The organism is Amycolatopsis sp. cmx-11-32 (genome assembly GCF_047608695.1).
Classification (GTDB): domain Bacteria; phylum Actinomycetota; class Actinomycetes; order Mycobacteriales; family Pseudonocardiaceae; genus Amycolatopsis.
The window spans coordinates 227,048-283,505 of the sequence record NZ_JADNQN010000011.1 but is presented as its reverse complement, the minus strand read 5'-3'; the positions used below and the strand labels follow the sequence as shown (position 1 = coordinate 283,505).

Genomic DNA, 56,458 nt, shown 5'->3' with positions numbered 1-56,458 from the left:
GCCGCGCTCGGCCTGCTCGACCCCATGATCGCCGGGGCCGCGATGGCGTTCTCCTCGGTCTTCGTCGTCACCAACAGCCTGCGGCTGCGCAGGTTCCGCGGAGTGGCTTAGGAACGGACCAGCCGGGCAATGGCGTCGGAGGCCTCGCGGACCTTGAGGTCGGCCTCTTCACCGCCCGCGGCGGCGGCCTGGACCACGCAGGTGGCGAGGTGCTCGTCCAGCAGTTCGAGGGAGAACGACTGCAGCGCCTTCGTGGCCGCGGACACCTGGGTCAGGATGTCGATGCAGTACTTGTCCTCTTCGACCATCCGCTGCAGTCCGCGGATCTGCCCCTCGATCCGGCGCAGGCGCTTGAGGTAGGCCTCTCGCTCGCTGCCGTAGCCCGTCATTCCGCACCCGTTCTGTCGTCGTTCCCCAGCCAGCGTTCACTATACCCTCCCCACGTATCCGGCCCGGGCGGGCGAACTTCGCGGGTGCCGGGATGTCGAGGATGGTCCGGCGGCTCCGACTCAAGCGTGAACGGCCGGGCACCCGGCCGGATGACCAGGAGGAACACCGATGAAGTACATGATCATGATCACGATGAACCCCACCGCATGGGACGCCCTCCCCGAGGGCGAGCGCGACGAGGTGGTCGCCCGGATCGACCCTTTCATGAAGAAGCTGTCCGAGAGCGGCGAACTGCTCGGGACGCAGGCGCTGGGGGAGCCGAAGGAGAGCACGGTGGTCCGGGTGCGTGACGGCGTCCCGGTGGTCACCGACGGTCCGTTCGCGGAGTCGAAGGAGTACCTCGCGGGCTTCTACCTGGTCGAATGCGACAGCAAGGAGCGCGCGATCGAGATCGCCGGCCAGGTTCCGGACGCGCACGTCAACGCGATGGAAATCAGGCCGGTGGTCTTTTCTTCTGGCTTGTGATTCCCACCAGTCAGGCGCAGCCTCTCGGCGGGGTCCGGGGCTTCAGGTTGTGGCCGCTTCGGCGCCGGCGCGGGCCTCTGGCCTGCTCCGGCGCTGAACGGGCACTTCCGGCTTCGGTTCTTCGATGATTGTCAGGACCGTACCGGCCTCCGCGAGCAGTTCGCGGCAGCCGACCAGCTGTTTCAGCACGTCAGCGCGCAGGTGGAGGGCCACATCGGCCTCTTGCCGCGCTTCGGCGAGCAGGCGCTCGCCCTCTTCGGCGGCGTCGTCGAGCAGTTTTCGCGCTCGTGCTTGCGCGGCTTCGTCCCGTGCGGCGAGCGCGCGCATCGCCTCCGCCCGGCGCAGCGTCATGGCGCGTTCGAAGTCTTCGGTGATCCGCTTTCGTTCCGTTTCGGCCTTGGCGGCCTCCTCGGTGGCGCGCGCGATGATGTCGTCGCCCTCTTCGCGGGTGAGTTCGAGCATCCGGCGCGATCGCTCCTGCAACGCGTCCGGCGCGATCGGCACGCGGCTGATCCGGTCGACGCTCGCTTTCAGTTCACGGTTTTCCTCTTGCGCGGCGGTGAGCTTCGCGGCGAGTGCCTCCCCGCGGCGGATCGCTTCGTCGCGTTCGGCGGCCGCTCGTCGTAGCTCGGTTTCCACCTCGCGAACGAATTCCCGGACCTGAGCGCGATTGAAACCACGCCACGCCAGATCGAAGCCGGGCATCTCCATTGGTCACCTCCACAGTGGGCGATCCGTCACCGGTGTGCGATTTTCCCTTGCCACACGGGGCTTTCCCCGTCCAGTGTGCCTGAAGCCCCAACGACATGTGTCACTGGTGGGTGATCTTTGCGCCGAACGGTCCGCACAAGAGGGAAGAAGGGTGATCGTCGAAGCGGTGGGAGAATGGACGACCATCGTTGACCCCTACTGGAGGTGGCCGCGTGACGAGCAGCCGAATTCGGGTCCCTGGCTGGAATACGGCGACCGCGACCGCAGGGTATCGGCAGGTCAGAGAGAACATCTCGATCTTGCTCGCCGAGCACGCGAGCGCGGGCGAGCGGGTCGTCCCAGCCTGTCCACAGTGGACAGTCCGGGACCTGCTCGCGCATGTGACCGAAATCTGTGATCGAGTGATCACCCGGTTCGGCGGCGAGCCGCGCCCGGTTCCGGAGGCGGCGTCGGCCGCCGGATTGCTGCGGCTCTGGAACGAGCGCGGACCCGAGGCCGACACCATCCTCGCCGCAGAGGGCGAAGGGGAGAGCCGCGGCGACATCATGGTGATGGACGCCTTCACCCACGAACTCGATCTCCGGTACGCGCTCGGCGCTCCGCTGCCCGAGGCGCACGCGGCCTGGCTGCGGAGTTTCGAAGTGCTCGTCAGCGGCCTCGGCGCCTCGCTGAAAGAGCACGGGCTGCCCGGAATGCGGATCGAGACCGAGGGCGCGACCTGGATCGCCGGCACCGAACCGGTCGCCGCGGTGCTCTCGGGCCCGCCCGCCGATCTGTACCGGTCGCTCGCCGGGCGCCGGAGCCCGGCTCAGATCGCCGCCTTGGACTGGCTGGGCGATCCCGAGCCGTGGCTCCGGGCCTTCACCTGGGGGCCGTTCACCCCGCCTGCCGAAGCGATCGAGGGCTGATCAGCCGGTCGGTGACATCGAGGACAGCGCCGCGGCCAGCGCGAGCACCACGGCCACGATCAGTACCTCGACCCCGACGCTGACCCGCAGTTTCCGCAGGTCGGCGGTCACGACGCCGGTGCCGCCGCGGCCGGAGATCCCGCGGCGCACCGCGTTGCGGCTCAGGTTCGCGACCAGGAGCAACGCGGCGAACCCGGTCAGTTTCAGCAGGAAGACGATGCCGTAGGCCGACGTCCAGAGCGCCTCCACCGACGGGACGAGCCGGAAGCCCAGGTAGGCGCCGCTGACCACCATGATCACGATCGACCAGGTGGCGATCGGATGGAACCGTGCCAACGCCGGTTCGGCCTCCGACGCCGAGTGCTTACCGCGCAGGAGCACGGCCAGCTGGATCAGCCCGCCGACCCAGACGGCCATCGCGCCGAAGTGCGCGAGGTCGGCGCTGACCGAGAGGAACATGATCTTGTCGGCCACCGCGTGCCCGGTCGCGGAGAAGCTCAGCATCACGATGAACCCGGCCGCGATACCGAGGTTCTCGTAGCGTGACCGCAGCCTGTCCGGTAGGCCGTCCGTCAGCAGCCGTCGCACGATCACGGCGAGCGCGACGATCGCGGCCATCCGCAGGAGCAGGAGTTTCCCGTACGCCACCCGCAGGGTCGCCTCGATCAGGGCCGGGTCGAAGACCGAGCCCACGCCACGGCCCGCGACGTACGGGCCTTGCAGCAGGAACCCGGCCACGGCCGTCACGGCCGAGAGCCACACACCGACGGTGATCAACTTCCGCGCCGCCGGGTCGGACCGGCCGCCTTGGCGGCAGACCAGCACGAACACCAGTCCGCCGAGCAGCGCGACCCCGCCGAACGAGCCCCAGCGGAACGTGGTGAACAGCGCGTCGGTGACCGGATCCGTGCCGGTGGAGGCGGACACCGCGCCCGCCGAGGTGATCAGCGGGCCGGTCCCGATCACGAAGGCGATCGTGCCGCGCACCGGATGCGAGTCGGTCGAGACGAAGGCGTACTCGACGAGGTAACTGCCGTCGGGAAGATCGGGCTCGAGGTTGACCGCGACCTGTTCGGCGATGTCGCCCGGCTGGAAGACCGGTCCGGTGACGAAGTCCCTACCGTGTGCGTCGACGACCTTGATCGAGTTCGGCTGGATGCCGATGTTCTCCGACAGGGTGATCGAAACCTGCGGGGGCGCCGAGGCGAGCCGGGCGCCGTCGGCGGGATTCGAGGCGAGGAGTTCGACGTGGGCCGAAGCCGGGGCCGCGGCGAGTACCGCGACCCCGAACCACGCCGCCACAAGAGCCAGTAGCGCGAAGAGCCTCCTGGTCACGACGCCGTCGTCGCCAGCTCACGCCGGCTTTCGGGCGAGCACGTGCAGCCGGTGAGCTGACGCTCGACGGCGGAGGCCTTCCGGTGCACCAGCATCGCGATGATCATCGGGATGGTGACGATCGTGTTGTAGAACAGGTGCAGTTCCACCCGGGGGATGAACAGCTGGATGATGCTGCTCGGCGCCGTGCCGCCGCCGAGGCGCCAGCCGGTCTGTGCCTGGATCAGCAGCAGCAGATGCTCGATGTGGTGCCAGAACTGCAGGCCGAGCGCCAGGTTCCACCACTGCCGCGAGCGGCCGGCGAAGCCCTTGCGCAGGGCGAACAGCGCGATCAGCATGACGATGGCGTAGCCGTAGTGCAGCCATTCGGAGCTGATCAGCTTGGGGAAGGGGATACCCAGAACGCCGCGGGCGTCCGGGGTCTTCCAGCCGAGGACGTAGATCTGGAACGCCTGCACGAGGTGTTCCGCCCAGTGCGCCACCACGATGAGTGCGAAGACGTTCAGCGCCGCGCGGTGGTATTTCCCGTTGAGCGAGGAGAGTAGGCCTGGGCGTGTCGAATCGAGTGCGGCCATGAAGGGGCTCCTAGGGCGAAAGACCGGCCGGTGACGGATATCGACGATATCTCGCGTACCGGCCGTTTCCGTTACTCCGGATTGCTGATCTGACCTGCGGTACTACGCCGAACGGCTCAGCGAACGACGATTCCGTGGGACACCTGGGGCGCGGCGGGAACGTGGAACAGCTCGGTGAACAGTTCCAAATACTCGAAGGCGCCGTCGATCCGGACCTTGCCGGTCCGCGTGGCGTCGGCGGCGCTGAGTTCTCCGCTCAGCAGGTCCCTGATGAACGGGCCCAGCGGTTCGATCGTCGCGTCGGCACCGGGATGCGCGCCGTCCGCGACCTTGAGCGCGCCGTCCTCGACGATCGCGTGCAGGACCATGCCGCCAGGGTAGTGCAGTTCGTAGGTGGCGTGGACGCCCCTGGCCATCTCGCTCTGGAAGGTCGTGTACAGCGACAGGATCGCCGCGTCCAGGGTGAACACGTCTTCGGGAGCGGGCCGTCCGAGCGACCGCGCGCCCCACAGGCCGAGGTCCAGCACGATCTGGTCGAGTTCGCCGCCGTACTCGGTGAGTTCGTAGACCACCGCGGCGTCGAGCTGGGGGAGCAGGCGGCGGCGGAGCACCCCGGACTGCTCGAGTTCGTTGAGCCGCGCGGACAGCGTGCTCGCCGGGATCTTGGGCAGGCCCGCTTGCAGTTCGGTGAACCGCTTCGGGCCGAGGACGAGGTCACGGACGATCAGCAGCGACCAGCGTTCGCCGATGATCTCCAGCGCGCGGGCGAGACCACAGAACTGTCCATAGGTACGACTGGTCATCCGTCGATCCTCACTTTCGTTTTCCGTGGCAGGAGCAGGTCTTCAAGCGGGTTCGCCCTCGGAGAGCAGATCGTGGTGCAGGATCTGGAGCTCGTCGCAAGGCTCGACGCCCAGTTCATTGTTGAGCCTGGCGCGCACCTGGCGGTAGGTCGCGAGGGCGTCGGATCGCCGCCCGCTGCGCCCGAGCACGCGGATCAGCTGGCCGTGCAGTGCCTCGTCCAGCGGATTCGCGGTGACCAGGGACCGCAGTTCGCCGATCAGCTCGTGCCGCATCCCGGCCGCGATGTCCGCCTCGATGCGCAGGTGCAGGGTGCTGCGCCGCTGTTCGACGAGGTCGACGGCGTACGCCGACAGCACCGATCCACAGTGGACATTCGCCAGCGGCGGCCCGGACCACAGGTCGAGCGCCGACCGGAAGGCTTTCGCGGCTTCGACGTGCTCGCCCCGCAGCTGCAGCTCCCGGCCCTGTTTCTGCAGTGTCTGGAACTCGAAGACGTCCACCTGCTCCGGGGCGATCCGGAACACGTACCCCGGCGGTTTCGTCGCCAGCATGGTCTCGCCGTACGGGGCGAGGTCGTTCTCGTCGATGCACCGGCGCAGCTGGTAGACGTAGGTGTGCATCGTGGTGCGGACGCTGCGCGGCGGGTCGTTGGCCCACAGCTCCTGCACGATCGTGTCGATGTGCACGATCTTCCCCGGGCTCATCACCAGCATGGCGAGCACCTGCAGCAGCTTCGGCGTCGTCGGCGCGTAGTCGATCCCGTCCCGCACCAGTTCGAGCGGGCCGAGCAGGGTGAAGCGGACGGGACTTGTGAGCCCGCCCAGATTCGGGTCAGGTGCCGAGCCGTGGTGCGTGTCCGATACTCGTGATCCGGCATACATCGCAAGCGCCCTCCAGCTCGATACGCGTCGTGTCCCGTTTTCCCAGTGCGTCGACAGTGACAGAGCGGCGGGGCACCGGGCCAGTGAGCCGTCCACCAGGTCCCGCGTGCGTGTGTCCCGGAAAAACGTGGGTTTTTCATGCCCGACCCGTGAATCCCGCACTGGCCGGTACGTGGCGCCGCGCAGCAGGATTCGACAGACCGCACCGACCTACGGGGGTTCCCATGCGCGAGGCAGTGTCGAACGGGTCCGGCTTCAGTACCGGCGGTCTGGGATTCAAACGGCATCTGCGGGCGGAGATCAGTGAGGGCAACGGCGCCTACCTGTTCTCGGAGCAGGGCGTCATCGCGATGCGCGGCGCGCAGGTCGCCTCGGTCGCGGCGTTGCTCGACGGCACCCGTGACCTCGACGGACTCCTGTCCGCCTGCCCGGAGGGGATGAGCGCAGAGCAGGTCACCGGTGTGCTGGCCCGGCTCGTGGAAGCGGGGCTGGTCACCATCCGCGTCCCGGACGAACTCAGCGGGGACGAACGCGCGCTCGCGTACTGGGACGCGTGCGGTCTCGACGCGTCCGCGGTCGCCGGCCGTCAGAAGCCGGCGACGGCGAGCCTGACCGCGATCGGCCGCGGCGTCGACACCTCGCAGGTGGAGAACGCACTCGTCGCGAGCGGGATCGAGGTGGTCGGGACGGCCTCCGAACTGGCCATCGTGCTGTGCGACGACTATCTCGACCCGAGGCTGGCCGAGATCGACGCCGAACACCGGCGCACCGGCAGGCCGTGGCTGCTGGCCCGCCCGTCGGGCTCGCAGGTGTGGATCGGGCCGATCATGCAGCCCGGCCGGTCCGGCTGCTGGCACTGCCTGACCAACCGGCTGTGGGGGCACCGGCACGCGGAGGCGTGCGTGCAGGAGGTCCTCGGGCACGACGGTCCGGCCTCGTTCCCGATGCCCGCGGTGCCGCCGCTGACCGCGGCCGCGTCGCACCTGATCTCCCTCGAAGCATCCAAATGGCTGGCGGGGCACCGGTATCCGGGTCAGCAGGCGGTGTGGATCCTCGACACCCTCGATCTGCAGGGGCGGTTGCACGAACTGCGACGGCGCCCGCAGTGCCCGGAATGCGGTGACGAAGGGATCGTCGCCGCGCGGACGGCCGAGCCGGTCGTGCTGCGGGAGGCCAAGAAGGCGACGTCGGGCGGTGGCGGGCACCGGACGCTCACCCCGGTCGAGGTGCTCGACCGCTACGGCCACCTGGTCAGCCCGGTCACCGGCATCATCAAGGAGGTCGCCCGCGATCCGAGGGCGCCGGCGTTCGTGAACGCCTACCGGTCCGGGCTCAACGTCGCGCGCCGGGTGCGCGGTGAAGCCGGGCTGCAGGCCGGGCTGCGCGGGGACAACGGCGGCAAGGGCGCCAGCCCGCTCGACGCCGAGGTCGGCGCCCTGTGCGAGGCGATCGAACGGTTCTCGGCGAACTATCAGGGCGACGAACTGCGGATCCGCGACACCTTCCGTACCCTCGGCGAGGACGCCGTCCACCCGAACTCGTGCATGCTCTTCGACGAACGCCAGTACGACGGCCGGGACGAGTGGAACGCCAAGCACGCGATCTTCCAACATGTTCCCGAACGCTTCGACGAGAAGGCCGCCGTCGACTGGACGCCGTTGTGGTCGCTGCCGGAGCAGCGCCGGAAGCTGATGCCGACGGCGTACCTCTACTACGGCGTGCCGCTGGAGTGCGGAATCACCGGGATGCGCGCCGACTCCAACGGCTGCGCGGCGGGCAGCAGCGTCGAGGACGCCGTCCTGCAGGGACTGCTCGAACTCGTCGAACGGGACGCCGTCGCGATGTGGTGGTACAACCGGCTTCCCGTGCCGGGCGTCGACATCGCCTCGTTCGACGACCCGTGGGCCGAGGAGATGGTCGGCCAGTACGCGCGGGCAGGCCGGGAACTGTGGGTCCTCGACCTGACCGCGGACCTCGGTGTCCCGGTGATGGTCGCGCTGTCCAGGAGTATCGCCGGGCCGCGCGAGAACGTCATGATGGGTTTCGGCGCCCACCTGGATCCCAGGACGGCGCTGCGGAGGGCGGTCAGCGAGCTCAACCAGATGATCCCGGCGGTGCTCGCGAACGACGTCGAACTCGACGATCCCGACGCGGCGCGGTGGCTCCGGCACGCTACGGTCGCGAACCAGCCGTATCTGCTGCCGGCGCCTGGACGGTCGGCGAAACGAGCCGCGGACTTCAAGTTCATCCGGCGGCCCGACGTACGGGACGACGTGGAATCACTGGTACGCAAGCTTTCCGCGCTGGGGATGGAGACGCTGGTGCTGGATCAGACCAGGCCCGACATCGACCTTCCGGTGGTCAGGGTGGTCGTTCCGGGGCTGCGGCCCTTCTGGAGCCGTTTCGCCCCCGGACGGCTGTTCGACGTGCCGGTGCGACTGGGCAGGCTCGCCGAACCGACCCCGTACGACCGGCTGAATCCCTTCCCCATGTTCTTGTAGATCCGGCTGGAGCGACAGTTGAGGACAGATCCCCCCGGCGGTGTGGCCGAGACGATCCCCCTGTGGTCGCTCACCGACGACAGCCTTGTCGAGATCGGTGAGGACGGTTCACTGGTGGTCGTCACGCGCTGGGGGGAGTACGACTTCGACCGCGCCGAGCCACTGGTCCGGGAATCGTTGCGGCGGATGGCCTTGGGGCCGATCTCGCTGGCGAACGTGACGTCCTCGTGGGAGCCCGTCGAGCGGGAACCCGACCTCGAAGGCGAGCTGAGCTGGACGGCCGAGGGCGCCGACGCGCTGCGTCAGGCGCTCAAGGAACTCGGCGGTTCTGTGGTGCGTTCGCTCGGTCTCGCCGACGGGAGAGGGCCGCTGCTGTCGGTGATCCCGGTGGCGCTCACCCCCGTGTTCGCTCCGGTGGAAATCCCCGCCGCTCGCCCGATCCGGTTGTCCCGCTTCTGTTCCCTGCGCTCCGACGCCTACGGGATGGGGCTGGAGTCGCCGTCCGCGCGGTACCGGGTCGTGCTGTATCAACCGTGGGCGGTGCACGTCGCGGTGACACTGGCGACGGCGAAGTCGGTGGGGGAGATCGTGGGCATGACCGGGATCGAGCCAGGGGTGGTCGGCGCGATCGTGTCCTATCTGGTCGCCGCGGGCGTCGCCGGAGTCGCGGGGGAGCACGGCCGGTTCGCCGAGGACGAGGACCCCGAACTCGGCCTGTGGTCCCCGGACGAACTGTTGTTCCACACCACGAGCCGGACCTGGCGGCCCGGTGGCCCGGCCGAACTGCCGAGGCTCGGGCAACCGCCGGTGGTCAAGGCCGCCACCGGCGAGGGTCCGGTCTACGCGCTTTACCGGCCGGATCTGGCCGATCGCGCGGTGACGGATCCGACACTGACGGCGTTGCTGGAGAACGATCACACCTGTCCCGAATTCACCGAGGGTGTGCTGTCCGCCGAGCAGATCGGCGAGTTCCTGTTCCGCGGCGCGAGGATCCGGTCGATCGGGCCCGCGCACTTCCCTGGTGGACACGGCCCCAGTGGGCACGGCACTGATGGGCCCAGCCACGACGCTTCGCAACGGCCGTACTTCAGCGTCGCGTGCCTGTACGAACTCGAGTTGTACGTGTCGGTCAACCGCTGCTCGGGGCTGGAGCGCGGGATCTACCACTACGACCCGCTCGACCACCGCCTCGGCCTGGTCAACGACGACGAGGCCGATCTCGACGCGATGCTCGACATGGCGATGATCGGCGGTGGCAACCATCGGCGGCCTTCGGCGCTGATCACGGTGACCGCGCGGATGCCGAGGATGGCGTCGGTGCTTGGCGGTGGCGCGTACGCCACGACCCTGGCGCACGTCGGCGCGTTGCAGCAGACGCTGTACCTCGTCGCCCGCGCCATGGGACTGGCCGCGCACGCCGTCCCGGTCGACGCCGGCGACCGTGTCGACCGTGCCCTGAAGCTTGAATGGCCCGCCGAAGTCGGCGTCGGGGAGTGTGTGCTCGACCTCCCCGCGTGATCAGACGGAGATCTCGCGTGACTGAACGGCGAACTCGCGTGATCAGACGGCGAACTCGTGTGTTCGCCTCTCAATCACGCGAGATCTCCGTTCAATCACGTGAGATCCGCCTCCAAGCACGCGAGATCGCTGTTCGTGCTACGGGCTCGACCGTTCGCCGAACGCGCAGAGCGGGATAACCCCTGCTTGGACCCCATCTCGATCGCTCGTCGAGTGCTTCGAAATCGGTGAAGCGTTTGCTGGCGAGCAGAGGAAAAGCGACAGCGAATCCGAGGTTGGTCTGATGCAGCTACGAACAGTCGCCACGGCGGCGAACGAGAAAGGCGTCACCGAACCCGGTCGGCTCCCCGAGCCGGCGTCTCCCTTGCAACCTGCGGTGCTGCAGGCCATCTCAGCGATGCACGCGAGGTACTTCGACCCGATCACGCTGGGGGATCTGGCATCCGAGGTCTTCGTCAGCCCGTTCCACTTCTCCCGGATCTTCACCAAGGCGACCGGGGTGACCCCCGGGCGGTACCTCACCGCGATCCGGCTCTTCGAAGCGAAACGACTGCTGCTCACGACATCGTTGACGGTGTCGGACATCGTCTGCAGTGTCGGTTACAGCAGTGTGGGCACCTTCACCAGCCGCTTCACCCGTGCGGTCGGGATGACCCCGACCCAGTACCGCGACCCGGAGGTCGGCGAACTGCTCGTCGCGCTGGCCCCGCACTTCCAGCGACTGCCGTCGCTGGAAGCCCTGCACAGCGCCGGAATGGGCTGCGCGTCGATGCGCACCGGCACCGGGACGATCAGTGTGCGCGTCGAGACCCCACGCGGGGCGGGTCCGGCGAGTGTCCTCATCGGACTGTTCGGCGAGTCGATCCCGCAGTGCGGCCCGGTCGCGTTCGGCGGACGGGCGAACGTCCTTTCCGCGGACATCGAGATCCAGAACGTTCCCGAAGGCCGGTGGACCGTCATCGCGGTCGCCGAGCACGCCGCCGGGACCGCCGCGTCGTCGTTCTCCGTCGGCACCCTGCCCGGCCGCGTCGACATCACCCGGTACGGCCGCGTCCACCTGCGGATGCCGATGCGCACCCCGCAGCCGACCGACGCGCCGATGGCGATCACGCTCGCCGGAAACCCGACGTCGACCGGGAACCGCATGACCATGCCCGCTCCCGACTATCTCCGCGCGGCGGCCTGAATCAGGGCTATTCCCGGTTCTCCCGGTTCAAGCAAACCGGGAGAACCGCGGGCGCAACCGTGGAGTAGCTGCCCTGTCATCACGCATGTGAGCCTTTAAGCAGTCCGCAAAATTCAAATCCACCCGTTAGGGGGAGAGTGCGTTGGGCAATGGTTGGCGCACGTTCAGACGTCGCATGATCACGCCGGATGTCTCCGAGACGTCGCTGGACAAGCGGGGTTTCCACAAGAAGAGCCCAGCCGCTCAAGAATTGCTGGAGACCGTCGGGGAGAAGTTCCTCCTCGGTTACGCGAACGCGGTGGAAGCGCGTTCTGTCGAGCAGGCGGAAGAATGGCTGAGGCGAATTCCGGTCAAATTCCGCGGCTTCGCCTACGAAGGCGCAGGAATGGGCTACGGAATGCTGGACGGCCTGCCGGGGGGAGGCCGCGGGCATATCGCGGACTTCCTCGACGGTCCGGGTGAGAAGCACGACTACATCATCTACGTCGGCGTCGGCTGGGCGATGGCGCGGCTGCCCCGCTTCCGCTGGCCCTCCGCCGAGGACTTCGACCCGTTGCTGCGCTGGCTGGTGCTCGACGGGTACGGGTTCCACCAGGCCTACTTCAAGACCGCCAAGTACATCGACGGCCAGTTCCAGGACCCGAACTTCACCTGGCCCGCGGGCAACAACGGTTACTCGTTGCGGGCGATCGACCAGGGCATCGGCCGGGCGCTGTGGTTCATCTGCGGCACCGACGTCGATCTGGTCACCGACACCATCGCGAGATTCCCGAAGCAGCGCCACGGAGACCTCTACGCCGGGATCGGGCTCGCCTCGACCTACGCGTGCGGTGTCACTGGCGACGAACTGCTGAAGCTGGCCGAGTTCGCCGGTGAACACCGCGGGAACCTGGCCCAGGGCAGTGCTTTCGCCGCCGAAGCCCGCGTTCGCGCCGGGCTGCTGATCCCCGAGACCGAAGTCGCCACCCAGGCGATCTGCGGGCTGCCGGCCGAGCGCGCCGCGGCCATCACCCAGGAAGTTCGCCCCGCCGTGGTCGTCGACGGTGAGCTCCCGCATTTCGAGACCTGGCGACGGCGCATCGCCGAAGCGATTCTCTCTGGAGGTGCAGGTAAATGACCGCGACCTTGGGCTGGCTCCGCAAGCAGCTTGCGGGCATCGTGGCGCTGTTGCTGATGGCGGGACTGTTCGTGGTGGCACAGCTGCCAACGGTCTCGACCGCCGACGCCGACACCATGGCTTCGAAGTACGCGTTCGAGCCGCTGACGATCGCCCTGCCGGAGGCGGCGAAGAGCCAGTCGATCCGGACGGTGAACAAGGAATACGAGCACATCCGCGCCTGGATCTCGTCGGTCGGCGCCGCGATCGCGGTCAACGACCTCGACGGCGACAAGCTGGCCAACGACCTGTGCTTCGTCGACCCGCGCAGCGACCAGGTGGTCGTCACCCCCACGCCGGGCAAGGGCGGCGATCGGTACGCGCCGTTCGCGCTCGACGCGGCGCCGCTGCCGATGGGCAAGTACATCGCCCCGATGGGCTGTGTGCCGGGCGACTTCAACGAGGACGGCCGGGTCGACCTGCTGGCCTACTACTGGGGCCGCACGCCGATCACCTTCCTGGCGAAGCCGGGTGCCACGAAGCTCGAGCCGAAGGCCTACGAGCCGGTGGAACTGGTGCCGGGCAACAACTCCAAGAACGGCGAGTACTCCGGTCCACTGTGGAACACCAACGCCGCCTCGGTCGGTGACTTCGACGGCGACGGCCACCAGGACATCTTCATCGGCAACTACTTCCCCGACAGCGCGGTGCTGGACGATCGCGTCGAGGGCGGGGTCGAGATGAACAAGTCGATGTCGCACGCCGACAACGCGGGTGGCAAGTACATCCTGCGGTTCACCGGCGCCACCCAGGGCGCCAAGCCGAGCGCGACCTTCGCCCTCGACGACAAGGCCATCCCCGCCGACGCACAGGGCGGCTGGTCGCTCGCGGCCAGCGCCACCGACGTCGACGGCGACAACCTGCCGGAGCTCTACATCGGCAACGATTTCGGCCACGACCGCCTGCTGTACAACAAGTCCCGCCCCGGTCACGTCGAATTCGCCGAGGTCAAGGGCGTCCGCGGCGCCACCGATCCGAAGTCCAAAGTGGTCGGCAACGACTCCTTCAAGGGCATGGGCGTCGACTTCGGCGACCTGAACCACGACGGTCTCTACGACATGTACGTCAGCAACATCACGACGTCGTGGGGCATCGAGGAAAGCCACTTCCAGTTCATGAACACCGCCAAGGACACCGCGGACCTGCGTGGCCGTCTCCAGGGGGGCGAGGCACCGTGGGTCGACCGCAGCGCACAGGCGGGCACCGCGTGGTCCGGCTGGGGCTGGGACGTCAAGATCGCCGACTACAACAACAGCGGCGAATCGGTGATCACCCAGGCGACCGGTTTCGTCAAGGGTGACGTCAACCGCTGGCCGCAGTTGCAGGAACTGGCGACGTCCAACGACGAACTGCTGAAGCACCCGTACTTCTGGCCGAACATGGTCGCCGGTGACGACGTCGGCGGCGACCACACCCTGCACTTCTGGGCCAAGAGCCCCGACGGCCGCTACACCGACCTGGCCCCGCGCCTCGGTCTCGCGGTCCCGGTGCCCACCCGTGGTATCGCCACCGGTGACGCCGACGGTGACGGCAAGCTCGACTTCGCCGTGGCCCGCCAGTGGGAGCAGCCGATCTTCTACCGCAACGTCAGTGCCGACACCGGTTCGTACCTGAACCTGAGGCTGCTCCACGACATCCCGGCCGCGGCCGGGGCGCTGAAGGCGGGCGGCACGGCGGCGATCGGCGCACAGGTCACCGTCATCACCCCCGACGGCAAGAAGTACATCGACCGCGTCGACGGCGGCAGCGGCCACTCCGGCAAGCGCAGCCACGAAGTGCAGATCGGACTCGGCAAGGTCACCGGGCCGGTGAAGGTCTGCGTGCAGTGGCGCGACCTGACCGGGCAGATTCGCACGCAGGAGATCCAGCTGGCCCCCGGTAGCCACACGCTCCAGCTCGGCTCCCAGGTGAAGGGGAAGTAGTCGTCATGGCAGAGCAGACAATCGCCGCACCGAAGAGCAACAAGACGATCACGGCCCTTCGCCGGTTCGCGATTTCGATCACGGTCTTCAACATCATCGGCTACACCGTGCTCGGTTTCGAGCAGCCGTGGGTCTATCCGTTCATCGCCCTCGGCACCGCCTACACCACGGAAATCCTGCTGGAGATCATCGGGGCGCGTGTACAGGGCCGCGACGTTCGCTTCCGCGGCAACGGTTTCAAGGGACTGGTGGAGTTCCTGTTCCCGGCGCACATCACCGGTCTCGCGCTCAACATGCTGACCTACGTCAACGACCAGGTTCTCGTGATGATCTTCGGCGTGGTGGTCGCCGTCGGCGCCAAGTGGGTCCTCCAGGCCCCGGTGCGCGGCAGGCTCCGCCACTACATGAACCCGTCGAACTTCGGCATCACGATCATCCTGCTGGTGTTCCCCTGGGCGAGCATCGCGCCGCCCTACCACTTCACCGAGCAGGTCGACTCGTGGGTCGGCTGGCTGATCGTCGGCATCATCATGGTGTCGGGCACCGTGCTCAACGCCATGCTGACCCAGCGGATGTGGCTGATCGGCGCGTGGCTCATCACCTTCGCGCTCCAGGCGATCATCCGAGGTCTGGTGTTCGACACCGCGATCCCCGGCGCGCTCGGGATGATGACCGGGGTGGCGTTCGTGCTCTACACGAACTACATGGTCACCGACCCCGGCACGACCCCGTCGAAGCCCGCGTCGCAGATCCTGTTCGGTTCGGGTGTGGCGATCGCCTACGGGTTCTTCATGGTGGTCCACGTGGCGTACGGCCTGTTCCTCGCCACCGCCCTGGTCTGCCTGATCCGCGGCCTGTTCCTGTGGGGCCTGCACTTCTCGCAGAAAGCCACCGCGATGTGGGAGGCTGAGCAGGCGAAGACGGCCGAGGTCACGACCCTGCCCAAGCCTGCCGGGAAGCCGGAAACCGAAGAAACCGGGGCCGTGGCGGCATGACCTCCAGTGCGGAAATCACCCGGGGGGCGCGTCTCGCGCCCCCCGGGCCGCCGCGCCGAGCGACCTTCGGTCTGCTGAAGAAGCTTTTCACCGACCGGCTGGCGCTCATGTCGGACTCGGCGGAGGCACATGGGGACGTCGTCCGGATCGCGATCGGTCCGAAGACGATGTACCTGGTGAACCACCCCGATCTGGCGAAACACGTGCTCGCGGACAACGCGGCCAACTATCACAAGGGAATCGGCCTCCAGGAGGCACGGCGGGCGCTCGGCGACGGGCTGCTCACCAGCGACGGCGAGGTCTGGAAGAAACAGCGCCGCACGATCCAGCCGGTGTTCCAGCCCAAGCGGATCGCGCGGCAGGCCTCGGTCGTCGCGAACGAGGTCGAAGGTCTCGTGAAACGCTTGCGGGACACAGGCGGGCCGATCGAGATTCTGCACGAGATGACCGGACTGACCCTCGGTGTGCTCGGCAAGACACTGCTCGACGCGGATCTCGGCGAGTTCACCTCGCTGGGCCACTCCTTCGAGGCCGTGCAGGACCAGGCGATGTTCGAAGCGGTGACGCTGAGCATGGTCCCGCAGTGGGCTCCGCTGAAGAAGCAACTGCGGTTCCGGGAATCGCGGGACGACCTCCGCCGCATCGCCGAGGAACTCGTCGAGGAGCGGTTCGCGAACCCGGTCGAGAACGGCGAAGACGTCCTGTCTCGCCTGATCGCGACCGACGGGACCCGCGAGCAGATGCGGGACGAGCTGATCACCCTGCTGCTGGCCGGGCACGAGACGACGGCGAGCACGCTGGGCTGGGCGTTCCACCTGCTCGACGAGCATCCCGACGTCGCGGCGAAACTCCGCGCCGAGGCCGATTCGGTGCTGGGCGACCAGTTGCCCACTTATGAGGATCTGCACCGGTTGCGGTACACGGCGAGGGTTGTCGAGGAGGTCATGCGGCTGTATCCGCCGGTGTGGCTGCTGCCGCGGGTCGCGCAGGCCGACGACGAGATCGGCGGCTACCACATCCCCGCCGGGTCCGACGTCGTCGTCGTGCCCTACACGCTGCACCGGCACCCGGACTTCTGGCCGGAGCCGGAGAAGTTCGACCCGGACCGGTTCGATCCGGACCGGCCGAGCGGCCGTCCCCGGTACGCCTACATCCCGTTCGGCGCCGGGCCGCGGTTCTGCATCGGCAACAGCCTCGGTGTGATGGAGGCCGTTTTCGTGCTGACGATGGTCCTGCGGGACCTCGAGCTCAGGAAGCTCCCTGGCTACGACGTGGTTCCCGAGGCGATGCTGTCGCTCCGGGTGCGCGGCGGGCTGCCGATGACCGTGCACACCAGGAACAGGAGGTAGGCGCCGTGGATCCGGACGAACAGGTCAAGGTGTCCACTTTGGAGGCCTACGCCGACACGATCCTTCCCGGGGAGAAGCGTTTCCCCGAGGATCACGCGATCGCCGGCGCCGCGCCGGGGCCGGGCGCGGTCGTGGCGGGCGCGCTCGAACTGCTGCACACCGAGGCGACCGGGGTGACCGTCGGACTTCCCTATTTGGCACAGTCCCTCAACGATCACGCGAAGGTCTACGCCAAGGAAAACGACCTCACACTGGACGAGACGCTGCCGACGTTCGTCGCACTGTCCTTCGAGGACAGGACGGCGCTGGTGAAGTCCCTGACCGCGCCGGGGCATCCGGAGAAGGACGGCTGGGTCAGCCTCGCCCTGTTCTGCAACATGTCCTTCGACTGCGCGGCGCACAAGCACACCGCCGAAGCCATCGCCGAGGGCCACCCAGGCCTCCTCGCGATGGGATACACCGCGCCGGACGAAGACGGCCTGTGGCGGTTCCCGAAGTTCTCCTACCGCCGCGAACTGGCGCGGCTCCACCCTGACACCACGCCTTCCGGGAGCCCCGCATGAGCGAGCCCGCGAGCGAATCATCAGAACAGTGCCCGTTCATGCGACGCAAAGCGGCCCATTACGAGGAGAAGGCATGAACGCTTACGACAAGACCGACGTCGTCATCGTCGGCAGCGGGTTCGGCGGCTCGATCCCCGCGTACCACCTGGCCGCGGGCGGGGCGAAGGTCACCGTGCTGGAACGCGGGCCGTGGCTGGAAGCGCAGGAGTTCGAGCACGACTACCTGCTCGGCTCCTCATACACCAGGGCGTTCGACTTCGTCGTCGGTGACGGGATGAGCGTGCTGGGCGGCAACTGCGTCGGCGGCGGCAGCGTGGTGTACTTCGCCGCGATGCCGAGGGCGCCGAAGTTCGTCTTCGAGCGCCACGGCAGCATCGGGCGTCGCATGTGGCCCTCGGTGCTGACGCGGGACACGCTGGAACCCTGGTACGACCGGGTTTCGGATTCACTTCCGGTGTCCAAACAGGACTGGAACGACGTCTCGTACGCGGGCGGGCTGTGGGCGGCGTTCTGCGACCACTCCGGTCGTACCGCCAACCCGGCGCCGGTCGCGGTGGACAACGACCGGTGCGTGAACTGCAACTTCATGATGGCGGGCTGCCGGTTCGACGCGAAACGCTCGCTGCTGACCAACTACCTCCCCGGCGCGCTGGCGCACGGCGCGCAGATCCGGCCACTGCACGAGGTCCAGCGGATCGAGCGGATCGACGACGGCGACTACCGCGTCCACTTCACCATCGTCGACGACTCCGACTACCGCGTGCAGACCGACAGCGGAACGATCGACGCGAAGGTCGTCATCATCGCGGCCGGTGCCGGAGCGACACCGGTGATCCTGCAGCGTTCGGAGTCCGCGCTGGGCACCATGCCGCACGCGGTCGGCCGGTACTTCTCGGGCAACGGTGAGCGGCTCAACACCGCGATCATCAACGAGGAGCGGGTCCGCGAGGTGCTCGGACTGTCCCGTGAGGACGGCAAGGTCTACGAGGCCAACCACATCGGCAAGGGCCCGACCGTGGCGAACTGGGACAAGCTCGACGGTTCGCTGCCCGAGTACGAGCGGTACTCCTTGGAGCAGCTGTACTTCCCGCCCGGGCTCGGCACGATCCTCGCGCAGGTGCCCGACGGTGACGAACCGCGCTGGTTCGGGGCGCAGAAGAAGGAGATCCTCAAGCAGTGGGCCTCCTGGCTGACGATTTTCTTGATGACCGAGGACGACAACGAGGGCGTCTTCGGCGCGCCACCGCCCACCGGCAACGCCTACCGCATCTCGCAGCAGATGCTCGGCCGCGGCCCGCTGAAGTACGACCCGACACCGAACACCCTGCACGGCTGGTCGCTGGCCGACGCGGAGTGCAAGGAGATTCTGGAGAAGGACGGCCTGGCGAAGGTCGCGCCGTGGACGAACGACGTCGTCGGCGCGTACACCGTGCACCCGCTGGCGTCGTGCCGGATCGGTGACGACCCGGAGACCTCGGCACTGCACCCGAACCACGAACTCCGCAACCACCCCGGGATCTTCGTGACCGACAGCGCCTCCGTGCCGGGCGCGCTGACGGTGAACCCGGCGATGACGATCGCGGCGCTGGCCGAACGGTCGGTGCCGGGGATCGTGCGGGCGCTGCAGGCACGCGGCGTCGACGTCTCCTACGGCGCTCCGGCTCCGGACGGTTCCATCACCGGACGGCGGGCGGTCAGCAGGCTTCCCGTGGTGACCGGCTGATCATGGCGCCGACGCTGGTGAGATTCGCGCTGCGGCGGGTGTCACGCGAGGTCCGTTACGTCCGGCCGATCTCGTTCGGCCGGGCGTCCGGGCTCGTGCGCGACGTCTACCGCCAGCTCGAACGGGACTTCGGCATGCTGGCCCCGCCGGTCGCCCTGCATTCGCCGTCACCGACGGTTCTCGCGGCCACTTGGACGATGCTGCGGGAATCGCTGGTGGCGGCGGGGGAGACGAGCCGGGCGGACCGGGAGGTGGTCGCTTCCCTGGTGTCGCAGGCGAACTCGTGTCCGTACTGTGTCGAAGTGCACGGGATGGCGCTGGATTCGCTCGGGCGGTCCTCGGTGGCTTCGGCGATCGCGGCGGGTGAGGCGGTGCCGGATCCTCTCGACGGCGCCTTGTCGGCGGCGGCTCGAGCGGAGCTGACCGCGGTCGCGTTCACGTTCCATTACCTGAACCGGGCGGTGAGCGTGTTCCTCGGGCCGTCGCCACTGCCTTCTTCCGTGCCGGATTCCGCGCGTTCTCGGGCCAAGGCTGTGCTGGGTCGGTTCCTTCGTCCCGTGGAGGACGCTTCGCCGGGACTTTCCCTGGATCTCCTACCCGCGGGTTCGCGAGTTTTCTCGTGGGCCGCGGGCAATCCGGTCGTCGAGGATGCCTTCTCGCGTGCTGAATCGGCTTTCGCTTCGGTGGGGATCTCTCCTGCCGTACGGAATACCGTGCGCCGTACTTTGTCCACTTGGGACGGAGTGCCGCCGGGGCTGAGTCGGTCCTGGGTGGACACCGTCGATGATCCCGTGACTCGCTTGGCTTTGGTGGTCGCGAAAGCGCCCTATCAGGTCGATGACACCTTGGTGGCCAGTGCGGGTTTGGACGATCGAGAACTGATCGAGCTGGTGGGGTGGGCGAGTTTCGTCGCCGCTGCTCACCGCGTGTCGCTCACCTCGATCCGAAAGGCCGCCTGATACCGCAAGTAGTCGGCTACTTGCGTGGCTTCATGTACTTGGTCAGACCATGAAGTCCTGTCCATTCAGGCCTTCAACAACATGAGAGAAGACTCCGCTACCTGCCCCGGTTCATGCTTGACCGGACTGCAGATGCGGACGGCGCCCGTGTTCCTGGGAACAGAGACCGGTGCCGGAACCGGATTCCATGACTTGAGTGGTTGAGAGCTAGGGGAGTGCGGTGGCATGAGCGTTGAGCGGATTTCGATTGTCGGTATCGGTCTCCGATACCCGGACGCCGGTTCCCCGGATGAACTGTGGGAGAACGTCCTCGCCGGCCGCCGGGCGTTCCGGAGACTGCCCGACGAGCGGATGAACCGCGAGGACTACTACTCGCCAGACGCAGGGGCTCCGGACCGTTTCTACGCCCAGAAGGCCGCGGTCCTCCGCGACTACGAGTTCGACCGGATCAAGTACAAGGTCGCGGGCAGCACGTTCCGGTCCACCGACACCACACACTGGCTCGCCCTCGACGTCGCCGCGCAGGCCTTGGCGGACGCGGGATTCCCGGAGGGTGACGGGCTGCCGAGGCCCGCCACCGGTGTGGTCATCGGCAACAGTCTCACCGGCGAGTTCTCGCGGGCCAACATCATGCGGCTGCGGTGGCCGTACGTGCGCCGCACGGTCGCGGCGGCGCTCGCCGAGCGAGGCTGGGCCGAGGGCGACACCGCCGAGTTCCTCCACGACCTCGAGTCGCAGTACAAGGCGCCGTTCCCCGAGATCGACGAGGATTCGCTCGCGGGCGGGCTGGCGAACACGATCGCCGGCCGCGTCTGCAACTTCTTCGACTTCGGCGGCGGCGGGTTCACTGTGGACGGTGCCTGCTCCTCGTCGCTGCTTTCCGTTGTCACCGCGGCGAACGCGCTGTGCGAGGGTGATCTCGACGTCGCCGTCGCGGGCGGTGTCGACTTGTCGATCGACCCCTTCGAGGTGATCGGGTTCGCCAAGACCGGCGCGCTCGCCAAGCGCGAGATGAAGGTCTACGACGCCGACTCCAACGGTTTCTGGCCCGGCGAAGGGTCCGGCATGCTCGTGCTGATGCGCGAGGACGACGCCATCGCGCAGGGCAAGCGGATCTACGCCTCCATCGGTGGCTGGGGTGTCTCGTCCGACGGCAAGGGCGGCATCACGCGGCCTGAGGCGTCGGGGCACCGGCTGGCGCTGAAGCGGGCCTACGACAAGGCCGGCTACGGCGTCGAGACCGTCTCCTATTTCGAGGGGCACGGCACCGGGACCGCGTTGGGCGACGCTACCGAGATCGAGGCGCTCTCCACCGCTCGCCGCGACGCCGATCCGCTCGCCGACCGTGCCGCGCTGAGCACGATCAAGGGCAACATCGGGCACACCAAGGCCGCCGCCGGTGTCGCCGGGCTGATCAAGGCGACACTGGCGGTCTACCACCAGGTCATCCCGCCCGCGACCGGCCACTTCGAACCGCACGAGTCGCTGGTCGGTGACTCCGCGCGGATGTACGTCCCGGCCGAGGCCGGGTTGTGGCCTCCGGATCACCCCGTCCGCGCGGGTGTTTCCGCGATGGGTTTCGGCGGGATCAACTCGCACGTCACCGTCACGGAGGCGCCGGGTGCCGCCCGGCGCAAGGAACTCGACGAGAAGACCCGGTCACTGGTCGCCGGACGGCAGGACAGCGAGCTGCTGCTGCTCGACGCCGACGACGCCGCGTCGTTACGCGGTCAGGTGACCGGACTGCTGGAAGTAGTCCCGAAGCTTTCGCTCGCGGAACTGGCGGACCTCGCCGGCACGCTTTCCACGGAACTGTCCGGAAAGCCGGTGCGGGCGGCGGTCGTCGCGACCAACCCGGAGGACGCCGAGCGCAAGCTGTCCAAGCTGCTCGACCTCCTCGGCGAAGGCGAGCCGGAGGTCTTCTCCGCCGGTGAAGGCATCTTCGTGAGCTCGCGCTCCAAGGGGCCGAGGATCGGCTTCCTGTTCCCCGGCCAGGGTTCCGGGCAGGGCACGGTCGGCGCGGTGCGGAAACGCTTCGCCAACGCCGACGACATCTACCGTGCCGCCGGTCTGTCCACTGGCGCCGACCAGGTCGCCACCGACGTCGCGCAGCCGCGCATCGTCACCGGCTCGCTGGCCGGGCTCCGGGTCCTGAAAAGCCTCGGGATCGAAGCGCAGACGGTGGCGGGCCACAGCCTCGGCGAGCTGACCGCGCTGCACTGGGGTGGCGCGCTCACCGAACGCGAAGTCCTCAAACTGGCCAAGGTCCGCGGCAAGGTGATGGCCGGAGCGAGCGCCGGAAACGGTGCCATGGCGGGAATCGCGGCCGCACCGAACGTCGTCGAGCGGATCGCCGACGGCGAGGACGTGGTCATCGCCGGATACAACGCGCCCGAGCAGACCGTCCTTTCCGGACCGGCGGACGCCATCGAACGGGTGGTCGTGCTGGCCCGCGCCGAGGGCATCACGGCGACCCGGATCAACGTTTCGCACGCGTTCCACTCGCCCGCGGTCGAACCGGCCGCCGAGGCGCTGACCGGGGAACTCGCCGCGTTCGACTTCACACGGCTCGACAGGCCCGTCGTGTCCACTGTGACCGGTGACGTCCTGCACGCCGCCGAGGACCTGCGTGATCTGCTGCGCGACCAGGTGGTCCTGCCGGTGCGCTTCCGTGAGGCGGCCGCGAAGGTCGCCGAGCGCAGCGACCTGGTGATCGAGGTCGGGCCCGGCCGGGTGCTCACCGGGCTGTTCGGCGAGATCGCGCCCGGCACCCCGGTGCTCGCGATCGACACCGACAGCCCGACGCTGGCCGCGGTGCTGAAGGTCGCCGGTGCCGCGTTCGCCTTCGGTGCCCCGCTGGACACCACGGCGCTGTTCGCGGGCCGTATCGTCCGGTCCCTGCCGGTCGACGGTGTTTTCAACTTCCTGGCCAGCCCGTGCGAGGCCGCGCCGTCCATCGGCGCGGAACTGGCTCGCGACCGCGTCGCCGAAACCACCGAAGTCGCGGCGGGGGAGGCCTCGGAAAACGGTGGCAGCAGCACGCTCGACCTGCTGCGCAAACTCGCCTCCGAACGGGTCGAACTGCCGCTCGAAGCGGTCACCGCCGACACACATCCGCTCGACGACCTGCACCTTTCGTCGATCACCGTCGGTCAGCTCGTCAACGACGTGACCCGCGCGCTCGGCCGCCCGGCGCTGGAGGGTATGCCGAACTTCGCGACCGTCTGTCTCGGTGAACTCGCCGAGATGATCGACGAACTCGCGCAGACCGCCAAACCCGCCGACAGCAACCAGGCCGAGGTCGCCGGCGTCGGACCGTGGGTCCGGCCGTTCGCGGTCGAATACGTGGTCACGCCGAGACCCGCGCCCGACCTGCCCCCCGGCATCTCCACCGCCGACTGGACGGCGTTCGCGTCCGAAGGTCACCCCCTGGCCGAGCCGTTGCGCGCGGCGCTGGCCAACGCGGGCGTCGGAGACGGTGTCCTCCTGTGCCTGAACGAGGACAGCGACGCCGGTGACGTCGGGTTGTTCCTGGACGCGGGCCGTGCGGTGCTGGCCGCGCCCAACGGCACACGGTTCGTCGTGGTGCAGCACGGCCTCGGCGCTTCCGGTCTGGCGAAGACGCTGCGGCTGGAAGACCCGTCCGCCCGCACCACCATCGTCGACCTCGCCGACGTCAACCCCGTCGACCCCGAAGCGATCGGCGCCGCGGTGTCCACAGTGGTCACCGAGGTCGCGGCGACGAACGACTTCAGCGAAGTCCGCTACGACTCGGCGGGTGTCCGCTCGGTGCCGAAGCTCGCCGCGCTCGCACCGTCCGAGGCCGAGGGAACCCCGCTGGGCACCGACGACGTCCTGCTCGTCACCGGCGGCGGCAAGGGCATCACCGCGGAAAGCGCGTTGGCGCTGGCCAAGGACTCCGGCGCGAAACTGGCACTGCTCGGCCGGAGCGATCCGGCCGACGACGCCGAACTGTCGGAAAACCTCGGCCGGATGACGGCGGCGGGCATCACCTACCGCTACGAACGCGCCGACGTCACCGCCGCCCAGCAGGTGGCGGACGCCATCGGCCGGATACAGGCCGAGTTCGGCCCGGTCACCGCGGTCCTGCACGGCGCGGGCCGCAACGAGCCCGCGGCGCTGTTCTCCTTGACCGAGGAGACCTTCCGCAAGACGCTGGCGCCGAAGATCGGCGGCCTCAACGCCGTCCTCGACGCCGTGGACAAGGACAAGATCAAGCTGCTGGTCACCTTCGGCAGCATCATCGGACGGGCGGGCCTGCGCGGTGAGGCGCACTACGCCACGGCCAACGACTGGATGACGGAACTGACCGTGCGGTTCGGCCGTGAGCACCCCCGGGCGCGGGCGATCGCACTCGAATGGTCGGTCTGGTCCGGGACGGGGATGGGCGAAAAGCTCGGTGTCGTCAGCGCCTTGATGCGCGACGGCATCACCCCCATCCCGACCGAGGAGGGCATCGAGATCCTCCGCCAGGTCGTCGGCGATCCGGCCGCCCCGTCGGTACTGGTCGTCTGCGGCCGTACCGCGGGGCTGGCCACCCTGCCGGTGGAGAAGCGCGAACTGCCGCTGACCCGCTTCGTGGACCGTGCGGTGGTGCACTACCCGGGGGTCGAGCTGATCACCGAGGCCGACCTGTCGGCGGGCAGCGACCCGTACCTGGCCGACCACCTGCTCGACGGTCAGCTGCTGTTCCCGGCCGTGATCGGCATGGAGGCGATGACCCAGGTCGCCAAGGCCACGCTGGCCGTGGAAAGTTTGCCGGCACCGGTGTTCTCGGACGTGGAGTTCCTGCGCCCGATCATCGTCTCGCCGGGCGGGTCGACCACCATCCGGCTCGCCGCGCTGGCCAGGGACGCCGAAACAGTGGACGTGGTGCTGCGCAGCGGGGAGACCGGGTTCAGCGCCGATCACTTCCGCGCCCGGCTGCGGTTCAGCAGGCCGGATCCGCTCGGCGAGACCGTCGTCCGCGACGTCGCGCTGCCGCCGGTCCCGGTCGACCCGACGACCGAGCTCTACGGCACGGTTCTCTTCCAGGGCAAGCGGTTCCAGCGGGTCACCGGCTACCGCCGGGCCAGCGCGCGGCACGCGGTCGCGGAGATCGCGACCGGCGCCGAGGTCGACTGGTTCGCGCCGTTCCTCCCGCAGGAGCAGCTCCTGGCCGACCCGGGCACCCGCGACGCGATGATGCACGCGATCCAGTGCTGTGTCCCGGACGCGACCCTGCTGCCGCAAGGCATCGAGCGGCTGTACCTCGCCGAACCCGGCGAGCAGGACCCGGAATACGTGCTCCTCGACGCCCGCGAGCGTTCGCAGGACGGCGACAGCTACGTCTACGACCTCGACGTCCGCAACCCGGACGGGAAGCTCGTCGAACGCTGGGAAGGCTTGAAACTGCGCGCGGTTCGCAAGCGTGACGGTGAAGGGCCTTGGGTCCCGTCGATGCTCGGGTCCTATTTGGAGCGTGCGGCGGAACGGCTGCTCGGCTCGTCCCGAGCGATCGTCGTCGAACCGGACCCGATCGGTGTGCCGGTCGAGACCACGCCGGAACGGCGGGCGCAGACAGCACTGGCGGCGGGCCGCGCCGTCGACGCCCCGCTCGAGATCCGCTACCGCCCGGACGGGAAACCGGAGGCCGACGGCGTCGAGGTGAGCGCGTCCCACAGCGCCGACCTGACCCTGGCGATCGCCGGCACCGGCCGGATCGCGTGCGACGTCGAGACGGCGATCGAACGGACGCCGGAGGACTGGGCAGGCCTGCTCGGCGAGGACCTGCTTTCGGTGGGCGAACTGCTCGCCGCCGACGCCCGCGAGCCGCTTTCGGTCGCGCACACGCGGGTCTGGAGCGCGCTGGAATGTGTGCGCAAGACCGGCGACATGACACAGGCGCTCACCGTGCACCGGGTCGACCCGGACGGCTGGGCGGTGCTTTCCCACGGTAACGCCCGCATCGCCACCTGGGCGACGACCGTCAACGACCGGACCGATCCCGTCGTCTTCGCGGTGCTCCAGGGAGAGGAAGACTGACATGGCCGACTACTACGAGATCCTCCATACGGTCGGATTCGAAGAGACCAACCTGGTGGGCAACGTCTACTACGTGAACTACGTGCGCTGGCAGGGCCGGTGCCGCGAGATGTTCCTGAAGGACAAGGCACCCGCGGTACTCGCGGAGGTCCGCCACGACCTCAAGCTGTTCACGCTCAAGGTCGACTGCGAGTTCTTCGCGGAGATCACCGCGTTCGACGAGCTGTCCATCCGGCTGCGGCTGGAGGAGCTGACCCAGACCCAGATCCAGTTCACCTTCGACTACGTCCACCTCACCGACGAAGGTGAGCGGCTGGTCGCGCGGGGACGGCAGCGGATCGCGTGCATGCGCGGGCCCAACACGGCGACGGTGCCCAGCCGGGTCCCGGAGCAGCTGCGTGAGGCGCTGGCCCCGTACGCGGTCGACGGCAAGGGGGAGTGACGTGGGCGCTGTGGACCCCGCGGTGGGATCTCCGGAGCCTTCGCGGCCGGTGCTGAAACGCCTGCCGACGCCCGCGACGCGGCGCCGGTTGTCCGCGCAGGCCGGGTTGCGGGAGGTGATGGGCCAGTTCGCCACCGGGGTCACCGTGCTGACCGCCGGGGGCGAACGGGCCCACGGGATGACCGCCAACGCCGTCACCTCCGTGTCGCTCGAACCGCCGATGGTGCTGTGCTGCGTTTCCCGCGCGGCCCGGATGCACGAAGCGATCGTGACGGCCGGCTCCTACGCGGTGACAGTGCTGGCGTCGGACCAGAAGGAACTGGCGAAGTACTTCGCCGACTGGCGCCGTCCGGCTGGGCTCGCGCAGTTCGACTCGGTGGACTGGACGGCCGGGCCGCAGACCGGCGCCCCGCTGCTCGGCGGCGCTCTGGCGTGGCTGGAATGCGAACTGGCCGAGGTCTACGAAGGCGGTGACCACTCGATCTTCCTTGGCAAGGTGGTCGCTTCCAGCCGCGGCACCGCGCAGGACTCGCTGGTCTTCTACGGCGGCGGCTACCACCAGATCGACGGCCGCGTGCGAGCGTCGGCCTGAGAGAGAGGAATTGTCATGACCACCAACGAATCCGCCACGCCTGCCCCGGCCCTCTCGCCCGAGCGGCCGCCCGTGGTGACCACGATGCCTCGGCTCGGGCGGGGGGTGTGCTGGCGCGACATCGTGCGCGAGATCGAACTGGACGAGCTCGAGCGTGAGGCGCGGATGAAGGAGGCGGCGTGACCCTGCAAGGCGATCCGGGCGCTCAGCGCACGGAGGACTCCGAGGTGGTGCCGCTGCCGGAAGACCGGCTGCGGCACCACCGGATCCCGAGGGCGACCGACGGGCAGGTGATCCCGCTCGCCCGCGGCGCCGAACCGGTCTGGGTGACTCCCAAACCGACGATGCCGCTGTTGCGTGGCCAGCGTGACGAATTGCGTGAGCACATCGTCGACGGACGGCTCGACGGCGTCCGGCGGCAGCACTCGCTCGGCAAGCACACCGCGCGTGAGCGGCTGGATCTGCTGCTGGACCCCGATTCCTTCACCGAGGTCGAGCTGTACCGGCGGCATCAGGCGAGCGGGCTCGGGCTGGCGGAGAACCGGCCGTACACCGACGGCGTCGTCGCCGGTTCGGGCACCATCGACGGACGGCGGGTGTTCGTCTACGCGCAGGACTTCACCGTCTTCGGCGGGTCGCTCGGCGAGGCGCACGCGGCGAAGATCCACAAGGTGATGGACCTGGCGATCTCCACCGGTTCGCCGTTGATCGGGCTCAACGACAGCGGGGGAGCGCGGATCCAGGAAGGCGTCATGGCGCTCAACGGCTACGGCGGCATCTTCCGCCGTCAGGTCGAGGCGTCCGGCGTCATCCCGCAGATCAGCGTGGTGCTGGGGCCGTGCGCGGGCGGGGCGGCGTATTCGCCCGCGCTCGCGGATTTCGTCTTCATGGTGCGCGACACCGCCCGGATGTACCTGACCGGGCCGGACGTCGTCGAAACCGTGACCGGGGAACGCGTCAGCCACGACGAACTGGGTGGCGCGGACGTGCACGGCGCGTCGTCCGGCGTGGCGACCGTGGTGCACGACGACGAGGAGACCTGCCTAGCCGACGTCCGCTACCTGGTGTCGCTGCTGCCGTCGAACTACCTGGAGCCCGCACCGCGCGAGCCGTCGCAGGACGCGGGCAAGGACCGGCGGCCGCGGTTCGCCGAGCTCGTCCCCGTGGAGCCGAACAAGCCCTACGACATGCGGGACGTCTTCGCGGAACTGGCCGACGACGGCGAGTTCTTCGAGCTGCACGAGCGGTGGGCGCAGAACGTACTGTGCGCGCTCGCGCGGGTCGACGGACGCGTGGTCGGCCTGGTCGGCAACCAGCCGGTGGTGTTCGCCGGCGTGCTCGACGGCCCGGCGTCGCAGAAGGCGGCGCGGTTCGTGCGGTTCTGCGACGCGTTCGGCATCCCGCTGGTGACCCTCGTGGACGTCCCCGGCTTCCTGCCCGGCGTCGAGCAGGAGCACTCCGGGATCATCCGGCACGGCGCGCAACTGCTGCACGCCTACTGCGAGGCGACCGTGCCGAGGATCCAGGTCATCCTGCGCAAGGCCTACGGCGGCGCGTACATCGTGATGGACTCGCGGTCCATCGGGACCGACTTGTCACTGGCCTGGCCGACCAACCAGATCGCCGTGATGGGTGCCGAGGGCGCGGTGAACGTGCTGTTCCGCAAGGACCTCGCGGCCGCGGCGGACCCGGACACGCTGCGCGCCCACCTGGTCGGGGAGTACACCGCGGAGTTCATGAACCCGCAATACGCCGCCGAACGGGGCCTCGTGGACGACATCATCGACCCGGCGGACACCCGCTCCGCCGTCGCCAGGGCGCTGGACATGCTGCAGGACAAGCGGAAGGCGGCGCCTCAGCGCAAGCACGGCAACCACCCGATCTGAGGGGAGGACCATGTCACCGTCCGAAAAGGACACCGCACCGGTCTTCCGGGTCCTGCGGGGGGACCCGGAAGACGCCGAACTGGCGGCGCTCGTCGCCGTCGTCACCGCGCTCGCGGCGGCGGCACCCCCGCCGCCCGCACCCGCGTGTTCAGCCTGGTCCCCACCCGCTCCGGCGACCTGGCGTACCTCCGCCCTGCGCTGAAACCCGCACCTCGCGTGATCGGACGGACGACACGCGTGATGGGACGGCGAACTCGCGTGATCAGACGGACAACTGGTGAGTTGTCCGTCTGATCACGCGAGTTCGCCGTCTGCTCACGCGTGTCGTCCTCTTTGTGCCGCGCTCACGGCCGGTCCCGTTGCTCGGGGACGGCCGGATCGGGCCATGACAGGCCCAGCAGGTCGATGTCCAGTTCGTCGTCGGCGTAGATCTCGTACGGGTCGAGGCGCTCGGTCATGGCGTACTCCTAGGGTTTTCAGGTATCCCCAGGGCATCACCGGTACCCCCTCATCGGCGACTTGTTATCTGCTCATGCGGATCTTCAGCGGTCCTCGAGCACACCACGATCGGCTTCCGACCGGACGGGTCCATCCTTGGTTGTCAAGTGAGCTCTTCATCGAAGGCCGGGAGGAACGTCATGACGGCACAGATGCGAATTTGGGTCGTGGCCGATGATTTCGACCCGCGCGGGATCACCGGGACCGAGGAGACGGCCACCGCCTGGGAACCGAGGCGGAGCGCCGAAAAGGAGCCCCCGGCCGACCACATCGTCCTTGGCTACAACTAGCGCCATGAGCCACGACCAGCAGAGACAGCAAGAACAAAGAAGACCACCGGGTATCGCGCGCGGGAGAATGAAGATTCCCCGTGACCCGGCGAGACCTCGAGGAGGCCTTCGGATGGCTATGCGCCTCCAGCTCACGTCGGGTTTGCAGGTGCTGGAAGAATGGGCGATCAACGCCCCGCAGGCCGACCGCAATGTTATCTACGAAGCTCTCTTCGCGGTAGCCGACGGATCCGCTTTCCTCATCTACGACATTTTCGGAGATGGCCGGGATCCGCATCAGTTCATTATTCTGGTGAAACACGACCTCGTCATCAGAATAGGGCTCTGTAGCGCCGATTCCTCGTTCGAGATCGTCTATATCGGCGCACTGGAGCAGGGTACGCCCGCCGCGGTCTGGGCTGAGGACTCCGACGGCTCCTGACCTGGTAAGCAGGTGGGTGAGCCCGAGAAGACCAGGCTCCATGCCGCCGAACGGCCCAGTCCCGGCACTTGTACCGGCAGTCTTTCGCAGTAGTGGATCATGTGTTCCTCATCTTGACATCTTCCACTTCGGCATGAAATTCTTCGGTTGTCTGCGGATTAAGAAATTCTGCCGTATGAAAATTGTGGTTATCGAGGTCTGGAGGCAGGAAAGATGTCGTCACCTGAATTCGCGGGACTGGACGTTTCCACGCGGGTACGTGCGCGTGACATTCAGATGGCAGGCGTCGCCGACGTCCGTCGCCGGGTGCTGATGATCTCCGGCGCGATCGACACCACCGACCACGACGTCTCCGTCAGCGTCAACCTGCCGGAGCCGGGCCGCTGGCAGGTGATCAAATCCGAGACCAACCTGACCGACAAGACCTGGGTCGCGATGCAGGTCGTCACCGACGAGGACTCGACCTTCGTCGACGACGCCGACACCCTCGTGCTTTCCCGCCAGTTCTCGAAGTCCTTCATGACGCCGGACCTGCGCCGCCTCACCTTCTACGACGGCGAGGTCCGCCCCGGTGAGGCCGTGCTGAAGGTGTACTCGCTGGACGCGGGCGGCCGGAAGCCGACCTACTCCTACTCCCGCTACAGCCCGATCGCGACCGACACCGCCGAGCGGTCCCAGCAGACACTGGACGAACTGATCAGCAACGGGATGAAGCAGCGTCCCGTGATCGAGCTGATCGTCCCGGTGACCGTGATCGGCTGAGTGTCCCGGTGATCACCTTCGTTCCGGGACCCCATCTGCTCGAATCGCCGCGCGGCCGGGAGTGGCCGGTCCTGCCCGCCACCCGCGCGGCCACCACCCCCGAACCGCCGCGCGGCGCCGACGTCGTCATCGTCGGTGCCGGCCCCGCCGGGCTCGCGGTCGCCTCCGCGCTGTGGCACCACGGCGTGCGCGACATCGTCGTCGTCGACCGCGACGGCCGCCCCTGTGGCCGGTTCTTCGACCGTGTCGACCTGCTCGGCCAGCGCGTGCTGCGATCGCCGTACGAACACCACCCCGGCGTCGAGGGCTACCGCGACTGCGAACTGCTGGACTTCGCCCGGCTGCACTGGTCGGTGCTGACCCCGGTGGAGCGCCGGGAGATCCGGATGGCCCAGGCCGGGCATCGCTCGGTCGTCCCCGTCGACGTCTTCGAGGCCTACTGCACGCATCTGGCCGCAAGCCACCACGTCACGGAACGGACCTGGCGCGGTTCGGTCCGCGAGGTGCTGCCGACGTCGCAAGCCGTCACCGTGCGCGCCGACCGGTTCTCCGTCACCGCGCGCCACGCGGTGCTGTGCCTCGGCGAGGAGCGCCGGTCCGCACCGGACCCCTGGTGGGGCGGCGGTTATCCGCCGCGTGGCGTGAGCTACTGGGACGAACCCGTTCCCAGCGGCGGAAAGCGGCTCGCCGTCGTCGGTGCCGGCCTGACCGCCGCGCATCTGATCACCAACGGTCTCGCCCAAGGCCGAGAGGTGCACTGGGTCGTCCGTGAAGCGGGCGAGCGGTACCAGTGCGCCGACGTCAACTCGTCGTTCTTCCGTCCCGAAGGCCGTGCTCGCTTCGACGGCGTGAGCTGGTCCGACCGGCTCGAACTGATGGGCCGGTTCCGCCGCGCGTCGATCATGTTCGAGTTCAGGCCGATACTCGAAGCGGCCGAAGCCGAAGGGCGGCTGGTCGTGCATCGCGGCAAGGCGATCACGAAGGTGACGCCGGGCGTGGGCCTCCACCTCGAAGACGGCTCGGCGGTCACGGTCGATCACGCCGTCTTGGCACTGGGCACGACACCGTCGATCGGCGACGGCCTGATGCCCGACGAGGCCGTCCTGGAACGCGGCGGCTGGCCTCGGCTGGACGAGCGCACGTTCGCCTACGTCGGCGCCCCCCGGGTCTTCGCCGTCGGCGCGGCCGCGGGGATGGCCTTGGGCCCGGCCGCTCGCAACATCGACGGTCACCGCGTCGCCACCGCACGGGTCGCGGCCGCCGTCGCCGAAAACCTGCGGCGGGACGCCCCGCTGCGCGCCGCGAAGGACGTCGCCCGTGTCTGAGCCCTACGACTCCCGGTTCACCCTGCCCTCGGTCGACGACGACCCGTCGACCGAGGCGGGCGTGATCCTGATGGGTTTGGACGCCGAGCGCCTGCTCGCCGGTGTCGGGCTCGCGCGGATCGCCGACGAGCCCGCACTGGTCGCACTGGCCGTGGACCAGGCCCGGCACGACGCGCTCGCCCTGGACATCGACGCGCTGATCGAAGCCGGGATCACCCGCTGGCGTGCGGTCCGCCCGCTGATCGCGGCGGGTCCGGAGATGACGGCGGCCGGTTCCCTTCGCAAAGAATGGGTACAGACCACCGCGCGGGTCACCGCCACGGTACCCGGGTCGGGACCGGCTTCGGTCGCCTGCCTGGCGGCCTGCTGGCTGCGCCGCGACGACGTCGACAGGTTCGCCGAACACGCGCGGACGCCGGAAAAGGGGAGTGGTACAAGCGATGTCCTATCTCGAGTCTTTGCCGACTGACGCCACGCTGCTGCAGGTCTTCCAGAAGTTCCCCGCCCCGGCGTCGAAACTGCTGGACTTCCACGAACTGATCATGCGGGCGCCCTCGGCGTTCGGCGCGGGGGAGCGGGAACTGATCGCCGCGTACGTCTCCGGCGTCAACGATTGCCGGTACTGTCACGGGGTCCACACCGTCACCGCGGAGGCTTTCGGTGTGCCGGAAGGACTTCTGGCCGCCGCACTGGCCGATCTAGACTCCTCGCCCGTGGACGAACGCATGAAGCCCGTGCTGGCCTACGTGGGCAAGCTGACGCGGACGCCGTCGAAAGTGACCGACGCCGACGCCGAAGCCGTGTTCGCGGCGGGCTGGGACGAGACCGCGCTGCACGACGCCGTCCTCGTCTGCGCCTTGTTCAACTTCATGAACCGGATGGTCGAGGGACTCGGGATCCGCGCCGACGCCGCGTACGCGAAGACGTCGGGCGTGCGGCTGATGGAGGGCGGGTACGCGGGTCTGGCGAGGCTACTCGCCGAGGCTAACGATTAAGCCATTCGTGTCATAATCTCGGTCAATTGACCACACTCGGTCACTGTCGCTCGAGAGGTGGCACCGGTCGCGTTCGGTAATCGGATCTCGGGCCTGTCGCGCCGCCCGACGGCCAGGATCGCGGAAGCGGAGCAGTCCAGGAGAACCTTCTGGCGTAGGTGAAAAGCACACTCTCGCGATGATTCCTGGCACTGGCCGCGTACCGGCCCCGGGAAGCACGATTTCTTCATCGAAGGAAGTCCATCGCAACGCCTGGGAGCAACTCGATGAAGAACGCAGTGACCGACAACGTCCGCTCGCTTCTCGCCGTCCGAGGGATCGACACCGATTCCGCCGGGGGCCAGGTCGACCTGGTGATCGACCGTTTCGACAACTGGACGAACCGGCCGGGCGGCCAGGTCTTCGACTGCTTCACCGGCGCCTGTTGTACCGCTCCGCCCCTGGCCGAGGCGAGCTGAGCGCACCCCGCCCGCCGCCACTCGCGTCCCGAGCGCGAGTGGCGGCACGCGTGTTCATCCATGTGGCGACGGAAAGTCACCGACAGACTGCGGAAGCCGTAGTCGCAGGACACTTTTGCCCTAACCTCGCCGAAGCGGACCAAACAAACTCACCACCCGAACGGTGGAACGCGTTCCGTCCAACCGTGTTTATCTTGGGGGCCACGGGGGTGTGCGGGGAGGGCGGGCGCGATGGTGATCAGAGTTCTCGTGGCCGAAGACATGCACATCGTCAGGGGCGCGCTCGTGGCGCTGCTGCGGCTGGAGCCGGACATCGAGGTGGTGTCCGAAGTGGCGTCCGGTGACGAGATCCTGTCCGCCGCGCGGACTTCGCGCACCCAGGTCGCCGTCATCGACATCGATCTCCCCGGCAAGGACGGTCTCACCGCGGCCACCGAACTCCACGAGCAGCTTCCCGAGGTCAGAACCCTGATCTTGACCAGCCTCGGCAGGCCGGGCACGCTCCGCCGGGCCCTGGCGGCCAAAGTGAACGGGTTCCTGTTGAAGGACGCCCCCGCGGAGAAACTCGCCAACGCCGTGCGCGGCGTGGCGGCCGGACGGCGGATGGTCGACGGCGATCTGGCGCTCGCCGCCTGGGACACCGTGGAATGCCCGCTGACCCCGCGCGAGATCGACGTCCTGCGGCTGACCGCGGAAGGCCGCGACACCCTGGAGGTCGCGGCGAAGGCCTTTCTCTCCACCGGAACCGTGCGCAACTACCTGACCACGATCGTTTCGAAGCTCAACGCGCGCAACCGGGTCGACGCGATCCGCATCGCCAAAGAGTCCGGCTGGATCTAGACCGTGTCCGGCGGCGATCTCGCGTGCTCAAACCCCGCACACGTGAGTGCGGTGTCCAGTCACGCGAGTTACGCCCTGAGCACGTGAGTCGGGCGGAGGGTCAGACCGGGACCACCGCGCGCAGCCGGAACCGCCCGTCGGCCTCCACGCCGGCGGTCAGCTCGCCGCCGAGTCCGGCGACGCGGTCGGACATGTTCGTGATGCCACTGCCCGCGGCCTCGACCCGCACCGGTTTCCCCGTCTTCGGCCGCCCGTTTTCGACGCCGTCGTTGACGATGTCCAGTGAGACGCCGTCGCCGATCCGCCGCACGGCGATCTCGCAGCGTTCGACCTTGCTGTGCCGCAACACATTCGTGACGCCCTCGCGCAGCACCACGGCCAGCACGGTGCGCACCGTCGACGGCAGGTCCTCGTGCTCGATCTCCAGCCGCACCTGGACGTCCGCGGCCACCAGCACCGCCTGCGCCGATCGGGACTCCTGGTCCAGCGACAGTTCCCGGTAGCCGCTCGCCACCGAGCGGACGTCGGTCAGGGCCTGCCGGGTCAGCCCGAGGATCTCCAGCAGCTCGTCGGAGGCCCGATTCGTGTCGATGTCCATGATCCGGCTGGTCAGCTCACTCTTCAGCGCGATCGCCGAAAGGCTCATCCCGAGCAGGTCGTGCAGGTCGCGGGCGAAACGCAGCCGCTCCTCCGCGACCGCGACCTCGGCGAGCCGTTTCCTGGTCTCGCCCAGTTCGGTCACCAGCCGGATCAGCCAGATCAGCCCGAAGACCATCAGCCCGGTGTTCAGGATGGACGCGAAACTGTAGAAGCCGCCGAGGAAGTCGGTGCCGTATTCGATCCGGATCAGCACGACACCGGCGGCGGTCGCGGCGAACGCCGTCCACCCCGCCAGCGGCGGCAGCACCAGCAGCGCGGTGCCGGCGAACAGGCTGGGCAGGCTCTGCCAGGTGCTCCCGAGCGGGATCAGTGGCAGGAAGACCAGGCAGGCCTGGACGAACAGCAGCGCGTAGCTCTGCCGTGAGCGCAGCCGGACGTTCGGCCGGGCGAAATAGGACAGTTGCAGCGCGATCAGCGCGGTGAGGTAGCCGGCGGTGAACGCGATGTACCAGGTGTCCTCGGTCAGCGCGATCCAGAAGTCATGCCCGGTCAGCATGAAGGACCGGGTCAGCGCGGAAAGACCGAAAAGGATGAAGACCACCGTCAGCGTCCATTGGACGTTCCTGGCGTCGATCCTGGACCAGTGGCCCGGCCCCTGTGCCAGCGCCGTCTCGGCAGGTTCGACCTGATCAGGCACCGGGAGTTCGGCGTGCAACCGCCACCGGCCCGCCGCGTCGGGGCCCGCGCTCAACGTGCCGCCGTGCCCGGAGACCTCTTCGGTCACCTCGCGCAGGCTCTCGGCTGTTTCCTCCGGGACGTCCTCGTGCGCCGTCCCGTCGTGGACGATCTCCAGCGAGACCCGGCCCTCGTTCTCGCGCACGGTTATCTCGCAGTGCTCGACGCCGGTGTAGCGGAGCACGTTCGTGACGCCCTCCCGCAGCACCTTCGCCAGCAGCGTGCGCAGCTTCACCGGCAGCTCGACCTGTTCGAGGTCGACCCGCACGGCGACGTTCGACGCCGAGAGCAGCGAGACCGCGGTCCGTGATTCCTTGTCGAGCGACAGCTCCCGGTAACCCCTGGCCACCGAGCGCACGTCGGACAGCGTCCGCTGGGCGATCCCGGTGATCTCAGCGAGTTCTTCGCGCGCCTGGTCCAGCGACTTGCGCAGCAGCCGGTGCACCAGTTCACCCTTGAGGGCGATCGCGGAAAGGCTGAGGCCGAGCAGGTCGTGCAGGTCCCTCGCGAACGCCAGCCGCTGTTCGGCCACGGCGCGGCGCGCCAGTTCGGTCCTGGCCTGGTGCAGTTCGGTCACCAGCCGCGCGAGCCAGGTCAGCAGGTACACGACCAGCGCGTAAAAGATCGCGGTGATGCTGTCGAACACCGCGCCGAGCACGGTGTCGTCGTAGGTCCACAGGATCCACGTCGTGCCCGCCATGAACACGGTGAACACCGTCCAGCCCGTACGCGGCCGGAAGAGCAGCAGCGCGCTGCCCGCCGCGAGGGTGGTCAGCGAGCTCAGCGCCGCCTCGAAGTGCAGGGTCGGCAGGTAGGCCAGGCACGCCTGGACCACCAGCATGCCCTTCGCGAGCTTCGTGTCCAGTCGGACCGCGGGACGGCTGAAGTACAGCAGCTGGATCGCCAGCACAGGCCCGACGTACAGCACCGCGAGCAGTCCATGCCAGAAGTCCACCCCCGGCCGCAGTAGCACCGCGAGGAGGCCGAACAGGCAGGAGTTGACGAAGACGACGGTGATGATCAGTCCGGCGAGGAACAGCGCGCGCCGGGGGCGCCGATCGATCCCGGCGGTCCCCAGAGGTTCGGCGGTCACCGCGAGCTGTTCCGGCACAGGCACCCCAGTAATAACAGGAGACGTCTTACGCTTCGTCGTGCTTCGCCCTCACGACGGCCGAGGGCGGGCGCCGCACGACCTTCCATCGCGGTGTATTCGGATCCTAACCCATGCTCGTTACCCCGGTTGATCGTTCAGGGTAAGGGAGAACGGCGAACAGGGAGACGTTTCCCCGCCGGGGACAGGGAAAATCCCGCCGTCACCCGTGCGGGTGTGGGACGTTCGCACCACGCGAACGATCGCGGAACACGCCACGATGGAAGAGGCGGGCTCCACTGTGTACCGAAAGCGTGTACCGACAGCGTGTACCGACAGCGTGAACCGACAGCGTGAACGCCACGCCGGGTGGCCTGTCGCGGCGGGAGCGGGCCGGTGGCCCTAAGCTCGGCGCATGGCCAGGTATTTCGACGTACATCCGGAAAATCCGCAACGGCGCGCGATCGGACAGGTCGTCGACATCCTGCGCGGAGACGGACTGATCGCGTACCCGACAGACTCCTGCTTCGCACTGGGCTGCCAGCTGGGGAACAAGGACGGCATCGACCGCATCCGGAGCATCCGCAAGCTCGACGACCGCCATCACTTCACCCTGGTGTGCCAGGACTTCGCCCAGTTGGGCCAGTTCGTGCACATCGACAACGCGGTCTTCCGGGCGATCAAGGCGTCCACACCGGGCAGTTACACGTTCATCCTCCCGGCAACCAAGGAGGTACCGCGCCGCCTGCTGCACGCCAAGAAGAAGACTGTCGGCGTGCGCATCCCGGACCACGTGGTCACCCAGGCGCTGCTGGGCGAACTCGGCGAACCGCTGTTGTCGAGCACGCTGCTGCTGCCCGACCAGGAGGAGCCGATGACCCAGGGCTGGGACATCAAGGAGCGGCTGGAGCACGTGGTGGACGCGGTGATCGACTCCGGCGAGTGCGGGGTCGAACCCACCACGGTCATCGATTTCTCGGCAGGTGAACCGGAGATCGTGCGGCGCGGCGCCGGCGACACCTCGCGTTTCGAGTGACCGCGGCGGGACCGGTCGCCCAGGTCCCGCCGCGCAAGCCTCTTCAGTGCGTGACGAGCCCTTCGGCCTTCGACGGCGCCGAAGGGATGTGGAACAGCCGCGTGAACAGCTCCAGATGCGCCGGGTCACCCTTGATGGCCACCGCGCCGCAGGTGAGCGCGCTCGTGGCGTCCAGCTCGCCGTTCAGCAACTTGAGCATGAGCGGGCCACTCGGCTCGATGACGATGTCCGGGTCGGGGTGCGGGCCCTCGCCCGCGGTCACCGCGCCGTCCTCGACCACCGCGTGGACGATCATCTGGTCGCCGTAATGCAGCTCGAACGACCCGTGGACGCCGTGCGCCTCGTCCGGCTGGAACGTCGTGTACAGCGACAGGATGGCCGCGTCGAGGGTGAACAGGTCGTCCGCCCCGGGGTCGGTGAGCGAACGGGCGCCCCACAGGCCCAGCTGCAGCAGGATCTGGTCGAGGTCGTTGCCGTACTCGGTCAGCTCGTAGACCACCCCGGCGTCGAGCTGGGAGAGCACCCGGCGCTGGACGACGCCATGCCGCTCGAGTTCGTTGAGCCGGGTCGACAGGATGCTCGTCGGGATCTTCGGGAGGCCCTGCTGCAACTCGTCGAAACGCTTCGGGCCGAGCACCAGGTCGCGGATCACGAGCAGGGACCAGCGTTCCCCGATGATCTCGAGCGCGCGGGCGAGGCCACAGAACTGGCCGTAGGTGCGAGCGGTCATGCTTGACTCCTCAACTTCCTTGATCTGGCGGGTGGTGTTCGTTCGCCGGTCCGGCGATCAGCGGATCGGATGTCCCTCGGAGAGCAGTTCGCGGTGCAGCTCTCGCAGTTCGGCGCAGGGTTCCACCCCCAGTTCGTCGTCGAGCCTCGCCCGTAGCCACTCGTAGGACGCCAGCGCGTCGCTGCGCCGCCCGCTGAGCCCCAGCGCGCGGATCAGCTGGGCGTGCAGGGTTTCGTCGAACGGGTTCGCGGTGGTCAGCGACCGCAGCACCCCGAGCATCTCCCGGTGCCGCCCGGCGCGGATCTCGGCTTCGATCCACAGGTCACGGGCGTTGCGCCGGTGTTCGAGCAGATAGACGGTGTAGGCGGCCAGCGTCGGTCCACAGTGGATGTTGGCGAGCGGGGGACCGGACCACAGGTCCAGCGCGGTACGGAACGCGTGCGCGGCCGCCGCGTTGTCGCCGTCGGCCAGCAGGTCTCGGCCGAAGCGGTGCAGTCGCTGGAACTCCGACACGTCGACCACGGCGGGGTCGACGTCCAACCGGTACCCTGGCGGGCTGGTGACCAGCAGATCACCGCCGGGGCCGAGGTGACGGCGGAGGTGGTGGACGTAGGTGTGCAGGGTCCGGCGGACGCTGCGTGGGGGAGTGTCGTTCCACAGCTCGTGGACCAGGGAATCGACGTGGACCGTCTTGCCGGGGCGGACGAGCAGCATCGCCAGCAGCTGCAGGAGTTTCGGCGTGGTCGGTGCGCGATCGGCCCCGCCGGCGTGCAGTTCGAGCGGGCCGAGGAGCCGCGCGCGCACCGCGACGTTCGCGACGTGTCCCGGTTCGGTACTCATCCCGTGCATCCCCTGCCCCTCCGGCGGACTCCCCCTCTGTGACGGTGACAGAGGGAGAACCTTCGGAACAGTGCCGGAAACACCCGGGGAACCGTGATTTCTTCGTTGCGTCGTATGCGATCGTCACGACTTGGAGCGCGGGACCGTTCGTGACAAACGAGAAGACGCGCACGTTGGTCAAAGCCATTCGGAGTCGGTGGCGATGCGGATGGCGTCGACCCGGTTGCGGGCGTTGAGTTTCGTGACCACCGTGGCGAGGTAGTTCCGCACGGTTCCCGGTGACAGGAACAGTTCCGCCGCGATGTCGGCGACGGTGCGACCGTTCGCGGCGAGACGGAGGATCTCGGCTTCCCGTGGCGTCAGTGGGCAATCTTCCGTTTCCCAGGCGGAAAGCGCGAGTTCACTGTCGATGACGCGGCGGCCGATGGCGACCGAGCGGACGGCGTTCGCGAGCTTGTCGGCGGGCGCGTCCTTGAGCAGGAAGCCGTTGACCTTCGCGTCGAGCGCGCGGCGCACGGTGCCCGGACGGCCGAGTGAGGTGAGGATCAGCGTACGGACGCCGGGAAGTTGCTGGTAGAGCTCGGAAGCGGCGGTGAGTCCGTCCTTGGCCGGCAGGTCGATGTCGATGATCGCGACGTCCGGGAGGTACTCCGCGGCCATCGGGAGGATCTTGTCCCCCGAGCAGACCTCCGCGACGACCTCGATGTCCTGCTCGAGGTTCAGCAGCGCGACCAAGGCGCCGCGGACCATGTGCATATCTTCGGCCAATAGGACTCGGATCACTCCGACCTCCTCTTCCCCAAATGCGCTAACTCTCAGTGTACATAGCAAACCCGGAAGAGTGAATCTGAATCGCACGATACAAGGTTGTGCTTTTTTCTGCGTCCTGCTCAGCCGATCAGGGCCCTGATGAGCTGCGACGATGTCAAAGCTTCGAAGATCATGCCCTGCCATGAAAGAGCGACTGATCGATTACCCAGCGTCAGGCCAGTAGACGGTAAAATTGCCGCCATAAGGACTTTCCATTCCCGGGTGAGTACGTTCCACTCCGGTGAATTCGCCCGGCGAACGGGTGAAATCGCCATTTTCGACGGCGGGGGATGGACTGTTCGGCGGTACCGGCGCCGACCTCGATCGACCGTCGAGCGGTCGCCGACCACAACGTGGTCTCCTCGGCAAGAGCCGAGTTCGCGCGCGAAGCCGCCACTATCCACAAAGGACGTATGTGATGAGTTCATTGCCGGGTGCCCTGCGCAAGGTCCTGTTCGCACCCTCGCTGGCTTCGGTCGGTTTCGAGGGACGAGGCTTCGGGGTCCCGCCGACGCCGGCGACCGCCCGGCTGGAGTCGATCCCGCAGTCGGTGGTGTGCGGGTTCGAGTGGGGGATCGACGCGCCGGCGCTGTGGGAGGCTGAGCGACGGCTGGACATGGTCGAGCCGGAGATGCGCGGGTTCGCCTACGAAGGCGCGGCGATGGCGTTCACCATCCTCGACGTCATGCCCGGCGGCCGGAGGGACCGCACGGCCGAGCTGATGAGCGGCCCCGGCCTCCCGCACGTGTTCCTGACCTACATCGGCATCGGGTTCGCGATGGCCCGGCTGCCGCGGCCGCTGTGGAAGAAGGTGCTGCCGGACCTGGACGGCGTCCCGTTCCACCCGACGATGAGCTGGCTGGCGGTCGACGGCTACGCCTTCGACCGCGCCTACTTCGACACGCGCAAGTGGGTCGACGAGCAGTTCGTCCCCAAGCCGTACCCGTGGGCTGGCGCACCAGCGTACTTCCCGCGCGCCTGTGACCAGGGTATCGGTCGGGCGCTGTGGTTCATCAACGGCGCCGACCCGGTGAAGGTCGCCGCGGCGGTGAAACGCTTCCCGGCCGAACGCCGTCCGGACCTGTGGAGCGGGGTCGGGCTGGCCTCGACCTTCGCGGGCGGCTGCGATCAGCCGGGGCTGACCAGGCTGCGCGAGTCGGCGGGGGAGCACCAGGACGAACTCGGCCTCGGCGTCGTGTTCGCGGTGAAGGCGAGGACGTTCTCGTCGTTCGTCCCGCCGCACACCCGCCGCGCGGCGCGGACGCTGGCCGGGCTGAGCATCGAGGAGGCCGTCGACCTCGCGGACTCGACCGAGGTCACCGCGAACGCCGCGGACGGGACGCCCGCCTACGAACTCTGGCGGCGGAACATCCGGGATGGCTTCGCTCCCTCGGCGGGCCGCCTTTCTGCCTAGTGTCGCGTGATCCTGCTTGTTTGACGTTGGGTTTCGTTCCTCGGACGGCGATCTCGCGTGCTCAGACGGCGGTTACGCGTAATTGGACGGCGATCTCCGGAGATCGCCGTCTGATCACGCGTAAGACCTGCAGGATCATGGGACACCAGTGGTCAGAACTCGAGTGTGCGGGGTTCAAGCACGCGAGTTACGTCTCTGCACACGTGAGTGCGGTGTCTGAGCACACCTGGGGCGCCACTCGGTGACGCAGAAGGGGCCTCTGAGACGGATCGCGTCTCGAAGGCCCCTTCTCGATACTGAGGGTCAGGCGGCGTGCTTGAACGGCTCCGGCCGTCGCCGCAGGTCGGGCAGCGCGAGCAGGACCGGCGGGTCGAACAGGCGCTTGGGGCGCATCCGCAGGTCCGCCAGCCTCGCGGTGACGCCCGGTTCGACGGTGATCGGGCCGTGGTGGCCGGTGAAGCCGGTGCCGCGGCGCGTGAGCGGTCCGGTCACGCAGTGCGCGACGAGGTGCCAGGTGCCTTCCGGGACATCGGTGAGCTGATAGGGGCCGGGGACGTCGATGACCGTGTGGCGCACGGGAGCGCCCTCGGGGATACGCGTCGGGAAGAGGCCGATGAAGACGAGGCCGGGCGAGATCTCCGGCGGCGCCGACACGAAACCGCGGACGATCGCGGGCTTCGCGCCGGGAAGGGCTTCGCCGGCCAGCCGTCGCTGGAAACCGCCCTGCTGGCGGTACGCGGAGGGGGAGAGGCCGACGCGGCCGCTGAACCGCGTGCTGAAGGTGCCGACACTGTTGTAGCCAACGCGGTGGCTGATGTCGGCGACCGTGATCGAGGTCGTCAGCAGCAGGCGCTTGGCCTCGTCGAGCCGCAGCGCGGACAGGAACCGGCCGGGCGAGACGCCGGTGGCCTGCTGGAACACCCTGGTGAAATGGAATTTGCTGAACGTCGCGGCGCGGGCGATGTCGTCGATAGTGAGCTCTTCGCCCAGTTTCTCGTTCATGGCCCCAATGGCTCGCTCCACGGCTCGCCGGACAGTCGCATCCATTGTACCGTCCTTTCGCTCGAGGAATTCTGGCGTGCTTTACGGTTTCGACAGTAGTGTCCGCCGCCGCTTCTCCTGAAGTGCTTGATTCACCGCCGCATATGGATTCATGTGCGCGGCGACGTGAAAATTTCACGGGGTCCGGCGAGGGTGGGGGTCACCGGCGGCTTATGCGAAAACCACAGGTCGGCGATGGTGTGAACACTGGAGCTGCACGGCCGGGGGCCGCAAAATTCCTGGTAGCGCATTCACGCCGGAACTACCCCGGCCGTGTTGGCGCGGTCCGAAGAACGTATTCCCGCGGCAACACAGAACCGGCCCTTGACCGCGTCCCCCCGCGGCGGTCAAGGGCCGGTTTCCATTTCGCGGGACGGGTGTGTGAGGATAGTATTGTCGGCTCGTGGGGCGAGGCGCAGGCGAAAGGCAGATGGGGTCGATGATCAAGGTCCTGGTGGCAGAGGACATGCACATTGTCCGTGGGGCCCTGGTCGCGTTGCTCGGGCTGGAAGCCGACATCGAGGTCGTCGCGGAATGCGCCAGCGGTGACGAGATCCTTCCGCTCGCCCAGTCCACGCACCCCGACATCGCGCTCATCGACATCGACCTGCCCGGCAAGGACGGGCTCACCGCCGCCGCCGAACTGCACGAACAACTGCCAGGGGTTCGCACGCTGATCCTCACCTCACTCGGCAGCCCTGGAACCCTTCGGCGGGCGCTGGCCGCGAAGGTCAACGGCTTCCTGCGCAAGGACGCGCCTGCCGACAGGCTGGCCAACGCGGTCCGCGGGGTCGCCGCCGGGCGCCGCGTCGTCGACGGTGATCTGGCGCTCGCCGCCTGGGACAGCGAGGAATGCCCGCTCACGGCACGGGAGATCGAAGTGCTCCGGCTGGCGTCGGTCGGTTCCGACCCGACCGAGATCGCGGCCGAACTGTTTTTGTCCGCCGGAACCGTGCGGAACTACTTGACGACGATCGTGTCGAAGCTCAGCGCGCGCAACCGGGTCGACGCGGTGCGGATCGCGCGGGAGTCCGGCTGGCTGTGACGCCGGTTCACCTGGCCGGGACGTTCATCGTCGCGAAGGCGAGATGCGCGGCGAATTCGCCGGGGGAGGCCGCCTCCGCGAACAACCGGCGTTGCCGGGTCGCGCCGGTCCCGTGCTCGAAAAGCGAGTGCAACCCCTGCTCGACATCGTCGAGGTCGCCGGCCGCCTTGAGCGCCGGCCGGACGAAATCGACGAGCCTGCCGAGAAGATCGCGCTGATCGGCCTCCCTGCCGGTGAAGACGTCGATACCCGGCCCGTCGAGGCCCCGGCGTGCGGCGGCCGTCAGTGCCGCGCCGATCCGGGCATTGCGAACTCGTGGAAGTCCCGTCGTCCCGGCGCAGGTCGCGACCAGCCCGCGCACCAGCGCCGCGAGGAGCACGGCGTCGTCGACGGCCAGGCAGACGTCGGCGATCCTGACCTCCACCGTGGGATGGCGAGGGGAAAGCCTGGCATAGAAGTAGACGCCGCCCGCGTCGAGGGCGGTGCCGTGGCGCAAGGCGTCCCCGACACTGCGGTCGTAGGCGGCCGCACCAGGCCATTCGTCGGGCGGTTTCGCCGTCGGCCACCGGTCCCAGATCGGGAACCGCCTGCTCGACCACCCGGAATCGGCGCCGTTCTCGACCGGGGAGTTGACACTGATCGCCAGCAACGGGGCGAGCCACGGCCGCAACCCGGCGAGGACCCGCGCGCCGAGATCCCGCGACGGCAAACCGACGTGCACATGGCAGGCACACGTCCCCGCGTCGTCGATCAGGTCGGGGAACGCCTTGGCCATGCGCCGGTACCGGGGTTCGGGCGTGAGCGTGTCCCCCCGCAGACCGGCGGGGGGCATCCCCGTCGCCACCATCAGGCAGCCGTCGGCCTCCGCCGCTCTCGCGACGGTCTGCCGCAGCCGTGTCAGTTCCGAGCGCACCTCGTCCAGGCTGTGGCAGATCCCGGACGCGGTCTCGATCTGGAACAGCATCAGCTCACCGGTGACGTCCGGCTCGGCGAGGTGTTCGAGAAGTTCGGGCGCGCGTAACGCGACCGAGCCGTCCAGCGGATCGAGGAGGACGAACTCTTCTTCCACGCCAAGGGTGAACATCGTGCCGTCAACCGCCATGGCTCCCCGTCTCTGGTGGTTTTTCGCCGGTACCGATGAATCTGCCCCTCTCGGCGTCGCGAAGAAAGGGCCGGTGTGCTGAACTTCGTTGCGGGGAGGGTGTTTCGCGACTCACTGACGGTCTAGCCTGAATCCATGATCAACCCGTATCCTCCCGCGGAGCCTTACGACAAGGGACTGCTCGATGTAGGTGACGGAAACCTCGTCTACTGGGAGACCAGCGGGAACCCGGACGGGAAACCGGCGGTCATGCTGCACGGTGGCCCAGGTCAGGGGTGCACGCCGGGCATGCGGCGGATGTTCGACCCGGCCCGCTACCGCGCGGTGCTGTTCGACCAGCGCGGCTGCGGCCGCAGCACCCCGCACGCGAGCGACCCGGCGACCGGCATGCGGCACAACACGACGGACCACCTCGTCGCCGACCTGGAACGATTGCGCGAACATCTGGGGATCGAACGCTGGCTCGTCACCGGTGGCTCGTGGGGCACGACGCTGGCACTCGTCTACGCCGAACGGTTTCCGGAGCGGGTCACGGAGATCATCGTCAGCGCCATCAGCACCACACGGAGTTCCGAGATCGACTGGCTGTATCGCGGCGTAGGCCGGTTCTTCCCCGAAGAGTGGGCGCGCTTCCGTGGCGACCTTTCCGGTGACCTGGTCGCGGCCTACGCGCGGCTCATGGAAGATCCCGACCCACACGTGCGGACCGAGGCGGCTCGGTCATGGTGCGGGTGGGAGGACACCGTGCTGTCGCTGGAGCCCGGCGCGACCGTCCACAATGGCCCGATCGGCGAGTGGGAGCTGGCTTTCGCTCGCATCGTCACGCACTACTACTCGCATCTTGGCTGGCTGGAGCCCGGCGCGGTGATCCGCGACGGGAGTCTGTTGCGGGAAATTCCCGGCGTGCTGATCCACGGCCGCCAGGATTTGAGCTGCCCGGTGGACACGGCCTGGGAACTCGCCCGAGCCTGGCCCGGCGCGGAATTGCTGATCGATGACGGGTCGGGCCATCGGTCGAGTGACGTGAAACGGGCCTGGAAACTGGCGGCGCTGGACCGATTCGCCGGTCGTGAGTGGTGAGGACGGTCAGGGCCAAGAGTGTCTCAGGTGCCTACCGGGTGCCGTGTCGCGAAAGCCACTTTCGGAACATCAGACGTCCCGAAAGTGGCTTTCGCGACACCCGGCTTATGTCCTGAAGTGCAGGCTGGCGGTGAAATCGCAAGTAGTCGACTAAATGCGATCACCACGACCACGCCCTCAGGCGGCCGCGCGGCGGATGACGATATCGTCGAGCCGCGTGCGGGCGTAGACCTTGACGCCGCCTTCGCCGCTGTCCTCGCCGAAGGAGCTGTGCACCGAACCCTTGGTGCTCTTGGCATCCACCGACGCGGTGTCTCCGTCGACACCGACTTCGATGCCCCCGGACGCGTTCGCCAGTTCGGCGCCGCGCGACAGCCTGCCGACCCGGATCGGGCAGTTGGCCGCCTTCGCGACGACGTCGCCGTCGGCGCGGTCGATGTCGAAACTTCCGCTCGAGCCGGAGAGATCCAGATCGGCGTGGGCGTGCCCGATCCAGACCTTCCCGGTGGACCCCGCGTACCGGACCGTGCCCTTGGCCTCGCCGATCCGCAGGCCGGCCGCGCCACCTTCGAGGTCGACGGTTCCGGCGACGTACCCGAACGCGACCTCGCCCGCCGCCAGGTTGCCCCGCACCGTCGCGACGCGGTCGACCTGGACCCGGCCCGACGCCACCTCCAGCACGCAGTCGCCGAACCGGCCTTCGGCGCGCACGTCCGACCACGCCGTGTTCAGGACCAGCCGGGAACCGTCGGGCACCTCGATCGTGATCGCGACCGAACCCGCCTTGCTTTTGGCTTTCTTCGTCTCGATCGACAGCTCTCCGCCCGCGAAGCCGACCTTCACGTCCGACTTGCTCGTGCTGTCGATCGGCTCGACCAGCACCACCGTGTCCGAACGTTCGCTCGCGGCGACACGCACCCGGGCACCCGCGGTGGTCAGCGTGACGGTGATCGGCTTCGGAGTGGGGAAGACAGACATGATGGAAACTCCCTCTTGGTGGTGATCTCTCGGTGATGAGAGCAACGATCACCGACCGGACTGACACCGGACCGCCATGGCACTGACACGCCGGGGACACGCCCTAAGAAGGCACTTTGACGTCTTCGGGCGCCTTGTCCGCCCGTAGCCCTCGCCAGGTCGTATGCCGTAGCCGCCTGTCCGGGGTCCAGTTCCGGTGCAAGACCTCCCCGACGAGTTTCGGCGCCACCCAGTGCACCCGCCGCGCCCGATCACGCGGGACCTCCGAAGCGAAGGGTGGCGTCTTCCGCTCCAGCGGGGTGAGCCGGCCATGCAGCTCTTCGAGGGCCTCGTCGCTGAACCCGGTCCCGACGTCCCCGACGTACCGCAGCTCACCGGCCTCGTCGTGCGCGCCCAGCAGCAGCGCGCCGAATGTCCCCGCGCGCCGTCCCTCACCGGGGCGCCAGCCGCCGATCACGACTTCTTGGGTGTGCCACAGCGCCCGTTTGATCCACTGCCGCGTCCGCTTGCCGGGGTAGTACCGGCTGTCGAGCTTCTTCGCGATCAGCCCTTCGAGCCCGTGTCGCCGGACGACTTCGAGCAGCCGATCGGGCGAGATGTCGTCGTCGGTGTAACCCGGTGGGATGACGATGCGGCCGCCGCCACCCAACGACGTCACGAGTTCGCGACGGGCCGCGTAGGGCTCGTCGAGCAGGACGGTGCCGTCGAGAAGCAGCACGTCGAAGGCGAAGAAGTGCACTGGGCTGCGCTCCAGCAGCGACGCGTCCGGCGTGCGCAGGTGCCGCGTCTGCAGCAGCGGGAAACTCGGCCGCCCCTGGTCGTCGAGGACGACGATCTCGCCGTCGAGGACGGCTTCGTGGCCGTCCAGGGCTTCGCCGGTCACGTCCGGGTACGTCGCCGTGATGTCGAGGCCGCGCCGGCTGGTCAGGCGTGTCTCGCCGTCGCGCGCGACCCGCAGGCAGCAGCGGTAGCCGTCCCATTTGTATTCGTACCCCCACCCGCCGGTGGGCAGGTCACCGTCGGTCGCCAGCATCGGGGCGATCGCGTCCGGTAAGGTACTCATGCCTCACGGTACCCCGGAAACCCCGCCGGTGATCTATCGTCGAAGGGTGCCTGATGAGCGGATAACGGTCGAGGTCGAGGGACGGCGGCTGGGGCTGTCCAATCTGGACAAGGTGCTCTACCCGGCGCACGGTTTCACCAAACGCGAGGTCCTCGACTACTACCGCCGCATCGCCCCCGTCATGCTCCCGCATCTGCGCGAACGCGCCGCCACGTTCCGCCGGTTCCCGGACGGCGTCGACGGCGAACCGTTCTACGAGAAGAACGTTTCCCGGCACGCGCCCGAGTGGGTGCGCACCGCGCGGCTCACCAACCGCGGCCGCCGGGGCGGGGAGGAAACGCTCGACTACCCGGTGGTCGGCGACCTCCCGACGCTGATGTGGGCGGCCAATCTCGCCGCGCTGGAACTGCATATTCCACAATGGACGGTCGGGCCGCGCGGCGCGCGGAAAGCACCCGATCTGCTGGTGTTCGACCTCGATCCCGGTCTGCCCGCGGACGTCGTCGACTGCTGCCGGGTCGCCGAGACGCTCAGCGAACTGCTGACCGAAGACGGCCTGACCGTGTACGCGAAGACCAGTGGCAACAAGGGAATGCAGCTGTACTGCCCGGTGCGCACCCGCTCCGGTGAACGCACCTCCGAATACGCCAAGGCGGTCGCGGAGGAGCTCGCGCGCCGGTCACCGGAAACCGTGGTCGCCCGCATGACGAAGGCGATCCGCCCCGGCCGCGTCTTCATCGACTGGAGCCAGAACAACCCCGCCAAGACCACCATCGCGCCTTATTCGCTGCGCGGCCGCGCCATCCCGACCGTCTCCACCCCGGTGACCTGGGAGGAGGTCGAGGCCTGCCGCAAGGCCGCCGACCTGCTGTTCACCGCCGAGCAGGTGATCGAACGCGTGGAGGAGATGGGTGACCTGTTCGGCGACATCACCGAGCACCGCGCGGCCGTTCCCGCTCGTTGACCCGGATAGACCACTGTGGACTCCAGCCCGTTCCGCATACCGTCGACGGAGCGGGCGGGCGGGGCTGCGTGCCCACCGGGCTCGTACCTCCGGGGCCGGTGAGGAGGTGGCTGTTGACCGGGTGTCACACACTGGCCGAGACCGAGAACGCCGTGCGGGCCAAGCTGGGCGGCATCCCCCTCTTGTGGGAGCGGATGGAGGGCGGCCAACCTTCACCGCGCGGCCACGGCGGTACGGCTGCACTTCGAGAACTCGGTCCTGCGCACCGCGGGGCTCACCTGGACCGCGTTCGTGGTGCTCTGGGTGAGGAAGACCCTGGAAGCGCACGGGACTGGTCACCAGGCGCAAACATCCCGTCGAGGGACGGCTGGGGCTGCTCGCGCTGACGGCGGAGGGCGAACGGCTGCTGCGGGAGATCGTCAAGCAACTGGAGGACAAGGGCGAGTAGCGGCGTCAGGCGGTGGCGACGCGGGGGAGCTGGCCCCTACCGAAGACGGTTGCGCGAGGCCTCCGGCGACTCCTACGTTTTTTGGAGCCGAACGATCGAAGGGCGCCCTTGATGGACTTCCGGTACTGGCTCGGTCAGGCGTTGACGTCGAACGAAGCGTGGGCGGAGATGTTCACCCCCATGCGGCCGCATCCCTCGCTGGAGATCCCTGACGGGCGATTCGAGATCGCGTTCGAGGAACTCACCGAGCGGCTTAAGGACAATTACCCGTTCTTCCACCCGTCCTACGCGGGCCAGATGCTCAAACCGCCGCATCCGGCCGCGGTGGTCGGCTACCTGACCGCGATGCTGGTCAACCCCAACAACCACGCGCTCGACGGCGGGCCCGCGACGGCCGAGATGGAGCGTGAGGTCGTCCGGCAGCTGGCCACGATGTTCGGTTATACGGAGCACCTCGGGCATCTGACCACCAGCGGCACCGTGGCGAACCTCGAGGCGCTGTTCGTCGCGCGGGAGACACATCCGGGCAAGGGGATCGCCTACAGCGCCGAGGCGCACTACACACACGGCCGGATGTGCGGCGTACTCGGTGTCGAGGGCCACACGGTACCTGTCGACGCCCGCGGCGCGATGGACCTCGACGCGCTCGAAGACCTGCTGCGTACCGGGAAGATCGGCACCGTGGTGCTCACCGCGGGCACGACCGGGCTCGGCACGGTGGAGCCGGTCCACGAGTCGCTGGCGCTGCGCGAACGGTACGGCGTCCGGGTGCACGTCGACGCCGCCTACGGTGGGTTCTTCCGGCTCCTGTCCGGTTTGGACGGTCCAGAGGGGCTGCCAGGAGCCCCGTGGCTCGCCATCGCCGAGGCCGATTCGATCGTCATCGACCCGCACAAGCACGGACTCCAGCCCTACGGCTGCGGCGCGGTGCTGTTCAAGGATCCCGAGACGGCCCGGTTCTTCCTGCACGATTCGCCGTACACCTACTTCACCTCGGAAGACCTGCACCTCGGCGAGATCAGCCTCGAATGCTCCCGGGCGGGCGCGGCGGCCGCCGCGTTGTGGCTCACCTTCCGGGTGCTGCCGCCCACTCCAGACGGGCTGGGCCGGGTGCTCGCGGCCGGGCGGCGCGCGGCGTTGCGGTGGGCGAAACTGCTGGAGGACTCCGAGCGGTTCGACCTGTACCAGCCACCGGAACTCGACATCGTCACCTACTTCCCGCGCACGGAACCGCTTTCCCTGTCGAAGATCGATCAGGCGAGCACCCGGATCCTTCGCACCGGCATGGCCGCGGCGAAGGATCCGGTGTTCCTCAGCACGCTGCGGGTGAGCGCGCCGCGGTTCGGCCTGCGTCACACCGGGGTCGACGCGGACGCGGACGGCGCGCGGATTCTGCGTAGCGTGCTGATGAAGCCCGAAAGCGAGGACCACGTCGACCGGCTCCACGAACGGCTGGAAGAGTTGTCCCACGGTTGAGCACCGGACACCGCCGCTGACGCCGACGAAGGGACCCTTCATGCCCGCACCAGGCCCCGCCGAACCCGTGACCGAGATCGAGACCCGGTCACTCGGCACCGGCTTCCGGCGGCGGCACGTCACCATGCTGGCCATCAGCGGGGCGATCGGCGCCGGGCTGTTCGTGGGCACTGGCGCGGGTATCAAGACCGGTGGTCCCGGCATCCTGCTGTCCTACGTGGTCGCCGGCCTGCTCATGGTGCTCGTCATGCGCATGCTGGGCGAGATGGCGGCCGCCGAGCCGAGCAGCGGTTCGTTCTCGGTGTACGCGGAGAAGGCGCTCGGGCGCTGGGCCGGGTTCACCGTCGGCTGGCTGTACTGGTCGCTGCTGGTGGTCGTGGTGGCCGCCGAGGCGACCGCGGCGGCGGGGATCGCGAACGGGCTACTGCCCGTGATTCCGCAGTGGACCTGGGTGCTGCTGTTCATGGCGGTGCTGACCATGGTGAACCTGTTCGCCGTGCGCTCGTTCGGGGAGTTCGAGTTCTGGTTCGGCGCGATCAAGGTGACCGCCGTGGTCGGCTTCCTGGTCCTCGGCACGCTGGCGGTGTTCGGAATCCTTCCTGGCACGTCACCCGTCGGCTTGAGCAATCTCACCGGGCACGGCGGTTTCCTGCCCAATGGCCTGCAGGGCGTGCTGACCGGCCTGCTCGCGGTCGCGTTCTCCTTCGGCGGCATGGAACTGGTCACCATCGCCGCGGCGGAGTCCGACGACCCGGCGGGTTCGATCCGCCGGACCACGCGCACGGTCATCGTGCGGCTGCTGCTGTTCTACATCGGTTCCGTGGCGCTGATGGTCTTGTTGCTGCCGTGGGAATCCGCGTCGGCCAACGCCAGCCCGTTCGTGACCATCCTGGAGCAGATCGGGGTGCCGTCGGCGGCGTTGCTGATGAGTTTCGTCGTGCTGACCTCGCTGCTCTCGGCGTTGAACGCGAACCTCTACGGCGCCTCGCGAATGGTGTTTTCCCTGGCCTCACGGGGTGAAGCGCCGCGCGCGATGCTGAGGCTGTCCGGTGCCGGAGTCCCGCGGACGGCGGTGCTGGCGTCGGTGGCCTTCGGCTTCGTGGCCGTCCTGCTGAACTTCCTTGCCCCGGAACACGTTCTGCCGTTCCTGCTGAACGCCATCGGGGCAAACATCCTGCTGGTCTGGATCTTCGTCGCCATCTCCCAGCTGAGGCTGCGGAAAGCGGCGGAACGGGACGGCACGGCCGCGGACCTTCCGGTGCGGATGTGGGGCTTCCCGTATCTGAGCTGGGTCGCGCTGATCGCGATGGCGGGCGTCCTCATTCTCATGTGGACGGACGCGAGCGCGCGGGCGCAGCTGTTCACCAGTGGTGCGGTGGCCGTGCTGATCGTGGTGATCAGCCTGCTCAGGCGACGTCCGAGACGCTGAACAGTTCGCGCTCCACGCGGCTGAGGGCCAGCCGCACCGCGCCGAGCGCCACCGAATCGTCGCCGAGCATCGACGTCTCGACGCGCACCGGGAACAGGCACAGGCGAGCCAGTTCGGTGCGCAGCGGCGCCGTCAGCAGGTCTCCGGCTTGAGCGAGCCCACCGCCGATCACGACCAGCTGCGGGTCGACGGTGAGCACGGCCGCGGCGACGCCGACGCACAGATCCGTCACGAAGGCGGCCACGATCGCCTCGGCCTCGGGATCGCCATCGCGCAGGGCCTCGAAGATCCGCCTGGTGGCCTCGGCGGATCCGGAGCCGTCGCCGAACGCGAGGAGCCGGTCGAGCGCCGTGTACCAGCCGACCTGCCGCAGGGCGCCGATTTCGCCCGCCGCGCCGTTGTGCCCGGCGTGCAGGTTCCCGTCGAGCAGCAGACCCAGCGAGACGGTCCGCCCGGCCCGCACGTAGACGACGTCGTCGACGCCGTGCGCGACCCCGCGCCAGTGCTCGGCCAGTGTCGCGAGCTTGGTGTCGTTGCCCGCCAGGACCGGGCATCCGCCGCCGAACTCGGCGGGCAGGTCGAGCCCCGTCCAGCCGGGCAGTCGTTCGCCGCGGACGACCTTGCCGCCGGACACCACGCCGGTGGTGCCGACGCCGAGCACCCGGACGTTCGGCAGGCCCTCGACGGCGGCGCCGAGCACCCGGTGCGCGACGCCGAGGCGGTCGGGCGCGGCCATCGCCGGGGTGAGGTCGGCCCTCGCCCGTCCGACGACGTCGCCGCGCAGATCGGCGACCAGGCACAACGCCTTGTGCGGGCCGATCTCGAGTCCGGCGACGTGCCCGGCCTCGGGACGGAAGCGATACCGCTTGGCGGGCCTGCCGACCGGTCTCGGCGCGTCGGGGGACAGGGACACCTCTTCGATCAGCCCCTGTTCACCGAGGTCGGTGGCGATCTCTTCGACCGTCGGCCGGGAGACCTCGCTCGCCTTGACCAGTTCCGTGAGGGTGAGTTCTTCGGCGGCGTACAGCGCCCGAAGGACCGCTATGGCGTTGAGTCGCCGCAGCAGTGACGGATCCCCTCCGGAAAGTCTGGCCATCAGGTCCTCAGGCGTTGACGCGCTGATCGTACCGGGCCCGCGCGACGGCGATCTCGCTCTGATGGTCCTCGGTCCAGGTGACCAGAGACTGGATGGTCTGATGCAGCGTGATGCCCAGCGGTGTCAGCGCGTACTCGACCCGGGGCGGCACGACCGGATAGACGGTCCGGTTCACGAGCCCGTCGCGTTCGAGGTGACGCAGTGTGGTGGTGAGCATGCGCTGGCTGATGCCGTCGATCTTGTACTTCAGCTCGGTGAACCGGAGGGTGTTCACGTCGAGCAGCGCGATCACCAGGAGCGACCATTTGTCCGCCACCCGGTCCAGGATCTGGCGGACCTCGCAGTCCTCGCGGGTGTCCCACTGGAAGGCCTCGTAGTCCGCCTCGGTGAGTTCACAACGACTGGGTGAGTTCAAAGTGCCTTCTTCCATGGTCACTGATGGTGTCGGAAGATCCCCTTGGTTACAAGAGGGAACCGACCGGCTGATGAGTAACCGTCGGTCCCGTGTCCACTTGAGGGAGATCCGACCTTGAACACAACGCGAACGCCGCCGCGCGCCGCCGACCGGATGAGCGGGCGGGCCTGGGGCGTGCTCTTGGTGCTGTGCGGCGCCATTTTCCTGGAGGGCATCGACGTCGCGATGCTGAACGTGGCGTTGCCGTCCATCCGGGCCGAACTCGGCCTGTCGACCGCGATGCTGAGCGGCGTGGTGAGCGCCTACGTGCTCGGCTACGGCGGGCTGATGCTGCTGGGCGGGCGCGCCGCCGACATCTACGGCCGCCGTCGCATGTTCCTGACCTGGCTGGTGGTGTTCCTCGTCTTCTCGGGGCTCGGCGGGTTCGCCACCGAGGGCTGGATGCTGCTGCTCGCCCGGTTCGTCACCGGTGTCGCGGCGGCCTTCATGACCCCGGCCGGCCTGTCGATCATCACCACGAGCTTCGAGCAAGGCCCCGAACGCACCAAGGCACTGCTGTTCTACGCCGGCACCGCGGCGGGCGGTTTCTCGCTCGGCCTGGTCATCGGCGGCCTGCTGACCAGGATCGACTGGCGCTGGGTGTTCTTCACGCCGGTGATCCTGTCCGCCGTCATCCTGGCCGCCGCGCTCTGGCTCATCAAGGAACCCGCACGACCGGAACGCGTCCCGCGGCGCTTGGACCTCGGCGGAGCCGTCACCGTGACCGTGGCGATGTTGCTGATCGCGTACGCGGTGGTCCGGCTGGAACACCCCGCACAGGGCTGGGGCTGGACGGCCGCGTCCTTCACCGGGGGAGTGGCCGCGCTGGCGGCCTTCGTGGCCATCGAACGCCGCTCGCCCGCGCCACTGGTGCGGCTGGGCATCCTGAGGTCGGGTCCGCTGGTGCGGGCCAACGCCAGTGCGCTGCTCTATGCCGGTTCGTTCTTCGGGTTCCAGTTCCTCGTCACGCTGTACCTTCAGGAACTCCGGGGCTGGTCGACGCTCGAGACGAGCTTGGCGCTGCTGGCGACCGGGATCGACGCGATCCTCGCACCGACGCTGACCCCCCGGCTGGTGGCGAAGTTCGGCAACACGCGGGTGATCTTCGGCGGCCTCGTGCTCGCCATCGTGGCGTACGCGCTCTTCCTGCCGCTGGGCCTGGACTGGACGTACGCGGCGATGTTCCCGTCGATGATCCTCCTTGGCCTCGGGTTCGCCCTCGCCTACGGCCCGCTGACGATCGTCGCCACCGACGGGATCGCCGAGGACGAACAGGGACTGGCGGGCGGCCTGCTGTACACGTCCTTCCAGTTCGGCGCGGCCCTCGGGTTGTCCGCGGCGACCGCCGTCAACGTCGCCGCCCTCGGCGATGGTTCGCGGGAAGCCGCGCTCGGCGGTTTCCGGGCGGCCTTGGTGGTGCCGCTGGTGATGGCCGTCCTCGCCGCGATCGTCATCGCTTCCGGACGTCAGCTCGCTTCGACGAAGGACGCCAGATTGGCCAAGGAGGAGGCGATCCCGGCCTCGTGATCCGCCTGGCCGATGCCGACAGGCACGCCTGTCGCGGTGACGGTCACTTCGGTGCCGTCACCGGCGGAGGTGAGCTGCCAGGTCATCGTCATGGTACCCGCGAAGGCCGGGTCGTCGGCCTCGAAGACGGCCTCCTGCACCACGCGTTCCGGCGGCAGCAGTTCGGCGAACCCGACCTCGACGACGTCCGTCGCGTCCGAACTCTTACCGGGGGCGTCGGAGGCGTCGAGATAGGTGAGGGTCATCCGGAAGCCACCGCCGGGCCGGGGATCCCAGTGTTCGACGCGGCCGCGCATGCCCTCGGGTGGCAGCCAGGCCTCGAGGGCCGCGCGGTCGAGGAGTGCGTTGTAGACGGTCGCGGGCGGTGCGGCGATCACCCGGCCGCCGTTGTCGATCCTGTCCATCCTCCCGATTCTAGGGCCGATACGCTGCCGTTGACGGATCACATCGAGCGGTGGCCCGGGGAGGGGTGATCCACATCGAGTACGTCATCGCCTGGTCCGCCTTCCTCGGCGGCTGGTTTCTGGTCGCCGGTCCCCTGTACCAGGGCGCGCTCGAACTCCGCGAGGAAGGCGAACGGCTCGACGACCTGCGTTCGGTCGAGACGCGCCGTCCCACCGGCGGCACCTCCATGTCGCGCTGGTGGTGGCTGGTACCGCCGGTGGCCGTCATCAAGGAACGCCGTCGCCGGAAGAAGGCGCAGCGCGAGTTCATGAAGACGCTCACGGCAGGCCAGCGGCGCACCATGACCACATTCGCCAACAAGGCCAAAGGCTGGTTCATCGTGTGCGCGGGCGCCTTCTTCATCGCCCTCAAGGAGACGTGGCACCTCAATCACCTGTACCACTGGCCCTTGTGGACCTACATCGCGCTCGTGCTCGTCCCGCTGGTACTGAGCTTCGTCCACACGTCACGGGGCATCCGGCTGACCGTGCTCCTCATGGG

General features: G+C 68.4%; 54 protein-coding genes (3 of these 54 running past the window's edge). 36 read left to right on the top strand and 18 right to left on the bottom strand.

Features of this window, described 5'->3' with window-relative positions:
* Positions 1 to 111, top strand: the end of a protein-coding gene (locus ACM6LR_RS29595) for a heavy metal translocating P-type ATPase (protein WP_414944981.1). The gene continues 2,049 nt to the left of window position 1, outside the view; the window shows 111 of its 2,160 coding nt (coding positions 2,050-2,160); its start codon lies beyond the left edge, outside the window; the stop codon is at positions 109 to 111.
* On the opposite strand, the gene ACM6LR_RS29590 is transcribed toward ACM6LR_RS29595, so the two are convergent.
* On the bottom strand, positions 108 to 389 hold the full coding sequence (locus ACM6LR_RS29590) for a metal-sensitive transcriptional regulator (protein WP_009081418.1): 282 nt from the start codon (positions 387 to 389) through the stop codon (positions 108 to 110). The two genes, ACM6LR_RS29595 and ACM6LR_RS29590, sit on opposite strands and share 4 nt — an antisense overlap.
* A 169-nt stretch (positions 390 to 558) precedes the next feature.
* Here ACM6LR_RS29590 and ACM6LR_RS29585 point away from each other — a divergent pair, with 169 nt between their 5' ends.
* Positions 559 to 915 (top strand): YciI family protein, encoded by a 357-nt coding sequence (locus ACM6LR_RS29585; protein ID WP_414940692.1) that lies wholly within the window; start codon positions 559 to 561, stop codon positions 913 to 915.
* 42 nt (positions 916 to 957) lie between these two features.
* On the opposite strand, the gene ACM6LR_RS29580 is transcribed toward ACM6LR_RS29585, so the two are convergent.
* A complete protein-coding gene (locus ACM6LR_RS29580; protein WP_414940691.1) occupies positions 958 to 1,626 on the bottom strand; it encodes a M protein in 669 nt (222 codons plus the stop codon).
* Between the two features lie 212 nt (positions 1,627 to 1,838).
* On the opposite strand from ACM6LR_RS29580, the gene ACM6LR_RS29575 reads away from it, so the two are divergent.
* A complete protein-coding gene (locus ACM6LR_RS29575) occupies positions 1,839 to 2,534 on the top strand; it encodes a maleylpyruvate isomerase family mycothiol-dependent enzyme (protein WP_414940690.1) in 696 nt (231 codons plus the stop codon).
* On the opposite strand, the gene ACM6LR_RS29570 is transcribed toward ACM6LR_RS29575, so the two are convergent.
* The 4 genes from ACM6LR_RS29570 to ACM6LR_RS29555 all read right to left on the bottom strand — a co-directional run bounded on the left by ACM6LR_RS29570 (position 2,535) and on the right by ACM6LR_RS29555 (position 6,129).
* On the bottom strand, positions 2,535 to 3,869 hold the full coding sequence (locus ACM6LR_RS29570) for a copper resistance protein CopC (RefSeq protein WP_414940689.1): 1,335 nt from the start codon (positions 3,867 to 3,869) through the stop codon (positions 2,535 to 2,537). It abuts the gene before it with no gap.
* Positions 3,866 to 4,444, bottom strand: a complete 579-nt coding sequence (locus ACM6LR_RS29565) for a hypothetical protein (protein WP_414940688.1) — start codon at positions 4,442 to 4,444, stop codon at positions 3,866 to 3,868. The genes ACM6LR_RS29570 and ACM6LR_RS29565 overlap by 4 nt, the downstream gene beginning before the upstream one ends.
* Positions 4,445 to 4,560: 116 nt before the next feature.
* Entirely contained in the window at positions 4,561 to 5,247 is a 687-nt protein-coding gene (locus tag ACM6LR_RS29560; RefSeq protein WP_414944973.1) for a winged helix-turn-helix transcriptional regulator, read from the bottom strand.
* A gap of 42 nt (positions 5,248 to 5,289) precedes the next feature.
* A complete protein-coding gene (locus ACM6LR_RS29555) occupies positions 5,290 to 6,129 on the bottom strand; it encodes an AfsR/SARP family transcriptional regulator (RefSeq protein ID WP_414940686.1) in 840 nt (279 codons plus the stop codon).
* Positions 6,130 to 6,353: 224 nt separating this feature from the next.
* Here ACM6LR_RS29555 and ACM6LR_RS29550 point away from each other — a divergent pair, with 224 nt between their 5' ends.
* The 24 genes from ACM6LR_RS29550 (at position 6,354) to ACM6LR_RS29435 (ending at position 34,555) form a co-directional block, all read left to right on the top strand.
* The gene (locus ACM6LR_RS29550; RefSeq protein ID WP_414940685.1) at positions 6,354 to 8,630 is read left to right on the top strand and encodes a TOMM precursor leader peptide-binding protein; all 2,277 of its coding nucleotides are present in this window, start codon (positions 6,354 to 6,356) and stop codon (positions 8,628 to 8,630) included.
* Positions 8,631 to 8,672: 42 nt separating this feature from the next.
* A complete protein-coding gene (locus ACM6LR_RS29545; protein ID WP_414944980.1) occupies positions 8,673 to 10,148 on the top strand; it encodes a SagB/ThcOx family dehydrogenase in 1,476 nt (491 codons plus the stop codon).
* A gap of 283 nt (positions 10,149 to 10,431) precedes the next feature.
* Positions 10,432 to 11,334 (top strand): helix-turn-helix transcriptional regulator, encoded by a 903-nt coding sequence (locus tag ACM6LR_RS29540; protein ID WP_414940684.1) that lies wholly within the window; start codon positions 10,432 to 10,434, stop codon positions 11,332 to 11,334.
* Between the two features lie 142 nt (positions 11,335 to 11,476).
* Positions 11,477 to 12,451, top strand: coding sequence for a DUF1702 family protein (locus ACM6LR_RS29535; RefSeq protein ID WP_414940683.1), 975 nt, complete (start codon positions 11,477 to 11,479; stop codon positions 12,449 to 12,451).
* Positions 12,448 to 14,412, top strand: a complete 1,965-nt coding sequence (locus ACM6LR_RS29530) for a CRTAC1 family protein (protein ID WP_414940682.1) — start codon at positions 12,448 to 12,450, stop codon at positions 14,410 to 14,412. The genes ACM6LR_RS29535 and ACM6LR_RS29530 overlap by 4 nt, the downstream gene beginning before the upstream one ends.
* Positions 14,413 to 14,417: 5 nt before the next feature.
* Entirely contained in the window at positions 14,418 to 15,407 is a 990-nt protein-coding gene (locus ACM6LR_RS29525) for an enediyne biosynthesis protein (protein ID WP_414940681.1), read from the top strand.
* Positions 15,404 to 16,756: a cytochrome P450 gene (locus ACM6LR_RS29520; protein ID WP_414944972.1), complete on the top strand. Its 1,353-nt coding sequence runs from the start codon at positions 15,404 to 15,406 to the stop codon at positions 16,754 to 16,756. The genes ACM6LR_RS29525 and ACM6LR_RS29520 overlap by 4 nt, the downstream gene beginning before the upstream one ends.
* Positions 16,757 to 16,761: 5 nt before the next feature.
* Positions 16,762 to 17,319, top strand: coding sequence for a DUF5987 family protein (locus ACM6LR_RS29515; protein WP_414940679.1), 558 nt, complete (start codon positions 16,762 to 16,764; stop codon positions 17,317 to 17,319).
* Between the two features lie 73 nt (positions 17,320 to 17,392).
* The gene (locus ACM6LR_RS29510; protein WP_414940678.1) at positions 17,393 to 19,042 is read left to right on the top strand and encodes a GMC family oxidoreductase N-terminal domain-containing protein; all 1,650 of its coding nucleotides are present in this window, start codon (positions 17,393 to 17,395) and stop codon (positions 19,040 to 19,042) included.
* 2 nt (positions 19,043 to 19,044) lie between these two features.
* Positions 19,045 to 20,001, top strand: a complete 957-nt coding sequence (locus tag ACM6LR_RS29505; protein WP_414944971.1) for a carboxymuconolactone decarboxylase family protein — start codon at positions 19,045 to 19,047, stop codon at positions 19,999 to 20,001.
* 225 nt (positions 20,002 to 20,226) lie between these two features.
* Positions 20,227 to 26,046, top strand: coding sequence for an SDR family NAD(P)-dependent oxidoreductase (locus tag ACM6LR_RS29500; protein WP_414944970.1), 5,820 nt, complete (start codon positions 20,227 to 20,229; stop codon positions 26,044 to 26,046).
* A gap of 1 nt (position 26,047) precedes the next feature.
* Entirely contained in the window at positions 26,048 to 26,488 is a 441-nt protein-coding gene (locus ACM6LR_RS29495; RefSeq protein ID WP_414940675.1) for an acyl-CoA thioesterase, read from the top strand.
* Positions 26,489 to 26,510: 22 nt separating this feature from the next.
* Entirely contained in the window at positions 26,511 to 27,080 is a 570-nt protein-coding gene (locus tag ACM6LR_RS29490) for a flavin reductase family protein (RefSeq protein WP_414940712.1), read from the top strand.
* 15 nt (positions 27,081 to 27,095) lie between these two features.
* A complete protein-coding gene (locus ACM6LR_RS29485) occupies positions 27,096 to 27,263 on the top strand; it encodes a DUF6222 family protein (RefSeq protein WP_414940674.1) in 168 nt (55 codons plus the stop codon).
* Complete coding sequence (locus tag ACM6LR_RS29480; RefSeq protein WP_414940673.1) at positions 27,260 to 28,966, top strand: acyl-CoA carboxylase subunit beta; 1,707 nt, start codon at positions 27,260 to 27,262, stop codon at positions 28,964 to 28,966. Before ACM6LR_RS29485 ends, ACM6LR_RS29480 begins: the two co-directional genes overlap by 4 nt.
* A gap of 10 nt (positions 28,967 to 28,976) precedes the next feature.
* Complete coding sequence (locus ACM6LR_RS29475; protein ID WP_414940672.1) at positions 28,977 to 29,168, top strand: acyl-CoA carboxylase epsilon subunit; 192 nt, start codon at positions 28,977 to 28,979, stop codon at positions 29,166 to 29,168.
* A 436-nt stretch (positions 29,169 to 29,604) separates the two neighbouring features.
* Positions 29,605 to 29,754: a hypothetical protein gene (locus tag ACM6LR_RS29470; RefSeq protein WP_414940671.1), complete on the top strand. Its 150-nt coding sequence runs from the start codon at positions 29,605 to 29,607 to the stop codon at positions 29,752 to 29,754.
* A gap of 112 nt (positions 29,755 to 29,866) precedes the next feature.
* The gene (locus ACM6LR_RS29465) at positions 29,867 to 30,175 is read left to right on the top strand and encodes a DUF6235 family protein (RefSeq protein WP_414940670.1); all 309 of its coding nucleotides are present in this window, start codon (positions 29,867 to 29,869) and stop codon (positions 30,173 to 30,175) included.
* 276 nt (positions 30,176 to 30,451) lie between these two features.
* On the top strand, positions 30,452 to 30,937 hold the full coding sequence (locus ACM6LR_RS29460; RefSeq protein WP_414940711.1) for a DUF6423 family protein: 486 nt from the start codon (positions 30,452 to 30,454) through the stop codon (positions 30,935 to 30,937).
* A gap of 8 nt (positions 30,938 to 30,945) precedes the next feature.
* A complete protein-coding gene (locus ACM6LR_RS29455; protein WP_414940669.1) occupies positions 30,946 to 32,262 on the top strand; it encodes an FAD-dependent oxidoreductase in 1,317 nt (438 codons plus the stop codon).
* Positions 32,255 to 32,731 (top strand): DUF6187 family protein, encoded by a 477-nt coding sequence (locus ACM6LR_RS29450; RefSeq protein WP_414944969.1) that lies wholly within the window; start codon positions 32,255 to 32,257, stop codon positions 32,729 to 32,731. The genes ACM6LR_RS29455 and ACM6LR_RS29450 overlap by 8 nt, the downstream gene beginning before the upstream one ends.
* Positions 32,703 to 33,257 (top strand): carboxymuconolactone decarboxylase family protein, encoded by a 555-nt coding sequence (locus ACM6LR_RS29445; RefSeq protein ID WP_414944968.1) that lies wholly within the window; start codon positions 32,703 to 32,705, stop codon positions 33,255 to 33,257. The genes ACM6LR_RS29450 and ACM6LR_RS29445 overlap by 29 nt, the downstream gene beginning before the upstream one ends.
* 266 nt (positions 33,258 to 33,523) lie before the next feature.
* Positions 33,524 to 33,715 (top strand): hypothetical protein, encoded by a 192-nt coding sequence (locus tag ACM6LR_RS29440; RefSeq protein ID WP_414940666.1) that lies wholly within the window; start codon positions 33,524 to 33,526, stop codon positions 33,713 to 33,715.
* 231 nt (positions 33,716 to 33,946) lie between these two features.
* On the top strand, positions 33,947 to 34,555 hold the full coding sequence (locus ACM6LR_RS29435) for a DNA-binding response regulator (RefSeq protein WP_191259245.1): 609 nt from the start codon (positions 33,947 to 33,949) through the stop codon (positions 34,553 to 34,555).
* 100 nt (positions 34,556 to 34,655) lie between these two features.
* On the opposite strand, the gene ACM6LR_RS29430 is transcribed toward ACM6LR_RS29435, so the two are convergent.
* Positions 34,656 to 37,001, bottom strand: coding sequence for a sensor histidine kinase (locus ACM6LR_RS29430; protein WP_414944979.1), 2,346 nt, complete (start codon positions 36,999 to 37,001; stop codon positions 34,656 to 34,658).
* Positions 37,002 to 37,395: 394 nt separating this feature from the next.
* On the opposite strand from ACM6LR_RS29430, the gene ACM6LR_RS29425 reads away from it, so the two are divergent.
* Positions 37,396 to 38,016 (top strand): L-threonylcarbamoyladenylate synthase, encoded by a 621-nt coding sequence (locus ACM6LR_RS29425; protein WP_414940665.1) that lies wholly within the window; start codon positions 37,396 to 37,398, stop codon positions 38,014 to 38,016.
* A 43-nt stretch (positions 38,017 to 38,059) separates the two neighbouring features.
* Here the strand turns inward: ACM6LR_RS29425 and ACM6LR_RS29420 are convergent, their stop codons facing one another.
* The 3 genes from ACM6LR_RS29420 to ACM6LR_RS29410 form a co-directional block, all read right to left on the bottom strand.
* Positions 38,060 to 38,746, bottom strand: a complete 687-nt coding sequence (locus ACM6LR_RS29420; protein WP_414940664.1) for a winged helix-turn-helix transcriptional regulator — start codon at positions 38,744 to 38,746, stop codon at positions 38,060 to 38,062.
* A 57-nt stretch (positions 38,747 to 38,803) separates the two neighbouring features.
* A complete protein-coding gene (locus ACM6LR_RS29415) occupies positions 38,804 to 39,595 on the bottom strand; it encodes an AfsR/SARP family transcriptional regulator (RefSeq protein WP_414940663.1) in 792 nt (263 codons plus the stop codon).
* A 168-nt stretch (positions 39,596 to 39,763) separates the two neighbouring features.
* Positions 39,764 to 40,369 (bottom strand): response regulator transcription factor, encoded by a 606-nt coding sequence (locus tag ACM6LR_RS29410; RefSeq protein WP_414940662.1) that lies wholly within the window; start codon positions 40,367 to 40,369, stop codon positions 39,764 to 39,766.
* Between the two features lie 445 nt (positions 40,370 to 40,814).
* On the opposite strand from ACM6LR_RS29410, the gene ACM6LR_RS29405 reads away from it, so the two are divergent.
* The gene (locus ACM6LR_RS29405; RefSeq protein WP_414940661.1) at positions 40,815 to 41,810 is read left to right on the top strand and encodes a DUF1702 family protein; all 996 of its coding nucleotides are present in this window, start codon (positions 40,815 to 40,817) and stop codon (positions 41,808 to 41,810) included.
* 303 nt (positions 41,811 to 42,113) lie between these two features.
* Here the strand turns inward: ACM6LR_RS29405 and ACM6LR_RS29400 are convergent, their stop codons facing one another.
* The gene (locus ACM6LR_RS29400) at positions 42,114 to 42,812 is read right to left on the bottom strand and encodes a helix-turn-helix domain-containing protein (protein ID WP_414944967.1); all 699 of its coding nucleotides are present in this window, start codon (positions 42,810 to 42,812) and stop codon (positions 42,114 to 42,116) included.
* A gap of 478 nt (positions 42,813 to 43,290) precedes the next feature.
* Here ACM6LR_RS29400 and ACM6LR_RS29395 point away from each other — a divergent pair, with 478 nt between their 5' ends.
* Positions 43,291 to 43,896 (top strand): response regulator transcription factor, encoded by a 606-nt coding sequence (locus ACM6LR_RS29395; protein WP_414940709.1) that lies wholly within the window; start codon positions 43,291 to 43,293, stop codon positions 43,894 to 43,896.
* A 7-nt stretch (positions 43,897 to 43,903) separates the two neighbouring features.
* On the opposite strand, the gene ACM6LR_RS29390 is transcribed toward ACM6LR_RS29395, so the two are convergent.
* Positions 43,904 to 44,998, bottom strand: coding sequence for a carboxylate-amine ligase (locus ACM6LR_RS29390; protein WP_414940659.1), 1,095 nt, complete (start codon positions 44,996 to 44,998; stop codon positions 43,904 to 43,906).
* A 135-nt stretch (positions 44,999 to 45,133) separates the two neighbouring features.
* Here ACM6LR_RS29390 and pip point away from each other — a divergent pair, with 135 nt between their 5' ends.
* The gene (pip, locus tag ACM6LR_RS29385; protein WP_414940658.1) at positions 45,134 to 46,078 is read left to right on the top strand and encodes a prolyl aminopeptidase; all 945 of its coding nucleotides are present in this window, start codon (positions 45,134 to 45,136) and stop codon (positions 46,076 to 46,078) included.
* A 177-nt stretch (positions 46,079 to 46,255) separates the two neighbouring features.
* Here the strand turns inward: pip and ACM6LR_RS29380 are convergent, their stop codons facing one another.
* Both ACM6LR_RS29380 and ligD (ACM6LR_RS29375) read right to left on the bottom strand, forming a co-directional pair.
* Entirely contained in the window at positions 46,256 to 47,056 is an 801-nt protein-coding gene (locus ACM6LR_RS29380) for a DUF4097 family beta strand repeat-containing protein (protein WP_414940657.1), read from the bottom strand.
* 103 nt (positions 47,057 to 47,159) lie between these two features.
* Positions 47,160 to 48,119 (bottom strand): non-homologous end-joining DNA ligase, encoded by a 960-nt coding sequence (gene ligD, locus ACM6LR_RS29375; RefSeq protein WP_414944966.1) that lies wholly within the window; start codon positions 48,117 to 48,119, stop codon positions 47,160 to 47,162.
* 46 nt (positions 48,120 to 48,165) lie between these two features.
* On the opposite strand from ligD (ACM6LR_RS29375), the gene ligD (ACM6LR_RS29370) reads away from it, so the two are divergent.
* The 3 genes from ligD (ACM6LR_RS29370) (at position 48,166) to ACM6LR_RS29360 (ending at position 52,436) form a co-directional block, all read left to right on the top strand.
* Positions 48,166 to 49,083, top strand: a complete 918-nt coding sequence (gene ligD / locus ACM6LR_RS29370; RefSeq protein ID WP_414940654.1) for a non-homologous end-joining DNA ligase — start codon at positions 48,166 to 48,168, stop codon at positions 49,081 to 49,083.
* A 559-nt stretch (positions 49,084 to 49,642) separates the two neighbouring features.
* Positions 49,643 to 51,007 (top strand): pyridoxal phosphate-dependent decarboxylase family protein, encoded by a 1,365-nt coding sequence (locus ACM6LR_RS29365; RefSeq protein ID WP_414944965.1) that lies wholly within the window; start codon positions 49,643 to 49,645, stop codon positions 51,005 to 51,007.
* Between the two features lie 40 nt (positions 51,008 to 51,047).
* Positions 51,048 to 52,436 (top strand): amino acid permease, encoded by a 1,389-nt coding sequence (locus tag ACM6LR_RS29360; protein WP_414940652.1) that lies wholly within the window; start codon positions 51,048 to 51,050, stop codon positions 52,434 to 52,436.
* Here the strand turns inward: ACM6LR_RS29360 and ACM6LR_RS29355 are convergent.
* On the bottom strand, positions 52,414 to 53,532 hold the full coding sequence (locus ACM6LR_RS29355) for an ROK family protein (RefSeq protein WP_414944964.1): 1,119 nt from the start codon (positions 53,530 to 53,532) through the stop codon (positions 52,414 to 52,416). The two genes, ACM6LR_RS29360 and ACM6LR_RS29355, sit on opposite strands and share 23 nt — an antisense overlap.
* A 7-nt stretch (positions 53,533 to 53,539) precedes the next feature.
* Positions 53,540 to 53,962: a winged helix-turn-helix transcriptional regulator gene (locus ACM6LR_RS29350; RefSeq protein WP_414940650.1), complete on the bottom strand. Its 423-nt coding sequence runs from the start codon at positions 53,960 to 53,962 to the stop codon at positions 53,540 to 53,542.
* 138 nt (positions 53,963 to 54,100) lie between these two features.
* On the opposite strand from ACM6LR_RS29350, the gene ACM6LR_RS29345 reads away from it, so the two are divergent.
* Positions 54,101 to 55,513 (top strand): MFS transporter, encoded by a 1,413-nt coding sequence (locus tag ACM6LR_RS29345; RefSeq protein ID WP_414944978.1) that lies wholly within the window; start codon positions 54,101 to 54,103, stop codon positions 55,511 to 55,513.
* On the opposite strand, the gene ACM6LR_RS29340 is transcribed toward ACM6LR_RS29345, so the two are convergent.
* Positions 55,453 to 55,917 carry an SRPBCC family protein gene (locus ACM6LR_RS29340; protein ID WP_414940649.1) on the bottom strand — a complete coding sequence of 155 codons (465 nt, stop codon included), beginning with the start codon at positions 55,915 to 55,917 and terminating at the stop codon, positions 55,453 to 55,455. The genes ACM6LR_RS29345 and ACM6LR_RS29340 overlap by 61 nt on opposite strands.
* 65 nt (positions 55,918 to 55,982) lie before the next feature.
* Between ACM6LR_RS29340 and ACM6LR_RS29335 the strand changes: the two genes are divergently transcribed.
* Positions 55,983 to 56,458, top strand: the 5' portion of a protein-coding gene (locus ACM6LR_RS29335; RefSeq protein WP_414940648.1) for a hypothetical protein. The gene runs 13 nt beyond the window's last position; the window shows 476 of its 489 coding nt (coding positions 1-476); the start codon lies at positions 55,983 to 55,985; its stop codon lies beyond the right edge, outside the window.
* Positions 56,452 to 56,458, bottom strand: partial view of an aliphatic amidase gene (locus ACM6LR_RS29330; protein ID WP_414940647.1) — the 3' portion only. Its footprint extends 992 nt past the window's final position; only the last 7 of its 999 coding nucleotides appear in the window; the start codon falls outside the window, past its right edge — the gene reads right to left on this strand; the stop codon is at positions 56,452 to 56,454. The genes ACM6LR_RS29335 and ACM6LR_RS29330 overlap by 20 nt on opposite strands.

Bases quoted from the DNA above. Each gene is read 5' to 3' on its own strand.
- ACM6LR_RS29590 (WP_009081418.1), bottom strand. From the start codon at position 389: ATGACGGGCTACGGCAGCGAGCGAGAGGCCTACCTCAAGCGCCTGCGC.
- ACM6LR_RS29585 (WP_414940692.1), top strand. From the start codon at position 559: ATGAAGTACATGATCATGATCACGATGAACCCCACCGCATGGGACGCC.
- ACM6LR_RS29580 (WP_414940691.1), bottom strand. From the start codon at position 1,626: ATGGAGATGCCCGGCTTCGATCTGGCGTGGCGTGGTTTCAATCGCGCT.
- ACM6LR_RS29565 (WP_414940688.1), bottom strand. From the start codon at position 4,444: ATGGCCGCACTCGATTCGACACGCCCAGGCCTACTCTCCTCGCTCAAC.
- ACM6LR_RS29560 (WP_414944973.1), bottom strand. From the start codon at position 5,247: ATGACCAGTCGTACCTATGGACAGTTCTGTGGTCTCGCCCGCGCGCTG.
- ACM6LR_RS29555 (WP_414940686.1), bottom strand. From the start codon at position 6,129: ATGTATGCCGGATCACGAGTATCGGACACGCACCACGGCTCGGCACCT.
- ACM6LR_RS29550 (WP_414940685.1), top strand. From the start codon at position 6,354: ATGCGCGAGGCAGTGTCGAACGGGTCCGGCTTCAGTACCGGCGGTCTG.
- ACM6LR_RS29540 (WP_414940684.1), top strand. From the start codon at position 10,432: ATGCAGCTACGAACAGTCGCCACGGCGGCGAACGAGAAAGGCGTCACC.
- ACM6LR_RS29530 (WP_414940682.1), top strand. From the start codon at position 12,448: ATGACCGCGACCTTGGGCTGGCTCCGCAAGCAGCTTGCGGGCATCGTG.
- ACM6LR_RS29525 (WP_414940681.1), top strand. From the start codon at position 14,418: ATGGCAGAGCAGACAATCGCCGCACCGAAGAGCAACAAGACGATCACG.
- ACM6LR_RS29520 (WP_414944972.1), top strand. From the start codon at position 15,404: ATGACCTCCAGTGCGGAAATCACCCGGGGGGCGCGTCTCGCGCCCCCC.
- ACM6LR_RS29510 (WP_414940678.1), top strand. From the start codon at position 17,393: ATGAACGCTTACGACAAGACCGACGTCGTCATCGTCGGCAGCGGGTTC.
- ACM6LR_RS29505 (WP_414944971.1), top strand. From the start codon at position 19,045: ATGGCGCCGACGCTGGTGAGATTCGCGCTGCGGCGGGTGTCACGCGAG.
- ACM6LR_RS29500 (WP_414944970.1), top strand. From the start codon at position 20,227: ATGAGCGTTGAGCGGATTTCGATTGTCGGTATCGGTCTCCGATACCCG.
- ACM6LR_RS29495 (WP_414940675.1), top strand. From the start codon at position 26,048: ATGGCCGACTACTACGAGATCCTCCATACGGTCGGATTCGAAGAGACC.
- ACM6LR_RS29485 (WP_414940674.1), top strand. From the start codon at position 27,096: ATGACCACCAACGAATCCGCCACGCCTGCCCCGGCCCTCTCGCCCGAG.
- ACM6LR_RS29475 (WP_414940672.1), top strand. From the start codon at position 28,977: ATGTCACCGTCCGAAAAGGACACCGCACCGGTCTTCCGGGTCCTGCGG.
- ACM6LR_RS29470 (WP_414940671.1), top strand. From the start codon at position 29,605: ATGACGGCACAGATGCGAATTTGGGTCGTGGCCGATGATTTCGACCCG.
- ACM6LR_RS29465 (WP_414940670.1), top strand. From the start codon at position 29,867: ATGGCTATGCGCCTCCAGCTCACGTCGGGTTTGCAGGTGCTGGAAGAA.
- ACM6LR_RS29460 (WP_414940711.1), top strand. From the start codon at position 30,452: ATGGCAGGCGTCGCCGACGTCCGTCGCCGGGTGCTGATGATCTCCGGC.
- ACM6LR_RS29445 (WP_414944968.1), top strand. From the start codon at position 32,703: ATGTCCTATCTCGAGTCTTTGCCGACTGACGCCACGCTGCTGCAGGTC.
- ACM6LR_RS29440 (WP_414940666.1), top strand. From the start codon at position 33,524: ATGAAGAACGCAGTGACCGACAACGTCCGCTCGCTTCTCGCCGTCCGA.
- ACM6LR_RS29435 (WP_191259245.1), top strand. From the start codon at position 33,947: ATGGTGATCAGAGTTCTCGTGGCCGAAGACATGCACATCGTCAGGGGC.
- ACM6LR_RS29425 (WP_414940665.1), top strand. From the start codon at position 37,396: ATGGCCAGGTATTTCGACGTACATCCGGAAAATCCGCAACGGCGCGCG.
- ACM6LR_RS29420 (WP_414940664.1), bottom strand. From the start codon at position 38,746: ATGACCGCTCGCACCTACGGCCAGTTCTGTGGCCTCGCCCGCGCGCTC.
- ACM6LR_RS29415 (WP_414940663.1), bottom strand. From the start codon at position 39,595: ATGCACGGGATGAGTACCGAACCGGGACACGTCGCGAACGTCGCGGTG.
- ACM6LR_RS29405 (WP_414940661.1), top strand. From the start codon at position 40,815: ATGAGTTCATTGCCGGGTGCCCTGCGCAAGGTCCTGTTCGCACCCTCG.
- ACM6LR_RS29400 (WP_414944967.1), bottom strand. From the start codon at position 42,812: ATGAACGAGAAACTGGGCGAAGAGCTCACTATCGACGACATCGCCCGC.
- ACM6LR_RS29395 (WP_414940709.1), top strand. From the start codon at position 43,291: ATGATCAAGGTCCTGGTGGCAGAGGACATGCACATTGTCCGTGGGGCC.
- ACM6LR_RS29390 (WP_414940659.1), bottom strand. From the start codon at position 44,998: ATGGCGGTTGACGGCACGATGTTCACCCTTGGCGTGGAAGAAGAGTTC.
- pip (WP_414940658.1), top strand. From the start codon at position 45,134: ATGATCAACCCGTATCCTCCCGCGGAGCCTTACGACAAGGGACTGCTC.
- ACM6LR_RS29380 (WP_414940657.1), bottom strand. From the start codon at position 47,056: ATGTCTGTCTTCCCCACTCCGAAGCCGATCACCGTCACGCTGACCACC.
- ligD (WP_414944966.1), bottom strand. From the start codon at position 48,119: ATGAGTACCTTACCGGACGCGATCGCCCCGATGCTGGCGACCGACGGT.
- ACM6LR_RS29365 (WP_414944965.1), top strand. From the start codon at position 49,643: ATGGACTTCCGGTACTGGCTCGGTCAGGCGTTGACGTCGAACGAAGCG.
- ACM6LR_RS29360 (WP_414940652.1), top strand. From the start codon at position 51,048: ATGCCCGCACCAGGCCCCGCCGAACCCGTGACCGAGATCGAGACCCGG.
- ACM6LR_RS29355 (WP_414944964.1), bottom strand. From the start codon at position 53,532: ATGGCCAGACTTTCCGGAGGGGATCCGTCACTGCTGCGGCGACTCAAC.
- ACM6LR_RS29350 (WP_414940650.1), bottom strand. From the start codon at position 53,962: ATGGAAGAAGGCACTTTGAACTCACCCAGTCGTTGTGAACTCACCGAG.
- ACM6LR_RS29345 (WP_414944978.1), top strand. From the start codon at position 54,101: ATGAGCGGGCGGGCCTGGGGCGTGCTCTTGGTGCTGTGCGGCGCCATT.
- ACM6LR_RS29340 (WP_414940649.1), bottom strand. From the start codon at position 55,917: ATGGACAGGATCGACAACGGCGGCCGGGTGATCGCCGCACCGCCCGCG.